The organism is Microbulbifer aestuariivivens (genome assembly GCF_039545115.1).
Lineage (GTDB): Bacteria > Pseudomonadota > Gammaproteobacteria > Pseudomonadales > Cellvibrionaceae > Microbulbifer > Microbulbifer aestuariivivens.
This window is the reverse complement of the sequence record NZ_BAABRT010000013.1, coordinates 1-56,871: the sequence shown is the minus strand read 5'-3', so window position 1 is coordinate 56,871 and position 56,871 is coordinate 1. Positions and strand designations below refer to the sequence as shown.

At 59.4% G+C, this 56,871-nt stretch carries 53 protein-coding genes (1 of these 53 only partly in view); 35 read left to right on the top strand and 18 right to left on the bottom strand.

All coding sequences use genetic code 11. From position 1 onward, the window contains the following. The 4 genes from mutY to ABEA58_RS09265 all read right to left on the bottom strand — a co-directional run. Window positions 1–1,070, bottom strand: partial view of an A/G-specific adenine glycosylase gene (mutY, locus tag ABEA58_RS09280; protein WP_345550875.1) — the 5' portion only. The gene continues 43 nt to the left of window position 1, outside the view; only the first 1,070 of its 1,113 coding nucleotides appear in the window; its start codon is at window positions 1,068–1,070; the stop codon falls past the left edge of the window. 290 nt (window positions 1,071–1,360) lie between these two features. Further along, window positions 1,361–3,424 carry an AsmA family protein gene (locus tag ABEA58_RS09275; RefSeq protein ID WP_345550873.1) on the bottom strand — a complete coding sequence of 688 codons (2,064 nt, stop codon included), beginning with the start codon at window positions 3,422–3,424 and terminating at the stop codon, window positions 1,361–1,363. 452 nt (window positions 3,425–3,876) lie between these two features. Next, window positions 3,877–6,051 carry a TonB-dependent receptor gene (locus ABEA58_RS09270; RefSeq protein ID WP_345550871.1) on the bottom strand — a complete coding sequence of 725 codons (2,175 nt, stop codon included), beginning with the start codon at window positions 6,049–6,051 and terminating at the stop codon, window positions 3,877–3,879. A gap of 82 nt (window positions 6,052–6,133) precedes the next feature. Beyond that, the gene (locus tag ABEA58_RS09265; RefSeq protein WP_345550869.1) at window positions 6,134–6,424 is read right to left on the bottom strand and encodes a hypothetical protein; all 291 of its coding nucleotides are present in this window, start codon (window positions 6,422–6,424) and stop codon (window positions 6,134–6,136) included. Window positions 6,425–6,552: 128 nt separating this feature from the next. Between ABEA58_RS09265 and hisB the strand changes: the two genes are divergently transcribed. The 4 genes from hisB to hisF all read left to right on the top strand — a co-directional run bounded on the left by hisB (window position 6,553) and on the right by hisF (window position 9,570). Further along, complete coding sequence (hisB, locus tag ABEA58_RS09260; protein WP_345550867.1) at window positions 6,553–7,140, top strand: imidazoleglycerol-phosphate dehydratase HisB; 588 nt, start codon at window positions 6,553–6,555, stop codon at window positions 7,138–7,140. A 3-nt stretch (window positions 7,141–7,143) separates the two neighbouring features. Continuing rightward, on the top strand, window positions 7,144–7,788 hold the full coding sequence (hisH, locus tag ABEA58_RS09255) for an imidazole glycerol phosphate synthase subunit HisH (protein ID WP_345550865.1): 645 nt from the start codon (window positions 7,144–7,146) through the stop codon (window positions 7,786–7,788). A 72-nt stretch (window positions 7,789–7,860) separates the two neighbouring features. Then, window positions 7,861–8,592 (top strand): 1-(5-phosphoribosyl)-5-[(5-phosphoribosylamino)methylideneamino]imidazole-4-carboxamide isomerase, encoded by a 732-nt coding sequence (hisA, locus tag ABEA58_RS09250; RefSeq protein ID WP_345550863.1) that lies wholly within the window; start codon window positions 7,861–7,863, stop codon window positions 8,590–8,592. Between the two features lie 216 nt (window positions 8,593–8,808). Next, a complete protein-coding gene (hisF, locus tag ABEA58_RS09245; RefSeq protein ID WP_345550861.1) occupies window positions 8,809–9,570 on the top strand; it encodes an imidazole glycerol phosphate synthase subunit HisF in 762 nt (253 codons plus the stop codon). Between the two features lie 249 nt (window positions 9,571–9,819). Here hisF and ABEA58_RS09240 read toward each other — a convergent pair whose 3' ends face one another. From ABEA58_RS09240 to gpmI, 4 genes are all read right to left on the bottom strand, one after another. Continuing rightward, complete coding sequence (locus ABEA58_RS09240; protein ID WP_345550859.1) at window positions 9,820–10,278, bottom strand: DUF6316 family protein; 459 nt, start codon at window positions 10,276–10,278, stop codon at window positions 9,820–9,822. Between the two features lie 189 nt (window positions 10,279–10,467). Beyond that, window positions 10,468–11,817, bottom strand: coding sequence for a S41 family peptidase (locus ABEA58_RS09235; protein WP_345550857.1), 1,350 nt, complete (start codon window positions 11,815–11,817; stop codon window positions 10,468–10,470). Between the two features lie 137 nt (window positions 11,818–11,954). Beyond that, window positions 11,955–13,097 carry a murein hydrolase activator EnvC family protein gene (locus ABEA58_RS09230; protein WP_345550855.1) on the bottom strand — a complete coding sequence of 381 codons (1,143 nt, stop codon included), beginning with the start codon at window positions 13,095–13,097 and terminating at the stop codon, window positions 11,955–11,957. Beyond that, complete coding sequence (gene gpmI / locus ABEA58_RS09225; protein ID WP_345550853.1) at window positions 13,094–14,647, bottom strand: 2,3-bisphosphoglycerate-independent phosphoglycerate mutase; 1,554 nt, start codon at window positions 14,645–14,647, stop codon at window positions 13,094–13,096. The genes ABEA58_RS09230 and gpmI overlap by 4 nt, the downstream gene beginning before the upstream one ends. Window positions 14,648–14,839: 192 nt before the next feature. Between gpmI and ABEA58_RS09220 the strand changes: the two genes are divergently transcribed. From ABEA58_RS09220 to smrA, 6 genes are all read left to right on the top strand, one after another. Next, window positions 14,840–15,250 (top strand): rhodanese-like domain-containing protein, encoded by a 411-nt coding sequence (locus ABEA58_RS09220; protein WP_345550851.1) that lies wholly within the window; start codon window positions 14,840–14,842, stop codon window positions 15,248–15,250. Window positions 15,251–15,310: 60 nt separating this feature from the next. Continuing rightward, window positions 15,311–15,565 carry a glutaredoxin 3 gene (grxC, locus tag ABEA58_RS09215; RefSeq protein WP_345550849.1) on the top strand — a complete coding sequence of 85 codons (255 nt, stop codon included), beginning with the start codon at window positions 15,311–15,313 and terminating at the stop codon, window positions 15,563–15,565. Window positions 15,566–15,711: 146 nt separating this feature from the next. Continuing rightward, window positions 15,712–16,212 carry a protein-export chaperone SecB gene (secB, locus tag ABEA58_RS09210; protein ID WP_345550847.1) on the top strand — a complete coding sequence of 167 codons (501 nt, stop codon included), beginning with the start codon at window positions 15,712–15,714 and terminating at the stop codon, window positions 16,210–16,212. A 160-nt stretch (window positions 16,213–16,372) separates the two neighbouring features. After that, entirely contained in the window at window positions 16,373–16,825 is a 453-nt protein-coding gene (locus tag ABEA58_RS09205; RefSeq protein WP_345550845.1) for an acyl-CoA thioesterase, read from the top strand. 3 nt (window positions 16,826–16,828) lie between these two features. Beyond that, entirely contained in the window at window positions 16,829–17,701 is an 873-nt protein-coding gene (locus ABEA58_RS09200; protein WP_345550843.1) for an SDR family oxidoreductase, read from the top strand. Window positions 17,702–17,727: 26 nt separating this feature from the next. Next, window positions 17,728–18,315: a DNA endonuclease SmrA gene (gene smrA, locus ABEA58_RS09195; protein ID WP_345550841.1), complete on the top strand. Its 588-nt coding sequence runs from the start codon at window positions 17,728–17,730 to the stop codon at window positions 18,313–18,315. 633 nt (window positions 18,316–18,948) lie between these two features. On the opposite strand, the gene ABEA58_RS09190 is transcribed toward smrA, so the two are convergent. Together ABEA58_RS09190 and ABEA58_RS09185 are read right to left on the bottom strand one after the other, a co-directional pair. Further along, window positions 18,949–19,401, bottom strand: coding sequence for an META domain-containing protein (locus ABEA58_RS09190; protein ID WP_345550839.1), 453 nt, complete (start codon window positions 19,399–19,401; stop codon window positions 18,949–18,951). Window positions 19,402–19,538: 137 nt separating this feature from the next. Beyond that, a complete protein-coding gene (locus ABEA58_RS09185; RefSeq protein WP_345550837.1) occupies window positions 19,539–20,012 on the bottom strand; it encodes an META domain-containing protein in 474 nt (157 codons plus the stop codon). Window positions 20,013–20,640: 628 nt separating this feature from the next. Between ABEA58_RS09185 and ABEA58_RS09180 the strand changes: the two genes are divergently transcribed. Continuing rightward, window positions 20,641–20,862: a hypothetical protein gene (locus ABEA58_RS09180; RefSeq protein WP_345550835.1), complete on the top strand. Its 222-nt coding sequence runs from the start codon at window positions 20,641–20,643 to the stop codon at window positions 20,860–20,862. A gap of 89 nt (window positions 20,863–20,951) precedes the next feature. Here ABEA58_RS09180 and ABEA58_RS09175 read toward each other — a convergent pair whose 3' ends face one another. After that, window positions 20,952–21,308 carry a hypothetical protein gene (locus tag ABEA58_RS09175; protein WP_345550834.1) on the bottom strand — a complete coding sequence of 119 codons (357 nt, stop codon included), beginning with the start codon at window positions 21,306–21,308 and terminating at the stop codon, window positions 20,952–20,954. Between the two features lie 1,548 nt (window positions 21,309–22,856). On the opposite strand from ABEA58_RS09175, the gene ABEA58_RS09170 reads away from it, so the two are divergent. From ABEA58_RS09170 to ABEA58_RS09155, 4 genes are all read left to right on the top strand, one after another. After that, window positions 22,857–23,600 (top strand): SDR family oxidoreductase, encoded by a 744-nt coding sequence (locus tag ABEA58_RS09170; protein ID WP_345550832.1) that lies wholly within the window; start codon window positions 22,857–22,859, stop codon window positions 23,598–23,600. A gap of 55 nt (window positions 23,601–23,655) precedes the next feature. After that, window positions 23,656–24,657, top strand: a complete 1,002-nt coding sequence (gene hutG, locus ABEA58_RS09165) for a formimidoylglutamase (RefSeq protein ID WP_345550830.1) — start codon at window positions 23,656–23,658, stop codon at window positions 24,655–24,657. Window positions 24,658–24,854: 197 nt separating this feature from the next. Then, entirely contained in the window at window positions 24,855–26,609 is a 1,755-nt protein-coding gene (locus tag ABEA58_RS09160; protein ID WP_345550828.1) for a phytoene desaturase family protein, read from the top strand. Window positions 26,610–26,863: 254 nt separating this feature from the next. Continuing rightward, complete coding sequence (locus ABEA58_RS09155) at window positions 26,864–27,244, top strand: VOC family protein (RefSeq protein ID WP_345550826.1); 381 nt, start codon at window positions 26,864–26,866, stop codon at window positions 27,242–27,244. Between the two features lie 141 nt (window positions 27,245–27,385). Here ABEA58_RS09155 and ABEA58_RS09150 read toward each other — a convergent pair whose 3' ends face one another. Continuing rightward, a complete protein-coding gene (locus ABEA58_RS09150) occupies window positions 27,386–29,734 on the bottom strand; it encodes a Tex family protein (protein ID WP_345550824.1) in 2,349 nt (782 codons plus the stop codon). Window positions 29,735–29,988: 254 nt separating this feature from the next. Here ABEA58_RS09150 and ABEA58_RS09145 point away from each other — a divergent pair, with 254 nt between their 5' ends. The 6 genes from ABEA58_RS09145 (at window position 29,989) to ABEA58_RS09120 (ending at window position 37,407) form a co-directional block, all read left to right on the top strand. Next, window positions 29,989–31,248 carry an efflux RND transporter periplasmic adaptor subunit gene (locus ABEA58_RS09145; RefSeq protein WP_345550822.1) on the top strand — a complete coding sequence of 420 codons (1,260 nt, stop codon included), beginning with the start codon at window positions 29,989–29,991 and terminating at the stop codon, window positions 31,246–31,248. Window positions 31,249–31,250: 2 nt separating this feature from the next. Continuing rightward, complete coding sequence (locus ABEA58_RS09140; RefSeq protein ID WP_345550820.1) at window positions 31,251–34,421, top strand: efflux RND transporter permease subunit; 3,171 nt, start codon at window positions 31,251–31,253, stop codon at window positions 34,419–34,421. A gap of 78 nt (window positions 34,422–34,499) precedes the next feature. Then, window positions 34,500–35,237: a 16S rRNA (uracil(1498)-N(3))-methyltransferase gene (locus ABEA58_RS09135; RefSeq protein WP_345550818.1), complete on the top strand. Its 738-nt coding sequence runs from the start codon at window positions 34,500–34,502 to the stop codon at window positions 35,235–35,237. 133 nt (window positions 35,238–35,370) lie between these two features. After that, window positions 35,371–35,736: a hypothetical protein gene (locus ABEA58_RS09130; RefSeq protein ID WP_345550816.1), complete on the top strand. Its 366-nt coding sequence runs from the start codon at window positions 35,371–35,373 to the stop codon at window positions 35,734–35,736. A 48-nt stretch (window positions 35,737–35,784) separates the two neighbouring features. Beyond that, window positions 35,785–36,432 carry an HAD family hydrolase gene (locus tag ABEA58_RS09125; protein WP_345550814.1) on the top strand — a complete coding sequence of 216 codons (648 nt, stop codon included), beginning with the start codon at window positions 35,785–35,787 and terminating at the stop codon, window positions 36,430–36,432. A 330-nt stretch (window positions 36,433–36,762) separates the two neighbouring features. Then, window positions 36,763–37,407, top strand: a complete 645-nt coding sequence (locus tag ABEA58_RS09120) for an OmpA family protein (RefSeq protein ID WP_345550812.1) — start codon at window positions 36,763–36,765, stop codon at window positions 37,405–37,407. Here ABEA58_RS09120 and metF read toward each other — a convergent pair. The 4 genes from metF to ABEA58_RS09100 all read right to left on the bottom strand — a co-directional run bounded on the left by metF (window position 37,390) and on the right by ABEA58_RS09100 (window position 42,179). Further along, window positions 37,390–38,223: a methylenetetrahydrofolate reductase [NAD(P)H] gene (gene metF / locus ABEA58_RS09115; protein ID WP_345550810.1), complete on the bottom strand. Its 834-nt coding sequence runs from the start codon at window positions 38,221–38,223 to the stop codon at window positions 37,390–37,392. The genes ABEA58_RS09120 and metF overlap by 18 nt on opposite strands. Window positions 38,224–38,343: 120 nt before the next feature. Beyond that, window positions 38,344–39,720, bottom strand: a complete 1,377-nt coding sequence (gene ahcY / locus ABEA58_RS09110; RefSeq protein WP_425563526.1) for an adenosylhomocysteinase — start codon at window positions 39,718–39,720, stop codon at window positions 38,344–38,346. Between the two features lie 90 nt (window positions 39,721–39,810). After that, the gene (metK, locus tag ABEA58_RS09105) at window positions 39,811–41,031 is read right to left on the bottom strand and encodes a methionine adenosyltransferase (RefSeq protein WP_345550806.1); all 1,221 of its coding nucleotides are present in this window, start codon (window positions 41,029–41,031) and stop codon (window positions 39,811–39,813) included. A 164-nt stretch (window positions 41,032–41,195) separates the two neighbouring features. Further along, window positions 41,196–42,179 carry a metalloregulator ArsR/SmtB family transcription factor gene (locus tag ABEA58_RS09100; RefSeq protein WP_345550804.1) on the bottom strand — a complete coding sequence of 328 codons (984 nt, stop codon included), beginning with the start codon at window positions 42,177–42,179 and terminating at the stop codon, window positions 41,196–41,198. Between the two features lie 219 nt (window positions 42,180–42,398). Between ABEA58_RS09100 and ABEA58_RS09095 the strand changes: the two genes are divergently transcribed. From ABEA58_RS09095 to ABEA58_RS09040, 12 genes are all read left to right on the top strand, one after another. Then, complete coding sequence (locus ABEA58_RS09095; protein WP_345550802.1) at window positions 42,399–42,611, top strand: hypothetical protein; 213 nt, start codon at window positions 42,399–42,401, stop codon at window positions 42,609–42,611. A gap of 176 nt (window positions 42,612–42,787) precedes the next feature. Beyond that, window positions 42,788–44,791 carry a transketolase gene (gene tkt, locus ABEA58_RS09090; RefSeq protein WP_345550800.1) on the top strand — a complete coding sequence of 668 codons (2,004 nt, stop codon included), beginning with the start codon at window positions 42,788–42,790 and terminating at the stop codon, window positions 44,789–44,791. Window positions 44,792–44,920: 129 nt separating this feature from the next. After that, window positions 44,921–45,925: a type I glyceraldehyde-3-phosphate dehydrogenase gene (gene gap / locus ABEA58_RS09085; RefSeq protein WP_345550798.1), complete on the top strand. Its 1,005-nt coding sequence runs from the start codon at window positions 44,921–44,923 to the stop codon at window positions 45,923–45,925. Between the two features lie 957 nt (window positions 45,926–46,882). Then, the gene (locus ABEA58_RS09080) at window positions 46,883–47,383 is read left to right on the top strand and encodes a hypothetical protein (RefSeq protein WP_345550796.1); all 501 of its coding nucleotides are present in this window, start codon (window positions 46,883–46,885) and stop codon (window positions 47,381–47,383) included. Between the two features lie 306 nt (window positions 47,384–47,689). Further along, window positions 47,690–48,142, top strand: coding sequence for a transposase (locus ABEA58_RS09075; protein ID WP_345550794.1), 453 nt, complete (start codon window positions 47,690–47,692; stop codon window positions 48,140–48,142). Window positions 48,143–48,678: 536 nt separating this feature from the next. Beyond that, on the top strand, window positions 48,679–49,182 hold the full coding sequence (locus tag ABEA58_RS09070; RefSeq protein ID WP_345550792.1) for a hypothetical protein: 504 nt from the start codon (window positions 48,679–48,681) through the stop codon (window positions 49,180–49,182). Window positions 49,183–49,204: 22 nt separating this feature from the next. Beyond that, window positions 49,205–49,795: a hypothetical protein gene (locus ABEA58_RS09065; protein ID WP_345550790.1), complete on the top strand. Its 591-nt coding sequence runs from the start codon at window positions 49,205–49,207 to the stop codon at window positions 49,793–49,795. A 273-nt stretch (window positions 49,796–50,068) separates the two neighbouring features. Next, window positions 50,069–50,827 carry an RHS repeat domain-containing protein gene (locus ABEA58_RS09060; protein WP_345550788.1) on the top strand — a complete coding sequence of 253 codons (759 nt, stop codon included), beginning with the start codon at window positions 50,069–50,071 and terminating at the stop codon, window positions 50,825–50,827. A gap of 33 nt (window positions 50,828–50,860) precedes the next feature. Continuing rightward, on the top strand, window positions 50,861–51,589 hold the full coding sequence (locus ABEA58_RS09055) for a hypothetical protein (RefSeq protein ID WP_345550786.1): 729 nt from the start codon (window positions 50,861–50,863) through the stop codon (window positions 51,587–51,589). Between the two features lie 7 nt (window positions 51,590–51,596). Beyond that, complete coding sequence (locus ABEA58_RS09050) at window positions 51,597–51,872, top strand: hypothetical protein (RefSeq protein WP_345550784.1); 276 nt, start codon at window positions 51,597–51,599, stop codon at window positions 51,870–51,872. A 146-nt stretch (window positions 51,873–52,018) separates the two neighbouring features. Then, window positions 52,019–52,303 carry a hypothetical protein gene (locus ABEA58_RS09045; protein WP_345550782.1) on the top strand — a complete coding sequence of 95 codons (285 nt, stop codon included), beginning with the start codon at window positions 52,019–52,021 and terminating at the stop codon, window positions 52,301–52,303. After that, window positions 52,303–52,842 carry a hypothetical protein gene (locus ABEA58_RS09040; RefSeq protein WP_345550780.1) on the top strand — a complete coding sequence of 180 codons (540 nt, stop codon included), beginning with the start codon at window positions 52,303–52,305 and terminating at the stop codon, window positions 52,840–52,842. Before ABEA58_RS09045 ends, ABEA58_RS09040 begins: the two co-directional genes overlap by 1 nt. Before the next feature lie 41 nt (window positions 52,843–52,883). Here ABEA58_RS09040 and ABEA58_RS09035 read toward each other — a convergent pair whose 3' ends face one another. Then, window positions 52,884–53,168 carry a helix-turn-helix domain-containing protein gene (locus ABEA58_RS09035; RefSeq protein WP_345550778.1) on the bottom strand — a complete coding sequence of 95 codons (285 nt, stop codon included), beginning with the start codon at window positions 53,166–53,168 and terminating at the stop codon, window positions 52,884–52,886. Window positions 53,169–53,935: 767 nt separating this feature from the next. Between ABEA58_RS09035 and ABEA58_RS09030 the strand changes: the two genes are divergently transcribed. Both ABEA58_RS09030 and ABEA58_RS09025 read left to right on the top strand, forming a co-directional pair. Continuing rightward, on the top strand, window positions 53,936–54,556 hold the full coding sequence (locus tag ABEA58_RS09030; RefSeq protein WP_345550777.1) for a hypothetical protein: 621 nt from the start codon (window positions 53,936–53,938) through the stop codon (window positions 54,554–54,556). Between the two features lie 1,057 nt (window positions 54,557–55,613). Then, window positions 55,614–56,006 carry a hypothetical protein gene (locus ABEA58_RS09025; protein WP_345550776.1) on the top strand — a complete coding sequence of 131 codons (393 nt, stop codon included), beginning with the start codon at window positions 55,614–55,616 and terminating at the stop codon, window positions 56,004–56,006. 304 nt (window positions 56,007–56,310) lie between these two features. On the opposite strand, the gene ABEA58_RS09020 is transcribed toward ABEA58_RS09025, so the two are convergent. After that, window positions 56,311–56,637: a helix-turn-helix domain-containing protein gene (locus ABEA58_RS09020; RefSeq protein ID WP_345550950.1), complete on the bottom strand. Its 327-nt coding sequence runs from the start codon at window positions 56,635–56,637 to the stop codon at window positions 56,311–56,313. Between the last annotated feature and the right edge of the window lie 234 nt (window positions 56,638–56,871).

The following is a 56,871-nucleotide window of genomic DNA, read 5'->3' as shown; positions in this document are numbered from 1 at the left end:
AAGGCTTCCAGCTGGTGCACCAGTTTGACGATGGGGGCCGGCAGGCCCAGTTCCTGGGCGGCCCTTGGGCGGTGAAGCTGGCGCAGTTTATACCAGTCCCCGGACCCCTCTGCCACCTGAGCGGGCCTGCACAGCAGTTGAATCCACACCGGGGTGATGTCCAGGTGGAAGTGGGTAAAGGTATGGCGCATGGCGGGCAGTGCGGTCAGTTCGCCGGCCTGTAAATCCCGGGTCGCCAGCCACTCCTGTGCGCTGGCCTCGCCACCGTCGTCTTCCGGCAGCTGTGGCGGAGACCAGAGCCCGCCCCAGATGCCACTGGCCGGGCGCTGTTGCAGGTAGAGGGCGCCATCGTGTTCGAGCAAGAGCATGGTGGTGCTGCGCACGGGCTTTTCTTTTTTCGGTTTTTTGCCGGGGTAGTCCTGCGGGTTGCCCAGGGCGCGGGCGGCGCAGTGTTGGGCCAGGGGGCAGCTGTCGCAGCGGGGGCGGCTGCGGGTGCAGACTGTGGCGCCCAGATCCATCATGGCCTGGGTGTAGTCGTTGCAGCGCTGCTTGGGTGTGTACTCTTCTGCCAGTTGCCAGAGCTGTTTGGCCACTGCGCTCTGGCCGGGCCAGCCGCCGATCGCGCGGAAGCGCGCCAGTACTCTTTTGACGTTGCCATCGAGGATGGGGGCGTTGATGCCCATGCTGATGCTGGCGATGGCGCCGGCGGTGGAGCGGCCGATGCCCGGCAGCTCGGCGAGGGCTTGCAGCTCTTGCGGGAATTCCCCGCCGTGGTTTGCGAGCACCTGCTGGGCGCATTTATGCAGGTTGCGGGCGCGGGCGTAGTAGCCGAGCCCGCTCCAGTGGGCCAGTACGGCGTCCAACGGCGCCCGGGCGAGGCTTTCCAGTGTTGGGAAGCTCTGCATAAAGCGCTGGAAGTAGGGGATCACGGCGCTGACCTGGGTCTGCTGCAGCATGATTTCCGATACCCACACCCGGTAGGGGTGGATGTCCTGCTGCCAGGGCAGGTCTTTGCGGCCATGTTGGTCGAACCAGGTGAGTACGGCGTGTTGGAATTCTGTGGGTGACATGCGCTTGGCGGCCAACGGTTGCTGGTAAGTGGTGACTGGGCAGAGGTTACTGGCTAGTGGTTGCTGGGTGGTGGTGGTGACAGAGAATGGCGCAGTCTAACAGAGCCGCTTGCGCTGGGCGTGGCTGACCGCAGGCTGATCTGGCGATTTCTCGGCCTCTGGGATTCTCGGCTTCGCGATTTCGCCGGGGCGGGGGTAGGGGGGCCAGGTAAGAGTGCCGGGTAAGAGAACCAGTGGGAAAATCCAGCGGGCCCGCCTTCAAGGTGCAGAGCCCGCCGGATGGCGATTGATCAGTTGCCGCGGTTAAACAGGCCTTTGAATTTGTCTTTCAGGTCTTCGACCTTCTCCTTGACCTTGTCGTCGTATTTTTTTTGCGCCTTATAGCGCAGTTCGTCGCGAATCAGGTCGTCGATGCGGCGGCTGTCGGGCTTGCAGCTGCCGGCGCCGGCATCGGCGAAGCCGTCCTTGCAGCGCAGGGGCAGCGGGCGATTGCGCCAGCGGCTGTTCTGTACCGAGCAGCCATCGGCGGAGGTCTTCTCGCCCACCAGTGCAAGGTCGAGGGCGAAGTCGAAGTCCTGCTTTGCAAGATTGATGACCCCGTCACCGGTCAGGGCGATATTTTCCACTCCGGCCAGTACTTCCTGCACGATCACCTCGTCGCCATCCACAAGGATATTGGCGCGCAGGTCCTGCAGGTTGGTGCGGTTCTGCCACTGGCGCGCGGGCAGGGTGGTTTTCTCGACGAAGCTGACCAGCTGGCACATGCCTTTTTCCAGATTGAAGGGCGCCAGCGACAGCTGCTGGCTGGAAAGCTGCAGGGCGGCGCGCAGGTTTTTCTGCAGCTCGGCGGTATCGGCGCCGCTGGTCTGGCCTGACCAGGTGATGCTGCTTTTGCCGGAGACCTGCACTTTTTCGCTGGGGAAAAGGGCGTCCTGCACTCTGGCAATCTCCACATCGGCGAGGCCGCCGGTGACGCTTGCCTCCGCCGACTGGCCGCGAGCGTTGAGCTGGCCGTTGGTGTTGAGCTGGCCGCCGTAGAGGCCGGCGCTGAGGCGCTGTAACTGGAACAGGCCATTGTCCACCGTCAGCCGCAGCTCCGGGCTGTCCATAACGATGTCGACGGCCTGCAGGCGCTCCAGTGACAGGGCCAGATTGGCATTGAAGCCGCGCAGGGAAGTCAGCGGCAGCGGTGTGGGCGGCGCCGCTGCAAGCGGCTCTGCGGCGGTTTCCGTTTCGGTGTCCGTGGCCGCTGGCGGCAGATAGTCGTCCAGCACCAGTTCGCCGCCGCGCAGGGTCAGGTCGATGCCGGGCATATCGCCATTGCGCAGCTGCGCGCTGCCGGTAAACACGGTGTCGTCCAGCTGCAGCTGCAGGGTGGTCAGGTCCAGCTGGCTTTCGCTGCCTTCGATGCTGGTTTCGAGGGCCAATTTCTGCAGCGCGCTGCCGCTCTGGGTGGAGATCTCGCTGCCGGTGAGGGCGAGCCACGGGCGCAGTGGCTGCGCCTCGGCATTGAGGCTGAGCTGGATCTGCCAGGGCTGGTCGGCGGCCGGCCGGTGCAGGCTGCCGCGCAGCTGGGCTTTGGCTGCGGCCGCGCCGCTGCTGGCGGTCAGCTCCAGCGGTTGCAGGCGCAGGCCGTTCAGCGCCTCGTCCAGTGCCAGGGTGCTGTCGATCGTGAGGCTGAGCGGCTGCTGCAGTGCGCTGCCGCTGATCTCGGCGGTGGCACGCAGCTGTCCGGGTTTACCGCCGGCCACCAGATTGTCGGCGGAGACGGAGAGCCGGCTCAGCTGGTATTCGCTACCGGCGGAGGCGTCGCGGTAGGTGATGCGGCCATCTTCCACCCGCAGCTTTTCCAGCGCCACCTTGAGCGGCTCGCCGGCGGGCTCCGCTTCCGTGGGCGCGGCGAGCTTTGGTGGCTGTTGGGGTGGCTGTTGCGCCTGCTGCTCGCGCTGGGCTTCCATCGCCTCGGCAAGCAGCTCCCAGTTGCCGCGACCCTGCTGGTCGACGATCAGGTCAACCTGCGGGGCCATCAGCAGGATTTCCTCGGCCTCGACGCGCTTTTGCAGCAGCGGCAGCAGCGCCACGCCCACGGCGACTTTCTTTACCCGCACCAGTGGCTGGTCCGGCTGCGGCAGCGGGGCGAGTGTCACCCCCTCCAGCTTGAGGGCGATAGACGGCCAGATCTGCCAGCCGATATCGCCGTCGAGGCGCAGGGCGATTCCCTGCTTGGCGGCCAGCTGTTCCAGTTGCGGTTTGTAGCGGTTGATGTCGATGCCCGCCAGCAGCCAGGCGGCGGCGCCGGCGAGCAGCAGGAAGATGATGAGGAGGGCGGCAAAAGTGCGCTTGATCCAGGCCATGAAGCAGCAAATCCCTATGTTCTGATTGGTCGGTTTTTAATGGTCGCTGGCGCGGTGGCGCCAAAGTGCGGTACTCGATCTGTTTACTGAGACGCCGTGCGCCGGCGGGTGTTCCGCAGGGGGGGGCGGTTTCGCTCCAGCGGCCCCGGTCAGTCTCGATGCGACTTCTGGGGAATTTCGGGTTCAGTGTTATTGCGAGCTCGCGGTCAAAGTGCGCTGTCGTTGCGCGAATATTGTAGGTAGAAGGCATTGTAGGCAGAAGGCATAGTAGGACGAAACCACTGCAGCGCGAAGAACTTGCAGAGCGAAGTTGTTGCGGGGGGAAGCTGTTGCGGAGGGAAGGTGTTGCAAGGCGAAGGGGTTGCAGGGAGAAGGGGTTACATGGCGACGGTATTGCGGGAGGCGGGCTCCCCGTGCCGATACACGGGGAGCGTGACCGCAAAACCCTCCGCTCAGAACAGCAGGCGGATGCCGGCCTCGACGCTGCGCCCCGTTTCCGGGGCAAAATCCCGCAGCAGCGAGGTGGAATTGCGGATTTCTTCGTCGAGCAAATTGCGGCCGCTGGCGAAGAGCACCGCGTTCGTGTTGCCCAGCTTGAGATTGTAGCGGGCGGTCAGGTCCATGCGGGTGTAGCCGTCGGTGCTCTCCGCAAAGGCACCGGCCCGCTCCTGCGCGGAGGCCTCGGTGGTGCGCAGCTCCCAGTTCCACTGGTCGTAGTCGCCGCCGACCGCCAGGCCGACCCGCAGAGGCGGCATGCGCGGTACGTCGCGGCTGTAATCGCGGCCCTCGCCCTCTTCGTGCACGTGTGCGCCTTCGCCCTCATCGCCGTGGTGCAGGGCGAAATCGCTGGAGAGATCGCTGGTGAAGCTGGCGCGCACGCTGTCACCGAAAAGCTCTACATAGTGGCCGCCGCTGAAGGGAAAGCGCAGTGAGGCCTCGGCGCCGTAGAAGACCGCATCGCGGTTGGTGTAGGCGTAGACGGGCAGCTCTTCCTGCAGGTGTTCGTCGCCGGTATTGGCGGCGTAGATGTAATCCGCCACCCGGTTGTAGAACAGGTTGGCCTGAAAGCGCGCGGCGTGCCAGCCGCTGCCTTCCTGGTTGTGGTGGTGGTAGCCCAGTTCCAGGTTGAGGGACTGCTCCTTGTCGAGATTCGCATCGCCCTCGATATAGCGCGCTTCGGCCAGGTGCGCGCCATCGGCAAACAGCTCTTCCGCCACCGGTGCGCGCTCGGCGCCGGTCAGTGCCAGGCTCACATGCTGGTGCTCGGCGAGGAAATATTGCATTGAGGAGCTGAGGCTGAGCAGGTTGAAGTCGCGGCTGGCGGCAAATTCCGGGTCAACCTCGACCCGCTCGACGCGGCCTCCCATATCCAGGTGCCAGTCACCCCAGGCCCGTTCCTTCATGGCGAACAGGCCGGCGGCGCGGGTGTTGCTGGGCTGGATAAAGGCTTCGTCGCCAATGGCCGCGAAATCCTTGTTGGACAGCTGCAGGCCGTAGGCGCCGCGCCATTCCTCACCGGCATCGTGGGTCAGCTCGACGCGGCCCTCCCAGGCTTTATTGGTAAAGCGGGTGCCGGGTTCCCCGGCATCAATTTCCACGTGCTGGTAGTCGTTGTAACCGAGGCGGAAGCTGAGCCTGTCCCAGTACTCGTCGTCGAGGCGGCGTTCGCCCTTGAGGTCGTAGCGGGTCTGGGCCAGATCAATGCGCACATTGTCCTCGCCCTCTTCGCCGGAGTGCTCCTCTCCCTCGTGCTCCTCGCCCTCCTCTTCATGGGCGTGTTGGTGGGCGCCCTGGGGGATGCCGTAGTTGTTTTGCAGCCGGTTTATGGACAGGCCAATAAAGCCCTCCTCGCCGATCCAGGAAACCCCGCCGCTGTAGCTGTGGGCGCGGGCTTGGGTGTTGCCGACGAAGCCGTCGGTGTTGAACGCTTCTTCACTACCTTGCTCTTCGCCGGCGTGTTCTTCTGCGTGTTCGCCCGGGTGCTCGAGGATCGCCAACCCCGGGATGCGGGTGTCGCCGCTGTCCCGGTAGACGCCATCGAGATACCAGGCCAGCTGGCCGGCGCCGCCATTGAGGCGGAACACGCCGGCATCCTGGTCGTTGCCGCTGCTGTGGCGCATTTCCAGCGCGCCTTCGGTCTGCTCGGGAAGGCGGCTGGGAATGCGGCCGTCGATGACGTTCACCACGCCACCGATGGCACCACTGCCGTAGCGCAGGGTGGCCGGGCCGCGCAGGATTTCGATGCGCTCCGCCAGCAGCGGCTCGATGGCGGCGGCGTGGTCGGAGCTGGTGTTGGAGGCGTCGGCGCTATCCAGGTTGTCACTGAGGAGCTTGACCCGGTTGGCGCTCTGCCCGCGGATGACCGGCAGACCGACGCCGCTGCCAAAGGAGGCGTTGCTGACGCCCAGTTCGCTCCTGAGTGTCTCGCCGAGGGTCGCTGAGGCGGCCGCGCGCAGTGCCTCGCCGGAGAGCACCGATACCGGTGCGGCGACCGCGTCGACGGGCTTTTCCAGTGGCGAGACGGTGACATTGACTTCTTCGAGGGGCTCGCCGGTGGCAGAAGCTGCGGATGCGGGCAGAGTCAGGGCGCCGGCGATCGCCAGGGCCATTTTGCTGGTTTTATTCACGATTTTTTACCTGTCACAGGGCGCGGCCCATAGGCTGTGCTTGCACAGAGGGGGGCGCCGAAAATACGGATAAAGGTTGTTATCAGTGTTGGGACAGGGGGGCGGGAGGTCCGCGGGCGTTCTGGCGCTCGGGCTGACAGTCGCGGGGTGCCGGGGCGCCCTGGGTGATGTACAGGGTGCTGCCGACGGCGGCAAAGGTGGCGTACTCGCTGCCGGGGGCGGCGGGCATCTGGTGCGAGCAGATATCGCAGAGTTCGTGGGCGCTATCCACCAGGTGCACGTGTTCCGCCAGCACCGGTTGTGCCGCGAGCAGAGCAAGCAGCATGGCCAGGCTGAGCCAGATTCGGGTCTGGTGGCGGATTTGAGTGATCATGGTGCGTATCATAGGGGCGCGCGGAGACGAATCAAGTTTCATCTGAGACTATCTGCGTACAGCGGCGCCATTTGATCCTATAATTCGCGCCTTTCTTTTTATCGCAGCAGAATCAGGACGAGGTCCCAATGCGCAAGGCCAGCGTCAACCGCGACACCCTGGAAACCCAGATCAAGGTCAGTCTGAATCTGGATGGTGACGGACGCGGCGTGTTCGACACCGGCGTCCCCTTTCTCGAGCATATGCTCGACCAGATCGCCCGCCACGGCATGATCGACCTGGACATCACCTGCAAGGGCGATGTGCACATCGACGACCACCACACGGTGGAGGACATCGGCATTACCCTCGGCAAGGCGATTGCCGAAGCCGCCGGCGACAAAAAGGGCATGACCCGCTACGGTCACAGCTATGTGCCGCTGGACGAGGCCCTGTCCCGGGTGGTGATTGATTTCTCCGGCCGTCCCGGCCTGGAAATGAACGTGCCCTTCACCCAGAAGCGCATCGGCAACTTTGATACCGAGCTCTTTTACGAGTTCTTTCAGGGTTTCGTGAACCACGCCCTGGTGACCCTGCATATCGACTGCCTGAAAGGGCACAATGCCCACCATCAGGTGGAAACCGTATTCAAGGCGTTCGGACGCGCACTGCGTATGGCCCTGACCCCGGACCCGCGCATGGCCGGCACCATGCCCTCCACCAAGGGGGTGCTCTGAGCCATGCAGCGTATCGCGGTACTGGATTACGGCATGGGCAACCTGCACTCGGTCGCCAGCGCCCTGCAAAAGGTTGCCCCGGGCGACGAGGTGGTGCTGGCCACCTCGCCGGCTGAGGCCGCGGGCGCGGACCGCCTGCTGGTTCCCGGTGTCGGCGCGATCCGCGACTGCATGGCGGGCTTCCGCGAGGCCGGCTTCGAGTCACTGCTGCGCGAGTCCATCGACGCCGGCCTGCCGGTACTGGGCATCTGCGTGGGTATGCAGATCATGATGCGCCGCAGCGAGGAAAACGCCGGCGTCGACTGCCTGGGCCTGCTCCCGCAGCCGGTGAAGTTTTTCGGCAAGGATCTGCGCGATGGTGATGAGCGCTTGAAAGTCCCGCACATGGGCTGGAACCAGGTGTGGCAGAAGCGCGCCCACCCGCTGTGGGAAAAGATCGCCGATGGCAGCCGCTTTTATTTTGTGCACAGCTACTATGTGCCGGCAGAAGACAACGAGGTTCTTGCGGGCGAGACCCGCTATGGCGTTTCACTCGCCGCCGCCGTGGCGCGGGAAAATGTGTTCGCCACCCAGTTCCACCCGGAAAAAAGCGCCGAGGCGGGCCTGCAGCTGCTGAAAAATTTCGTCGCCTGGAATGGCCGCGCCTGATTCCGCTGTTCTTAAGATATTGCCCTTAGAATCAAGCTCCCGAAAAACCAACGCCGACAGTAAGGCAAGACCATGATTGTTATCCCCGCCATCGATTTGAAAGACGGCCAGTGCGTGCGCCTGCGTCAGGGCGAAATGGAAGACGCCACGGTATTTTCCGACGACCCCCTGGCAACCGCCCGCCACTGGATCGAGCAGGGCGCGCGGCGCCTGCATCTGGTGGACCTGAATGGCGCTTTCGCCGGCAACCCGGTCAACGGTGAGGCGGTAACCGCCATCGCCAGGGAGTTCCCCAGCCTGCCGGTGCAGATCGGTGGCGGCATCCGCGATCTGCCGACGATCGAGCGCTACCTGGATGCGGGCGTGACCTGGGCCATTATCGGCACCGCCGCGGTCAAGAACCCGCAGCTGGTGCGCGAGGCCTGCCGCGAATTTGAAGGGCATATTATTGTCGGGCTCGACGCCAAGGATGGTCTGGTGGCCACCGAAGGCTGGGCGGAAGTCTCCGACCAGAAAGCCACCGAGCTGGCCAAGCGATTCGAGGACTGCGGCGTGAGCGCCATCGTCTATACCGATATCGCCCGCGACGGCATGATGCAGGGGGTCAACATTGCCGCCACGCTGGAAATGGCCCACGCGGTGCAGATTCCCATCATCGCCTCCGGCGGAGTGAGCTGTATCGGCGATATCGAGCAGCTGCTGCAGGCGGGCGATATTTACGGCGCAATCACCGGCCGTGCCATTTACGAAGACAAGCTGGACCTGGCCGAAGCGCAGAAACTGTGTGACAGCTGGAAGAAGTAACTACAGATCAGATAGCAGATAAAATTCCCAACTCCCGCCATTGCAGCTCAAGTGCCGGTATTGGAAGCGCGCAAGCCTGCTGACCAGCGTCACTGACGACGGGATAGCAAGGCGGCAATGCGTTTCGAAATTCCACTACCGGTGCGGGGCGCAGTCATCCCTCCCCTTAGGGGGCTTTGATGGGATCTTTGCCGGGAGCGGAGTGAAGGAAAGACTATGGCGCTCGCCAAACGCATTATTCCCTGTCTCGACGTCGACGCCGGCCGTGTGGTCAAGGGCGTGAATTTTGTCGATATCCGCGATGCCGGTGACCCGGTGGAAATCGCCCGCCGTTACAACGAGGCCGGCGCAGACGAGATCACTTTCCTCGATATCACCGCCACCCACGAAGAGCGCGACACCATGCTGCACACCGTTGAGCAGATGGCCTCGCAGGTGTTTATTCCCCTCACCGTTGGCGGCGGTGTGCGCAGCCTGCAGGATATCCGCAACCTGCTCAACGCCGGCGCCGACAAGACCGCGATCAATTCCGCGGCGGTGCGCAACCCCGAGCTGGTGCGCGAGGCCGCCGAGCGTTTCGGCAGCCAGTGCATTGTCGTCGCCATCGATGCCAAGCAGGTGGCCGACGGCAAGTGGGAGATTTTCACCCACGGTGGCCGCAAGCCCACCGGCATCGACGCGGTGGAGTGGGCGGTGAAAATGGCCGATCTGGGGGCGGGGGAGATTCTGCTTACCAGTATGGACCGCGACGGCACCAAGAGCGGCTTTGATCTGGCGCTGACTCGCGCGATTACCGATGCGGTGCCCGTGCCGGTGATTGCCTCCGGCGGGGTCGGCAACCTGCAGCACCTGACGGATGGAGTCTTGCAGGGCGGCGCCGACGCGGTGCTGGCGGCGAGCATTTTCCATTTCGGCGAATACACCATCGCCGAGGCCAAGCAGTATATGCAGGACGCGGGTATCGAGATGCGGCTTTAGGCCGCATCGGGAGTTATTCCCTGCCCTTCTTTTGTGCTGCCGACTTTGTGATTTTCGTCTCTCATGGCCGCACTTCCGCACTGACTTTATTATTTATTTCCCCGGGCCATTGCCGCCCTGTTCCGTTACCAGCTCGGCCTATTGCCGGCGCCCGGGGGCCTGCACTGCCAGCGCTTTTTACAAGCGTGTTGCGGGCATGAGGTTGATGCGGCAGCCATCGCGTTTAATCGGGCGCAGGCGTGGAGCGCCTTAGCGTCTCGCGTCATGGCCATCCGGACCGCCGCCTTGGGGGTGGCTGCCAAGATGATGAATGGTGGCCCCTGTTCGGGTCTGGCTTGTGGGTTGGGTAGTGGACTGGGTTTTGGCCTGAGCTGTGACCTGATTTTTGATTGGGTTTTCGCGGCTGTGCGCGGCCTCACTGGCGGCAGCGGCACGGTTTTCGGCGCTGGCTTCGGCACGGGTATCGGTACTGGCTTCGGCACGGGTTTCGGTACTGGCTTCGGTGCTGGCTTCGGTACTGGCTTCGGTACTGGGGGTGGCTGGCAGCCCGAAGTAGAGTTTCACGGCCTCTTCGGCGGAGTCCCGGCAGGGATAGGGGCCAAAGCAGGCGCCGCCTCTGACCTGAAAGAACCAGTCATCCCCGAGTTTGTAAAAACGGTCTGAGCGCGGGGGAATAGTGTTTCCCCGCTCGCCTTTGCGGTGTTCCATAGGTACTGTCCCTGTCCTTATTTTCTCTATCGGCTTTGGCTATCGCAGGCTTCCTGTCGCGATGGTGTTTTTGTCGTTTGCTGCTTTTATGTCTGCTACTTTTGTCGTTTGCCAAGCAGGATGGACAAGCCGTGCCGCTGCTTGCTGAACCGCGGCGCCGGGGCGAGCCGGCGCGGCGGAATCGTTTTTTCAGTCGGCGCTGGCAATACGCGGGCGCAGGCGGTGGTCGCGACCGGCATAGAGGTTGAGTCCCTTGAGAACATTGAGGGCTTCAAACACCTGGTTGTCCCGGTCCATCCAGTCCTCGCGGTTTTCCTGCGCTTTTTTGCGGTCCTCCGCATTGCTTTCCGCACTGCCATTGCCGTTGTCCAGATGGCCGCTGAGGTCCGCCTCTGTGGTGCGGGCGGGGCCATCCAGGCGGGTGATTTTGACCCGCTCAACGAGAATGTCCGGGGTGATGCCGCGGGCCTGAATCGAGCGCCCGTTGGGGGTGAAGTAGAGGGCGGTGGTGAGCTTGATGGCGCGGTCGCTGGTGATGGGAATCACCGTCTGCACCGAGCCCTTGCCGAAGCTGTCGGTGCCCATCACCACGGCGCGGCGGTGGTCCTGCAGGGCGCCGGCGACGATTTCCGCCGCCGAGGCGGAGCCGTCGTTGATCAGCACCACGATGGGGGCGCCGTCGGTGATGTCGCCGGGTTCGGCGGAATAGCTCAGGCGCGAGGATTCGGTGCGGCCCTCGGTGTAAACCACCAGCCCCTCTTCCAGAAAAGCGTCGACCACTTCCACTGACGATTGCAGCACGCCGCCGGGATTGTTGCGCAAATCGATGATCAGCCCCTTGAGCTCGCCCTTGTCCTGAAGTCGCTCGACGGCTTTGGTCACGTCCTCGCCGGTGCCGAGCTGGAACTGGGTGATGCGCAGGTAGCCGTAACCCTCTTCCAGAATGCGGCTGCGTACGCTGCGCACACGCACGGTGTCGCGCTTGAGGGTAACCTCGAAGGGCTCCTTGTAACCCTTGCGGGCGATGGTCAGGGTGACCGAACTGCCCTTGGGCCCGCGCATATGCTCCACCGCCTCATTGAGGCTGACGCCCTTCATCGACTTTCCCGACAGCCGCAGGATGATATCTCCGGCCTTGAGGCCGGCGCGGGACGCCGGCGTGTCGTCCATGGGGGTGACCACGGTGATGTGATTGTTCTCGATGCCGACCTCGATACCGAGCCCGGCAAACTCGCCGGTGGTATTGGCCTGCAGGTCGTCGAAGGAGTCCCGGTCCAGATAGGAGGAGTGCGGGTCCAGCCCCTGCAGCATGCCCCTGATGGCGTACTCCAGCAGGGTGCTGTCATCCACTTCTTCGATATAGCCCTGGCGGATTTGCTCAAACACCTTGGCGAAGCTGCGCAGGTCTTCCAGCGGCAGGCGGGAGCTGGGGTTGGGCACCAGGTTGTCGCTGGGGTCCACTTCACTGAGTCCCATCAGGGGCAGCACGGTCAGGGCGGCGGCGCCGATCAGGGTGGTCAGCGCTTTGGGGGTGAACATAGGTGGAGACCTCGGCCTTATTTCTACGCTTCTTTGCCAAAGTGTAGACCCGGGGCTTGCGGTGGGTTTTTAACTTGGCGCCGGGGCCGACGGTGCCCGCTGCGGGCGCAGTGCGTGAGGTGGGCGAGCAGGCTGCCTCAGCCGCGGCACCAGAGGGTGGGGTCCTGTGGCTCGCCGCGGTGACGGATCTCGAAGTAGACCCCGGTGTGCTCGCTGCCGCCGCTGTTGCCGGTGCGGGCAATGGTGTCGCCGCGCTCAACCCACTCGCCCAGGTTGCGGGTGAGGGAGCGGTTGTGGGCGTAGAGGCTCATGTAGCCATCGCCGTGGTCGAGGATGATCAGCATGCCCTGACCGCGCAGGTAGTCGGAAAAGACCACGCGCCCGCGGTGAATGGCGCGTACCGGTTCGCCGGCGCTGGCGCGAATGGCGATTCCTTTCCAGGTGATGCCGTTGGCGCGGGGTTGCCCGAAGGCGTTGGCGCGCCGCCCCTTGGCCGGCCAGGCCATGCGGCCACGCTGTTTGGCGAAGGGCTCCTGATCGCGGGGGCTGATGAGGGCGGCGATGGCGCGGCCGACCTCATCCACCAGCCGCTGCAGGCGGTTGCGGTCGCCATTGAGTCGCTGCAGCTCCCCGCTTTTGTCGGCGAGCTGCGCCGCCAGCCGCTCGAGGGTTTGCTGGCGCGCGCGCTGGGCGCTGACCAGGGCTTTTTCCTGGGCCTGCAGGCGCTGGCGCTCGGCAGCGAGGCTGTCCCGTTCACTCTGGATGGTGGAGGAAACTTTCTGCAGGGAGGAGAGGGTGGAGAGGTAGTCGCCGATGACTCGGCTGCGTTCTTGAAGGAAGTATTCGTGGTAGCGAAGCTGGCGGGCGATGGTCTGTGGGTCCTGCTGGTTGAGCAGCAGTTTGATCTGCTCCTGTTTCCCTAGTCGGTATGCGGCGGCTACTTCCTGCTCGACCCGCCGCTGCATACTTCGCCGCGACTCTTGCAGCTGCTGTTCCTCTTTCTTCAACTCCTTGAGCTTGTCGGTGCGGTCGCGCATATCGTTTTTGATGCGGTCTATGCGCTGGTACAGCTCGGAGATGTCCTTTTCGTTCTTTTCCAGATCCTTCAGCAACTGGTCGCGCTCGCTGCGCACCTGGTTGAGTTCGGCCTGTAAGGTGGCGATGCGCTGCTTGATTTCCTCAAGGCGCGCCTGCTGGTCCGCGCCCGCCGCATCCTCGGCCAGGGCCGGCCAGGTGGGCAGCAGTAACAGCGACAAGAGGATGGCGGTCAGGGTTCTCATTGGTCGAATTGCACCAGGCTGTGTCCGGTCATTTCTGCAGGTTGCGGCAGGTCCATCAGCGCCAGCATGGTCGGCGCCACGTCGGCGAGACTGCCGCCGTCGCGCAGGCTGAGCTTGCGTTCGCCAATATAGACGAAAGGCACCGGCAGGGTGGAGTGCTGGGTGCTCACCTGGCCGGAACCGGCGTCGTACATCTCTTCCACGTTGCCGTGATCGGCGGTGATCAGCACCTCGCCACCGGCGGCCAGGGCGGCATTCAGCACCCGCTCCACGCAGCCGTCCAGCGCCTCGACCGCCTTCACCGCCGCCTCGAAGACGCCGGTGTGACCCACCATATCGCCGTTGGCGTAGTTGCAGATAATGGCGTCGTAGCGCCCGCTTTCGATGGCCGCCACCAGCTTGTCGGTGACTTCCGGCGCGCTCATCTCCGGCTGCAGGTCATAGGTGGCCACATTGGGGGATTTGATCAGTTCGCGGGTCTCGCCGGCGTAGGGTTCCTCGCGGCCGCCACTGAAGAAGAAGGTGACATGGGCGTATTTCTCGGTCTCGGCGATACGCAACTGGTTGAGACCGCGCCCGGCCAGGTACTCGCCGAGGGAGTTGACCAGCTTCTCCGGGGGGAAGGCGCAGCTGGCGTTAATATCCCCGGCGTACTCGGTGGTCATGACAAAGTCGGCCAGCTGCGGGGTGACGGCGCGCTGGAAGCCGTCGAAATCCGCCTCGGTAAAGGCGCGGCTCAACTGGCGCGCGCGGTCCGGGCGGAAGTTCATAAAGATCAGTGCGTCGCCATCGGCAATCGGCGCCGGCTCGCCCACCAGGGTCGGGGCCACGAATTCGTCGTTCTCGCCGCGCGCATAGGCGGCGGCCAGCGCCGCCAGCGGGTCCTCGGCGTGCTCGGCGGCCTCGCCTTTGGTCAGCAGGTCGTAGACCGGCTGGGTGCGCTCCCAGCGCTGGTCCCGGTCCATGGCGAAGTAGCGTCCGGCCAGGGTGGCAATGCGGGCGTTGCCGACCGTGTCGCAGACCTGCATCACCCGCTGCAGCGACGGTTCGGCGCTGCGCGGCGGGGTGTCGCGCCCATCCAGGAAGGCGTGCACATAAATAGCCCGGGCACCGCGCTGCGCGGCCAGGGTAATCATGGCAACGATGTGGTCCTCGTGGGAGTGCACGCCGCCCTCGGACAGCAGCCCCATGATGTGCACCGCGCCGTTATTGGCCACGGCCTTGTCGACCGCAGCGGTGTAGGCCGGGTTGCGGAAAAAGTCGCCGTCGGCGATGGCCTTGTTGATGCGGGTGAAGTTCTGGTACACCACCCGCCCGGCGCCCAGAGTCATGTGACCCACCTCGGAGTTGCCCATCTGCCCTTGGGGCAGACCCACCGCCATGCCGGAAGTCTGGATCAGGGTGCGCGGCCGCTCGGCCCAGATCCTGTCCCACACCGGAGAGCGGGCGGCGTGAATGGCATTGTGCTCGGCGTGCTCGCTGTGGCCGAAGCCATCGAGGATCAGCAGAACCAGAGGGCGGTGCTGGGGGTGAGACTGCGCAGATGCCATAGCGGAGGGGTCCTGTGCCGGTGGATAACAAAACGGTGGCGGATTTTAACCCGATTCAGTCGTCCCGGTCAGGTTTCCGCAGACCGGCGGGACTGCGGCGTCTTGGTTAATAATTGGTCACAATCGTGTATACTGCCGCCGGCCGGGGCATGGGGCCGCGGGAAAACAACAACAGAGACAGTTGGGGGCGGAGTGGATTTTTTCGTCTTTATGAGCGAGCAGTGGCTGCTGGTCAGCCTACTGGTGCTTTTACTTTATGTATTCGCGTTCTCCGAGCGCCATCAGGCCGGCACGCCGGCCTCCGTGCACGAGGTGACGCGGCTGATTAATATTGAGGACGCGCGGGTTCTGGATGTGCGCGACCGCGCCGAGTTCAGTGCCGGGCACATCGTCGATGCCATCCATATCCCCCACGGGGAAGTGGCCGGGCGCATCGGTGAGCTGGCCAAGTACAAGGACAAGCCGCTGATCGTGGCGGACAAGCTCGGGCAGCACGCCGGCGCCGTTGGCCGCCTGCTGAAACGCGAGGGCTTTCAGGTGCGCCGCCTGCAGGGTGGCATGAGCGAGTGGGCGAATCAGAACCTGCCGCTGGTGAAGAGCTGAGGCAAGGGTTGAAACACTTTTGCGCCGAGAAGTTGTGGTAAAGGTATTGCGGTAAACATTATGCAAAACGTCGTGATTTACACTACGCGCTTCTGTCCCTTCTGTATTCGGGCTAAATACCTGCTGGACCAGAAGGGCGTGAAGTACGACGAGATCGCCGTGGATGGCAATCCCAGCCTGCGCGCAGAGATGACCGCCAAGGCGGGCAGGCACACGGTGCCGCAGATCTGGATCGGCGACCAGCACGTGGGCGGCTGTGACGAGCTGATGGCCATCGAGCGCAGCGGCAACCTGGACAAGCTGCTGGGCATCTGACCCCTGCGCGCATCGGCGGGCAAAAGCACTCGGCGATTCCTCCCGGCCTTGAAACGGCTTTCAATGGCCCCATTTGAAAGACTCTAAGAGGGAGTCTTTCTCACGGAAGGCAAAACGAAACACTTTTATAAAGAACAGGCAGTACCATGGCTGAAGAACAAAACGGCGCAGCGGCTAACGCAGAGGCTCCAAACGTACAATTCGCGATGCAGCGCATCTACCTGAAAGACCTCTCCTTCGAGACGCCGATGGGTGCCGAGGTGTTCAGGAAAGAGTGGAAGCCCCAGGTCAACCAGGAGCTGAACACCAAAACCAGCAAGATCGACGAAGACCTCTACGAGGTGGCGTTGACCCTGACCATCACCGTCAAGCTGGAAGATGAAGCCGCCTTCCTGGTGGAAGTGCAGCAGGCCGGCCTGTTCACCGTCAAGGGTCTGGAAGGCCAGCAGCTGGCCCAGGTGCTGAATACCGCCTGCCCGCAGATTCTGTTCCCCTATGCCCGCGAAGTGGTGGACAGCGCCGTAACCAAGGGCTCCTTCCCGGCCCTGATGTTGCCGCCGATCAACTTCGACGCCCTGTTTGCCGCCGCCCTGGCCCAGGCCCAGAGCCAGGCCGAAGGCGCCCAGGAAGAGAAGAGCGAAGCCTGAACCGCTTCCCCTCTCGACGCGTAAAGGCCCCAACCGGGGCCTTTTTTATTGGCCGCCTGTTTTTATTGGTCGTCACTTTTTTGCTTGTCACTGGAGCGCCGCGCTTGAGGCCCTGTGGGGGATCACATAGGCTCGGGGCCAGCGACCGGAGAAACTCGTCATGCAGTGGGACTTGCCCAGGCCCTTTATCCTGCCCGTCAGCGTCGGCGCCGAACACGTGGACGGCTTGCATCACGCCAACAACGCCGAATATGTGCGCTGGTGCGAGCGCGCCGGCTGGGCCCACAGTGCCGAGCTGGGGCTGGATCTGGGCAGCTATCAACAGCTCGACCGCGGCATGGCCATCCGTCACGCCGAGTACGACTATATACTGGCGGCGAAAGAGGGCGACGCGCTGCTGTTTGCCACCTGGCTGACCCTGGTGGATGGGCGGCTGAACATGGTGCGGCGCTTTCAGGTGTTGCGCCCCGCCGACGGCGCCCTGATCCTGCGCGCCCAATGGCAGCTGGTCTGTATCGAGCTGTCCTCCGGCAAGCCCAAGCGCATGCCGCCGCTGTTTAGAGAAATTTACACCCCGGCCGTGGTGAGTGCCGACCAACCTACCGTGGAGTGACCGATGAGTGAGATTGAAGCCTTCGCTACCCTGACTAAAAATACCGGCGCTCTAAAGGGCCAGACGGTATTTATCACCGGCGCCAGCCGCGGCATCGGCCGCGCCATCGCCCTCAAGTGCGCCGCCAACGGTGCCAATATCGTCATCGCCGCCAAGTCTGCACAGCCGCACCCCAAGCTGCCGGGCACCATTTTTTCGGTGGCGGAGGAGGTAGAAGCACTCGGCGGCAAGGCGCTGGCGCTGCAGGTGGACGTGCGCGAGGAGGAGCAGGTGGCGGATGCCCTGGCACAGGCCGCGGAAAAGTTCGGTGGCATCGATGCGGTGGTCAACAACGCCGGCGCCATCAATCTCACCACAGTGGAAGATACCCCGCCCAAGCGTTACGACCTGATGCAGAGCATCAACAGCCGCGCCGTTTACCTCACCGCGCATCTGGCGATGCCCTACCTGAAACAGTCCAGCCCCGGCCATATCATCAGCCTGTCACCGCCTCTGAACCTGCAGCCCAAATGGCTGGGGCCATTTGCGCCCTACGCGCTGTCCAAGTTCGGCATGACCATTCTCAGCCTGGGGCTGGCGGAAGAGCTGCGCCAAGCCGGCATCAGCGTCAGCACATTGTGGCCGCGCACCCTGGTGGCCACGGCGGCGATCGAGTTTGCCGTGGGCGGCCGGGAAATGTTCGAGCAGAGCCGCAAGCCGACGATCATGGCGGACGCCGCCTACGAGATTTTGCAGACAACCACCGGGGAATTGTCCGGCCAGCAGTTGATCGATGAGGAACTGCTGCGGGCGCGCGGCGTCACGGACTTCAGCGGTTACGCCCACAATCCCGACAACGCCGACCAGCTGACCGTCGATCTGTTTCTTGATCCGTAAGATTTTGCACTGGGGGAGCTTGTACAGTGGCAGACGATAATAACGAGCTTTTCAGAGAGGCCCTCGGCCAGCTGGGGGATGTCAAACCACTGGCGCGGGAGCGCCGCGTGGCGCTGAAAAAAACGCAGCAAGCCGGTCTCAGTCTGCGCGCCCGCCGCGAAGCCGCTATCCGCGAGGAAGGTCTGGAACTGAATCCCCTGGCGGGGGAGTTCGTCGACCCCGTTGACCCCTGGGACCCGCTGGAGTTCAAACGCGACGGCGTTCAGAACGGCGTCTATCGCAATCTTCGTTTGGGCAAGTACCCGGTGGATGCGCGGCTGGACTTGCACCGTCACTCTGTCGAGTCGGCCCGGCGGGCGGTGTTTGAATTCGTGCGCGATTGCCTGGAAGCGGACGTGCGCTGTGCGCTGATCACCCATGGCAAGGGTGAGGGGCGCAAGCAGCCGGCGCTGCTGAAAAGCTGCGTCAATGCCTGGCTGCCGCAGCTCAACGAAGTGCTGGCGTTCCACACGGCGCAAAAGCACCACGGCGGCTTGGGGGCCACTTACATACTGCTGCGCAAAAGCGAGCGCAAACGGCAGGACAATCTGGAACGACACCAGCGCCGGCGTTGAGCTTGTGGGGGCATGGCTGCGCGCTTGACGGAGTGAGGGGTTGAGTGCTGGAGAAGAGCTTCTTGCAAGATTTGTTGTGAAGGATTCTTGTGGAAAATTTTTGTGAAAGGCTTCTTGAAAGGTTCTTGAAAGATTTCTTGAAAGAATTTTTGCAAGAACCGCGAAGAGTTTGAGGATCGGTTTTTTGAGAGTCTGTTGAGGATTTTATTGCAAGCCCGTGTGGGGCAACCCGGCGCTGGGCCCGGCCTGTGCCAGTCAATCGTCCAAAAGCTTGCGAATTGTCATATGCCTGTCACAGAGGCTGGATATAATTTTCCTCACAACGAACGGCTTGTCCGACCCGTATGATGAGTGCGGGAATGTTGTTCTTCTCTCTTTTATTGGAATTTCCACCGTTTTGGTGGTGTCGGGCAGTGGGTGGAATGCGCCCCTGACTCGAAGTCTTCACAGACGGTAAATAGTGTTGGCGGCCCCATGGCCGCCATTTTTTTGTCTGCGATTTTCTTCTGCCTATTTGCGTCCTGTTTTTCTCCGCCTTTTTATCCTGGTTGTTCCTGTTAAGTTTGGCTCAGGATTTTCCTGGTGACAGTAGCCGGCATGAGAGTGGAGGGTAAAAGATAGAGGCGCGGTTCGTTATGGCTTGGTAGCGGCGGGAAGCGGGGCTTGTGCGCGCTCAAACTCCAGCCGCGTATTGTCGCGCGCGCTGTGCAGAATCAGCACATCGCCATCCACTCGCAGTATTTCAGTCTGTGTCAGCGCCCGCAGGTAATCCTGCTCCATGGCGCTGCTGTTGCGCGCGCCGCCCATGCGCGACACTGCGGGAACCTTGGACCAGACAATTTTTGCTCCAGCCTGTTCGCCATCACGGTGAAGGGAAAACCTGCCCAGATAGGGGTTGCTGCCGCCGCTGCCGCGGACATAGCCGAGATCATCACAGGTGAAATACGGGCGGTCGCGCCAGAGTTTTTGCCACAACAGCCGCGAACGGTGCTGGCGCCCTTCCACAGTCAGGCTTTGCAGCAGCCACTGGTGATCACAGACCGACAGAGTCGCCATGGGCGCTTCTGTGAGGCTTTCATCCAGCATGCCACAGCTGCTGAGTACAGGGAGGAGCGCAATAACAGCAAATACTGCCGGCCGGAGCAACATGGGACAATTCTCATTATCTGGTGAAGTGTCCAGCGTATTTAACTACAAAAAACGCCCCGGGTCTGTGGTTGGGGTCAAGGCGCCACCCGGATATATTCGATATAGATATCCCCGGAAGGATCGCGCAGGATCAGGCGGTCGCCGCCGGATTTGGTAAATGCCTGCCGCGTGCCGGCAAGGGCGCGCAGGTAGGCATTTTCCTGGTCCATCAGCAGCGGTGGCCCGGCCATTTTCGTGGAGGCAAAGCTGGAGGTATCCCACAGCATCAATCCGTTGTCGGTAATCTGCAGGTTGCCGCCGTAGGTGTTGATGCCGCTCTTGCCCACCACATCCCCTTCCGGATTGCAGAGGAAGGTGAAAGCTGAGGGGTCTTCGATCGGCACCACCGCGCCATTGACCCGCAGCCTTCTCAGCTGCCATTGATTGCCACAGACAGAGTTCAGGCTGCCCGCGGTCTGTACCACCTGGGGTTGGCCTGTGTCGAGATTCAGGCATCCTGCGATTACCAGCGTGAGTCCGGCCAGCCACAACAATCCAAATTTGCTCATCTCAACCTCATCTTCCGCGCCCAGCAAGCGGAGGCGCAGCTATCCCTGTCCTTGCATCCTGTCTCAAGCTTAGTTGTTGCCGCCGAGCTGCAAGTGGAAACGAGCGACAGGCTGTGCTCGTCAGGAGAATCCGGTCGGGAACTGAGCGACGCCAGAGGCTTTGGCGGCACATAGGTAGCGGTAAATGAGTGGCGGCAGATGATCTGACGGGAATAAATCGTCGTGTCGCTGCCGCCTGGGGGCTTGGGCGCTCCTGTGGGTGATATGGCGCGACTCTGCGTTGCTGTTGAGGGGCTAGGACTCAGGGCCTTGCGGCGCGCTTGTTTAACCCGCTAACCCGCTAACCCGCTGGCCCGGAACGCAGTGGCGCTTTATCAATGGGGCTTTTTATGGGGCTGTCTATCAGGGCTGTTTATCAAAGGTAAAGGGGTTTTCTGTTTAGCGAGTTATCTATCTTGTCTCTTGTCTCTTGGCGCGCTTCCATCTGTGGATTACCACTTGCCTGGGGGGCGTGTCGCAGAATTTTACAAAGTGGCGCGCATTGCCTCACCGTGACGGCTGCTTCCTCTAGGCTGGAACGAGAGGGCGGCAGTCGCCGCCCGGTGATCGTAATTTTGAGGACACTGCAGTGCAGAAATTTATTGGTATTCTGCTGGCAGCGGCCATGGCGACAGGAGTTGCCGGTTGTTCTACAACCGCGTCCGAGGGTGCCCCCAAATCCCTGACTGTGAATGGTCAGCAATTCAATTGCACGCAGGAGGAGCTGGAGAGCAAAACCCTGGTCCGCTGTGTGCGCGATAGTAGCGGCGCAGGGCGGCCAGCCACTGCACTGCATGGGCTGGCCCGCTGACGCCGCCGGGTTATGCAATCAGGTTTATACAAAGTGCCGCAGACAATATTGTCTGCGGGCAGAGCTTTTAACTGGCTCAGGAATATTGGTCAGCGGCGCGGACGATGTGTGCCTCCCTGTGGCGGACGGTTGGATTGAGGGCGGCCTGGTCGATGGTGGGGCGGGCGCCCCGGACGGTTGTAATGGGGGCGGCCGGGTCGGTTGTAATGGGGACGCCCCGGGCGGTTGTAGTGGGGGCGGTGATGGTGGTGATAGTAGGGCCGGTAACGGGGCGATGAATAGTAGAGGTAGGCCCCACTTGATGGATAGAGATAGGGCCGCGAGTAGTAAGGGTAACTGGAGTAATAACTCCCCCCGGCGTAATAGCCATCCGCGACGCAGGCGCTGAGGCTGAGTGCGGAGCAGATCGCGGCGACGATCAGCGCGCTTTTAATGGTTCTGTTCATGGTGTTGTCTCCGCTTGGAATCTCCTCGGGTGTCGGCATTCCCTGCGTCGCCATGGACGCTACCGCGGGGTTGGCTGGGGGCAAAAAGCGCTCAGCGGGGTCTCGGTCGGGCCGGCAGAGGCTGCGGCCGGACGTGATCATCAGGTGGCCGGTATTGCGGTGGGCGGTTATGAGGCGGCCGGGGTTGATAAGACGGCCGCTGCCGGTAGTGGCCGGGGCGGGGGCGATAGACACCATCCACCAGGTAATAATTCGAATGGCGCGCGCTGTGGCAGATACCGCCGGGGTGACAGTGATAGTAGGTGCCGCCGACGCGGTAGTGGCCGGCGTTACCCCCGGGTGAATATCCCGAGTCGGCGCAGCCGGGTAGTGCCAGAGCCGCTGCGAGCGTCAGGGCTGCAGCGATTGTCAGTCTTGAGGCAATGGCCCACGGTTTGCGGAGCTGCGAATTCATCAGTGACCTCCACGCCTGCTGGCGGGTACAGCGTCTGATTTCAGCCTAGCAGTTGTGGCGCGATTTTCCTCCCTTTCTTCGTCCGCTCCTTTTCCCCTTTCTTCCTTCTCTGATTGTTTATTTCCTTCGTCCTCTCCTGCTTGCCTCTAGTCCGCTTGGCTGCCGAATCGTGCATGCAGTTCCCGTGGTAATGCCAGACCCCAGTGTTGGGTCTCAGAGCCAGATCCCCGAGCCAGATTCCAAGGGCAGGTCAAAGGCATTTGAGCGGGGCGAATCCATGCCCGCGGAATCCTTTGCCAACTTACAGATTGCTTGAACCGGAGAAGATTAATGTGAAAAGAAAGGCGCCCCCACACCGTTTTTGATGTGGTTTTTTGATGTGTTTTTTTGCTCGGCAAAGGGCAAAGGGCAAAGGGCAAAGGGCAGAGGTAAGAGGAAGCTAGAGAGGTAGCAGCTCGCCAGGCTGTGGCAAATCCAGAGTCGGGAGAAAAATACGGGCAAAACCAAGGACTGATAGAAAAAGCTCAGAAACCAGGCACACAAAACCGTCCTGCCCCGCCAGGGGGATTTCCCCAGCGCCGCGCTATTGCCAGCGCGCGGTTTCTGTCACCCAGTTACCGCCTCTGGGTAATGGCAATACATCCTGCAAAAGATCGACCGTGCCGGCATCGGTTTGGCGGCGCTGGCGATTGCCGGCTTTCGATTGGCCGGCTTTGCAGTTAGGGCAACGGGGGCTATTGCGGGTTATTGGCAATGGATAATTCTGCCCCGAATGGAGGGAGCGTCTATGGTTAGAACAGGGAAAAGCGCGCCGCTCTGATTCGAGGTCTGCCGCTGCGCCGGCGCTGCTATTCATCGGCGCGGCTATTCACCAGCACCGCCATTCACCGGCACTGCTTTTGAATGGGTGAGGCACCCCCCTGCTTGGCGGTGTCTGGTATTACACACTTGGACGGTGACGATTAGAGATGAAGGTTAGAGGGTGACGGTTAGACAGTGGCGGTTAGAGAGTTACGGATAGAAGGATACGCCACTACAAGGTTTACAAAGAATCGCAGCCAGTCACAAAGTGTTACAGGGCCAGAGGTATCAGCATGGGTAACATTGCAAACAAGGTGGTCGTCATTACCGGCGGCAGCAGTGGTATCGGCGAAGAGACAGCCCGCCATTTAGCCTCGCTCGGCGCCAAGGTGGTATTGGGTGCGCGGCGGGCAGAAAAGCTTAAAGCCATCGCCGATGACATCAACGCTGACGGCGGGCAAGCCACATTCCATCAAACCGATGTGACCATTCAAGGTGATGTGGAAGGCCTGCTGCAGAAGGCACAGGACAGCTTTGGCCGTGTGGACGTAATGGTGAACAACGCCGGGCTGATGGCCATCGCGCCCCTCTCGGCGCTGAAGGTGGACGAGTGGGACCGCATGGTTGATATCAATATCAAAGGCGTCCTTTATGGCATCGCGGCCGCGCTTCCCGTGTTTGTGCAGCAGGGCAGCGGTCACTTTATCAATATCTCCTCTGTGGCCGGGATTAAGGTATTCAGCCCGGGCGGTACCGTTTATAGCGGCACTAAATTTGCGGTGCGGGCCATTTCTGAAGGGCTGCGCGCTGAAGTGGGCGGCAGCATACGCACCACCACAATCGAGCCGGGGGCGGTGGAATCAGAGCTCAAGAATGGTTCTTCCGATGCGGCAAGTGCCGCAGCTATTCAGGAATTCTATAAAACCTGTTCAATCCCCGCCGATTCCATCGCCCGCGCCATTGCCTATGCGATCGAGCAACCTGCGGATGTTGATATCAATGAGATTGTGGTGCGGCCGACCGCGCAGGATTTTTAACCGACCGCTCGGATTGAAGCTCTGACACAGGCCCGTACTTACTTTGGAGGCAGACATGTTGCAGCTGGCTGATATGCGCCTGTGGAGCGGTCGCACCGACCGCGAGGATGGCAGGGCCGGTGAGCGCTGGCACCAGCGTATTACGCCGCTGCAGCTGGACAGCGCGCCCGGTGTGGCGATTCTCGGCTTTGCCTCCGACGAAGGGGTGCGCCGCAACCGCGGCCGTATCGGCGCCGCCAAGGGACCGAGAATTCTGCGTATGGCCATGGCCAACCTGCCGGCCACCTTCGATGCCCCCCTCTACGACGGGGGGAATGTGCGGGTCGAGAAGGAGGACCTGGAGTCGGCCCAGGCATTGCTGGGCGCGCGGGTCACCGAACTGTTGAGCGACGGTCACTTCCCGCTGGTGCTGGGGGGCGGTCATGAAATCGCCTTCGGCTGTTATCAGGGCATCGCCCGCTGGATGCGCGAACAGCAGCGTGAAAAGACCCTCGGCATTGTCAATTTCGCCGCGCATCTCGACCTGCGTGTGCCAAAACCCCAGGGGTCCTCGGCAACGCCCTTTTTCCAGATCGCCGAGCAGTGCGAGATCAACGGCAAGCCGTTCAATTATCTTTGTGTGGGCGCCTCGGCCGCGGTCAATACTCCGGCCCTGTTCAATCGCGCCGATGAGCTGGGTGCGCAGATAATTGGCGATCGCGACATCAGCGCCTGGACTCTGCAACAGTGCCGCCGGCGGATTGCGGACTTTATTGATGGGGTGGATTTGGTCTATCTGAGCATCTGTCTCGATGTGTTGCCGGCGGCGGTAATGCCCGCGGTCAGCGCCCCGGCGGCGCGGGGCCTGCCGCTGGACTTGTTCGAGCCCCTCGTCGATACGGTGCTGGAATCCGGCAAAGTCTGCCTGGCGGACATGGCGGAATTTAACCCCTACTTCGATATCGAGGACCACGCCGCGCGCACCGCCGCATACATTGGATTTTTGGTGGCCAATGGCGTGCAGGGGCCGGAGTGCAGGGGTCGGAGTGCAGAGACCCGTGTACAGAAACCAAAGTAAAGAAACCAAAGTAAAGAAACCAGAGTGAAACGGTAGCGGGAACAACCAGGTGCAGCTGAGCCAAAGGATCATGGCGGTTGGCAGGCTGGGGTAATTGCGCTGCCGGGCGCCGCCGGCTAAGTTACCTCATCAGGTAACGCACCAGGTGACAGGTTGCCGAAATAACGATAAGAAATAGCCAGAACAGTGAGCCGCCCATGTCCGCAAGCCAGCCCAATAGCGCCAGCCCAGTCCACGCTTCTGCCGGAGGTGGGGCCTCGTCCCGCCCCGCCGGTATCAGTCCCCGCTCCCAAAGCCCCCGTGTCGGCCGCCGCTATCGCTGCAATCGCCTCAACGGCCCCTACGATGCCATTGTCATCGGTTCCGGCATCGGCGGCCTGACCACCGCGGCACTGCTCAGTGCCGCCGGCAACAAGGTGCTGGTGCTGGAACAGCATTACACCGCCGGTGGCATGACCCACGCCTATGAGCGCAATGGTTATGAGTGGGATGTGGGGGTGCACTATATCGGCGATGTGGGCAGTCACCCGACCATGACCCGCAGGCTGTTCGATTTCCTCAGCGCCGGGCGGCTGCGCTGGGCGCCCATGGACAGCACCTATGACCGTATCTGCATCGGTGAGAAGCGCTACGATCTGCGCGCGGGCCGGGAGGCTTTTATCGCCGGACTGCTGGAGCATTTTCCCGGCGAGGAACAGACACTGCAGCGTTATCTGCAGCGGGTCAGTGCGGTGGGCAGGGCCATGCGCCTGCTGACGCTGGAAAAAATGCTGCCGGGCTGGTGTGCGCCGCTGTTGTCGCAGTGGAGGAAATGGCGGCTGCCCGCATACCTGAATAAAACCACCTACGAAGTCCTGCGCGAGCTGACGGACAACGAGCAGCTGATAGCCGCACTCAGCGGCCAGTGGGGGGACAATGGCATGCCGCCGCGGGAGGGCAGTTTTATCATTCACGCCCTGATCGTGAAGCACTACCTGCACGGCGGTTATTACCCGGTCGGTGGCGCCAGTGCGCTGGCGGCAACCATTATTCCGCAGGTGCAGGCGAGTGGCGGCGAGGTGTTCACCTATGCGGAGGTGGAGACCATCCTGATGGACGGAAACCGGGCCTGCGGCGTGCGCATGAAAGATGGTACCGAAATCCGCTCGCCGCTCGTCATCTCCAATGCCGGCGTGTTCAATACCTTCGACAAACTGCTGCCGGAGAGCGCCACCGAGCAGGCCGGTTATCACCACGACCTGGGCACGGTGAAGCCGTCGATGTCGCACCTGTGCCTGTATATCGGCCTGAAGAAAACCGCCGAGCAACTGGGCCTGCCGAAAACCAACTACTGGCTTTATCCCAGTGCGGACTACAGCGCGGACCTGCAGCGTTTTCTCGATGATCCGGCGGCGCAGATTCCGCTGGTCTATATCTCCTTTCCGTCCGCCAAAGATCCGACATTCACCCAGCGTTATCCGGACCGCGCCACCATCGAGATCGTCAGCCCCGGGCCCTATGAGTGGTTCGAGCAGTGGACGGATCAGGAGTGGGGCAAGCGCGGCGAGGACTACGAAGCCTTGAAGGAACAGTTCAGTCAGAGGCTGCTGGAGCGCCTTTACGAAACTTTCCCGCACCTGCGCGGCGAGATTGATTACTACGAGCTGTCCACCCCGCTGTCGACCAAACACTTCTGTTTTTATCAGCGCGGTGAAATCTATGGCCTGGACCACGACCCGGCCCGTTTCCAGCAGCAGTGGCTGCGGCCGCAAACGCGTATCCGGGGCCTCTACCTGACCGGGCAGGATATTATGAGCTGCGGCGTGGCCGGTGCCATGTACGGCGGCGTGGTCGCGGCGCAGGCGGTGCTGGGCTGGCGCAAGGCAGTCCCGCTCTTGCGCAAGGTGTTTTCCGGCACTGGCTCTGGCCAAGGTACTGCTGCTGACAGCGACACCCAGCTGAAATCGGCTTAGCGAAATCGCCATAAAACGCTTAAGCAAAAGCCGCTGACACGCTGCCGAAAACCATAGCAAAGCTCCTCCCGGAAGTGGGAGGATGAGTGCCGGCGGTGATGCGGATGGGCCCATTGCCAGATTAGCGGATCGCCACATGGCCGGCCCATGTTGCAGCTGCCGATGAAAGCGGAATCACTTAGCAGAGATCGCGGGGTCATTTCCGCGTTAACAAACGGGCTCAATAGACTTGAGCAATACCACGGAGAAATAGGATGTTTAGCCACATAATGATCGGTGCCAATGATATCGAGGCATCGAAGAATTTTTACGACGCGGTGATGGACAAGCTGGGTTACAAGCCCGGCACTATCGATCCGAAGGGGCGCTGCTTTTACTTTGGCAACGGTGGCATATTCGGCATCACCAAGCCGATTGATGGCAACCCGGCCTGCCACGGCAACGGCAGCACCATTGGTTTTACCGCCGAGAGCCCGGACGTGATCGATGACTGGCATGCGGCGGGGCTGGCCCATGGCGGCAGCGAGTGCGAGGACCCGCCCGGTGTGCGCGAGACTTCCGGCATGAAACTGTACCTGGCCTACCTGCGCGACCCCTCCGGCAATAAGCTCTGTGCAATGTGCCGCATGGACTGAAGCGCAGGCCGGCAGAGGTTTAAGCCTGGCTGGCTTTTAAATTCCAGGGTTTACCGTGCGGCGTCTAGGCTGCCGGCACAAAAAAGGGCGCTCCTTGGAGCGCCCTTTGCCGTTGTTGCTGACTGCATTTTTGTTTATTTGTTATTTTTTGTTTTTCATCGCCGCCATCAGCAGGTCGCCCATGCTGCCCTGGGACTTGCCGCCGCCGCCCTGTTGCTGGCGGTTGCGGTTGTTGTGGCGGCTGGCCTGGCGGCTCTCGCGGTGGTCGCCTTTCTGCACGCCGCCGCTGCCCTGCTCGCCGGGCTCGTCGGACAGGCGCATGGACAGGCCGATACGCTTGCGGGCGACGTCCACTTCCATCACCTTGACCTTGACGATATCGCCGGCTTTCACCACTTCATGCGGGTCCTTGACGAACTTTTCCGACAGGGCGGAGATATGCACCAGACCGTCCTGGTGCACGCCGATATCCACAAAGGCGCCGAAGTTGGTCACGTTGGTCACCGTGCCCTCCAGCACCATGGCCGGGCGCAGGTCCTTGATTTCCTCCACCCCGTCTTCAAATTTGGCGGTGCGGAATTCCGGGCGCGGGTCGCGGCCGGGTTTTTCCAGCTCGGCGATGATGTCGGTAACCGTGGGCACACCGAATTTGTCATCGGTGTAATCCGCCGGATTCAGTTTGCGCAGGAAGGCGGAGTCGCCGATCAGGCTGTTGATCTCGCGGCCGCTCTTCTCGGCGATGCGGCGCACCACCACGTAGGCCTCCGGGTGCACCCCGGACTTGTCCAGCGGGTTTTCACCGTTGTTGATGCGCAGGAAGCCGGCGGCCTGCTCGAACGCCTTGGGCCCGAGGCGCGGCACTTCCTTGAGCTGGTCGCGACTTTTGAAGGCGCCGTGCTGGTCGCGGTAGCTGACGATATTGGCGGCGATGGAACTGCTGAGGCCGGATACCCGCGCCAGCAGCGGCGCGGAGGCGGAATTCAGTTCGGCGCCAACGCCGTTCACACAGTCCTCCACCACCGCGTCCAGGGAGCGCGCCAGCTGGGTCTGGGAGACGTCGTGCTGGTACTGGCCGACACCGATGGATTTGGGCTCGATCTTCACCAGTTCCGCCAGCGGGTCCTGCAGGCGGCGGGCGATGGAGATGGCGCCGCGAATGGTGACGTCCAGATCGGGAAATTCCCGCGCGGCGAACTCGGAGGCGGAATAGACCGAGGCGCCGGCCTCGTTGACCATCACCTTCTGTGCCTTGAGCTTGTACTGCTTGATGGTCTCGCCGACGAACTTGTCGGTCTCGCGGCTGGCGGTGCCGTTGCCGATGGCAATCAGGCCCACATCGTACTTCTCGCACAGGGCGGCGATCACCGCGGCGGATTCCTGCAGGCGGTTCTGCGGTGGGTTGGGGAAAATGGCGGTGTGGTCCAGTATCTTGCCGGTGGCGTCGACGACCGCCACCTTCACCCCGGTGCGCAGGCCCGGGTCGAGGCCGATGGTGGCCTTCTGGCCGGCCGGGGCCGCCAGCAGCAGGTCTTTCAGGTTGCGGGAGAAAACCTTGATGGCCTCTTCCTCGGCCTTTTCCCGCAGCTCGCCCATCAGGTCGGTTTCCAGGCTGGTGAGCAGCTTGATGCGCCAGGTCCAGCGCACCACTTCTCCCAGCCACTTGTCGGCGGGGCGGCCCTCATCGCTGATGTCGAACTGTCTGGCGATCATGGTCTCGCAGGGGTGACCAGCGGTGGCGGGGCGATCCTCGTCGCCATCGAGGCCGATGCTGATGGCCAGCGCCCCCTCGTTGCGGCCGCGGAAGATGGCCAGCGCGCGGTGCGACGGCACCTTGGACCAGGCCTCGGCGTAGTCGAAATAGTCGCGGAACTTGGCGCCTTCCTCTTCCTTGCCGTCCAGCACCCGGGACTTGACCACGCCATCGCGTTTAAGGAAGTCCCGCAGCCGGCCCAGCAGCTCGGCGTCTTCCGCAAAGCGCTCCATCAGGATGAACTTGGCCCCGTCGAGGGCCGCCTTGATGTCCTTCACATGCAGGGCGGCGTCCTCGTTATCGCTGTTCAGGTATTTCTGCGCTTCCTCTTCCGGGTTCAGCGCCGGGTTGGCGAAGAGGGCGTCGGCCAGCGGCTCCAGGCCCGCCTCGATGGCGATCTGGCCCTTGGTGCGGCGCTTGGGCTTGTAGGGCAGGTAGAGGTCTTCGAGGCGGTTCTTGGTGTCCGCGGCTTGAATCTGATTGGCCAGTTCCGGCGTAAGTTTGCCCTGCTCGTCGATACTTTTGAGGATGGTGGCGCGGCGATCCTCAAGCTCGCGCAGGTAGCGCAGGCGCTCTTCCAGGGTGCGCAGCTGGGTGTCGTCCAGGGCTCCGGTCACCTCTTTGCGGTAGCGGGCGATAAACGGCACCGTGGCGCCCTCGTCCAGCAGGGTGACGGTGGCGGCCACTTGTTGTGGGCGCACATTGAGTTCTTCGGCGATTCGGGCGTTGATATCCAGCATCTGTTTTTCTACATCCGTTCTGCTGCGAGTACGTCTAGGCCCGGCGACGGCGGAGGGTGTCGCCGGTGAATTTAGCAGCGGCATTATGCGGGAGCCGGGCGCGGTGAGAAAGGTTTGCGGCGAAGCGCAGTTCCCTGCGACGACCTGCAATGGGCAAGGCTCCTTTTGGCGCCCAAGTTCAGTAGAATGCGCCTAGCCAAATTTTGACCAATCTCGGGTCCGCATTGCGGCCCGCTTCCGGGTTGAGGGTATCTGTGAAAATTTCCAAGAAAAACAAGCTGTTAGGTATCGTGGTTGTTGTCGGGGTGGCCGTGTTGACGGTCGTCACCAAGATGGCGCCAAAACCCGAGGAAAAGGTCATTCAGGCGAGCGTGCCGCCCATCGCCGATGTGCTCTACGTACAGCCTGGACGCGAGGCGCTGCTGGTGCCGAGCCAGGGCACCGTGCGCGCGCGCTATGAGATCGAAGTGGTGGCGCGGGTCGGCGGCGCCATCGAGCGGGTCGATGATGCCTTTGTCGCCGGCGGATTCTTCACCGCGGGTCAGTCGCTGCTGCAGATCGAGTCGGCGGACTACCAGTACCAGTTGACCCGCGCCGAGTCGCAGCTGGCCAACGCCCGCGCGACCCTGGCGCAGGAGCGCGGGCGCGCCAAGCAGGCCAAGCGCGAGTGGCGCGAGCTGGGCAGCGAGGAGGCCAACGCCCTGTTCCTGCGCAAGCCGCAGCTGGCCGCCGCCGAAGCGGCGGTGGCGGCGGCTGAGGCGGACCGGGACCAGGCCCGGCTGGACCTGCAGCGCACCCAGCTGAAAACGCCCTTTGCCGGCCGCGTGGTCGAAACCTTTGTCGACCTCGGCCAGTACATCACCCCCGGCACCAAGCTGGCGCGGATTCACAGCACCGGCATTGCCGAAGTGCGCCTGCCGTTGACCGACCGCCAGCTGGCCCTGCTGGAGGTGCCGCTGGGGCAGTCTTTTGCCAATGGGCCGGCGGTGCGCCTGCGCGCGCAGATTGCCGGCCAACAGCGCCAGTGGCGCGGCCAGCTGGTGCGCACCGAGGCCAACATCGATCCCAACAGCCGTTTTGTGTACGCGGTGGCGCAGGTGAAGAACCCCTATGAGGGCGAGGCGCCGCTGGTGAACGGCCTGTTCGTGGAAGCGGATATCGCCGGCAAAACCTTTGATGATGTGGTGCGGCTGCCGCGCCAGGCGCTGCACGAGGGCGATCACCTGCTGGTGCTGGACGAGGAAAGCAAGCTGCGCGTGAAGGCCGTGGAGCTGCTGCAGGCCGCAGGCGAGCAGGTCTGGGTGCGCGGCGACCTCGCCACCGGTGAGCGCGTGATTGTTTCGAGCCTCGGCTACTCCCGCGAGGGCATGGCCATTACCCCCAATCCCCTCAACGAAAAACCCGCCGGCCTGATTCTGGGTGACGAGGCTCTGAATGCGCCACCGGCTGCTTCCGGTGCTGCCACTGACACCGCCAATCGCAGCGCCGGCGGCGCCACTCAGGGAGTGCGCTGATCATGAATGGTGTGATCGGGTGGTTCGTCCGCAACAGCAAGGCCGCCAACCTGCTGATGGTGATGATTTTTATCGGCGGCATCTTCGGCGTGCTGAATGTCGGCCGCGAGGTGTTCCCCAGCGGCGAGTCCAGCACGGTCGCGGTGGATATCTCCTACCCCGGTGCCGGCCCGGCGGAGGTTGAACAGCAGGTGACGGTGCGGGTCGAACAGGCCCTGACCGATATCAAGGGCATCAAGGAGGTTAACTCCTTCTCCCGTCGCAGCCACTCCACGGTGCGCGTGGAGGCGATGGAGGGCTATGACGAGCTGCGCCTGCTGAACGATATCAAGGTCAAGGTCGACAGCATCAATACTTTCCCGGCGGATATCGAGCGCCCTGTGGTGGCGATGGCGGAATGGGAAATGGAGATGATGCATATCGCCCTCGGCGGCGATGTGTCCGAGCGCCTGCTCAAGGAGACCGCGGTCAACCTGCGCGACAGACTGATGTTGCTCACCGGCGTGCGCCAGGTGGTGATCTGGGGCGAGCGCGCCGACGAGATGTCGATCGAGGTCTCCGAGGTGGACCTGCGCCGCTACAACCTGAGCTTCGACGATGTGGCCAATGCGGTGCAGCGCTCGTCCCTGGACCTGCCCGCCGGCACCATTCGCTCCGACCGCGGCGATATTCAGGTGCAGACCCGCGGCCAGGCCTACACCGCCTATGAATTCGGCCAGATCCCGGTGCTGAGCCGCCCCGATGGCACGGTGCTGCTGCTCAGAGACGTGGCCACCATCCGCGACGGCTTTGAGGAAGAGGGCTCGGTGATCCGCTTTAACGGCAAGCCGGCCATGAACCTGCGGGTGCTGCAGGGCGAGCCGCTGGACGTGGTGGCCACCGCCGAGCGCGTGCGCGCTTTTGTGGAAGAGGTGCGCGACGAATTGCCGCCGGGTGTGCAACTGGAGATCTGGTCGGACAACTCCACCCTCTACGCAGACCGCATGGGGCTGCTGCTCAAAAACGCTATCGGTGGCCTGCTGCTGGTATTCCTGCTGCTGATGCTGTTCCTGCGCCCGGCGCTGGCGGTCTGGGTGACCGTGGGCATTGCCACCGCCTTTATGGGCGCCCTGTGGCTGCTGCCGCTGACCGGCGTGACCCTGAATATGCTGTCGCTGTTCGCCTTCCTGCTGATTCTCGGCATCGTCGTTGACGATGCCATTATCGTCGGCGAGTCGGTGCATGCCGCCCACGATCAGGGCCTGCGCGGCCTGGCGGCGGCGGAGGCCGGTGTCAAGCAGGTATCCAAACCGGTGATTTTCGCCGTGGTCTCCACCATGGTGTTCTTTGTGCAGTTCCTGTTTCTGCCCGGCGGTGCCGCCAGTCAGGCGCTGACCCTGGGCGCGGTGGTGCTGCTGTGCCTGCTGTTCTCGCTGGTGGAATCCCTGCTGATCCTGCCCGCGCACTTGGCCTCCCTGCAGCCGGAGAAACCCGCCACTTCCGCTGTCGGGCGCAAGCTGCAGGCACTGCGCGCCCGCTTCGCCGGCGGCCTCAGCGCAGCCAACCGGCGCTACTATCAGCCGCTGCTGACGAAAACCCTGGATAACAGCCGCGTGACCGTGATGGTGTTTTTCTTTGCCCTGCTCACGGCGGTGTTTATCTACAAGGAAGGCTACCTGAAGACCAGTTTCATGCCGGATGTTCCCTCCGATATGCTGCAGCTGAGGGCCAGCATGACCCCCGGTGAGTCTTTCGAGGAAGCCGAGCGGGTGATGAAGCAGTTTGTCGCCGCCGCCGACCGCCTGGAGCGGGATGAGGAGATGCTGGCGAAAAACGGCGGTCCTTTCCTGCGCAACAGCATCATGTTTCTGTGGCGCGGCAATATCTACGTCAACCTGCAGCTGGTGCCCGGTGAGGAGCGCGAGGTGTCGCCCAAGGAGCTGGCCCTGCGCTGGCGAGACTATATCGGCGACCTGCCGGGCAATGTCGAGGATATGAACATCGTATCCACCATCAACAACTCCGGCCCGGGGATGGCGCTGCAACTGAGCACAGGTTCCGGCGATATGGCCGAGCTGCGCCGCGCCGCCGATGCGGTGAAGGCGAAACTGGCCTCTTATGAGGGGCTGTATGATGTGCGCGACAACCTCTCCAGTGCGCGCCAGGATATCGAAATCCAGCTCAAGCCCTACGCCGCCAATATGGGCGTGACCCTCGGGGATGTGGCCCGCCAGGTGCGCCAGGGCTTTTACGGCGAAGAGGTGCAGCGCATTCCCCGTGGCAGCGAGGATGTGCGGGTGATGGTGCGCTATCCGCAGGAGGAGCGCGCCGGTGAGGACCAGATCCACCGCGTGCGCATCCGCACCAGCGAGGGCGAGATCCCCTTCAATGCGGTGGCAGACGCGGTGTACGTGCCCGGCTATACCACCATCCGTCGCAACGACCGCGAGCGCTCGCTGCGTATCACCGCGGAAATCGAGCCGGGTACCACCGAATCCTTCCAGGTACTGGAAGACTTGCGCAAGACCGCCTTCCCGCAGTGGGAACGGGAATTCCCCGGCTTCAGCCTCAAGACCGCCGGGCAGATGCGCGAACAGCGGGAGTTCGTCATTGCTTTGTTGGTCGGGTTTATTGTGTCGGTGTGTGTGATTTACGCCCTGCTGGCCATCGCCTTCCGCTCCTATTCGCAGCCGCTGCTGATCCTCACGGCGGTGCCGTTCGGCTTCTTCGGCGGTATCGTCGGCCACCTGATCACTGGCTACGATATCAGCCTGATGTCGATGCTTGGTTTCCTCGCCGCGGCGGGGGTGGTGGTCAATGACAATCTGGTCTTGATGGACCGCATCAACCAGCTGCGCGATCGCGGCATGGCGGTGCTGGATGCGGTCAAACAGGCCGGTACCGATCGCTTCCGGCCCATTATCCTCACCTCCATCACCACCTTTGTGGGGCTGGTGCCGATCATGTTCGAGCGCTCGCTGCAGGCCAAGTTCCTGATCCCCATGGTGGTGAGCCTGGCCTTCGGGGTGCTGTTCGCCACGGCGGTGACCCTGATTCTGGTGCCCAACCTGTACAAGGTGATAGAGATAGTGCGCGAGAAAGTGCACGGCCCCCGGCAGGCTGTGAATGAGAGTGGGGCTGTGAATGGGGGTGAGGGCAGCGGCCAATTGTCCGCCCCGGTGGAAAACGCCTAAACTAGCCTCCTGAGAGAAAACGCCGGCCCCGAGTCGGCGTTTTTGGTTTGTCCCCTTTGTCGACGAGGATTGTGCGCGATGCGCGTACCACGTATTTATTCCCATGAACCCCTGGCCGGGCTCAGCGAAATCGAACTGGACGAGAACGCCAGCCGCCACCTGCTCAAGGTGCTGCGCCTGCAGGCGGGGCGGCCGCTGGTGATTTTCGATGGCCGCGGCGGCGAGTACGAGGCCGAGCTGGTGGCCACCGGCAAGCGCGCCCTCGCCCGCCTGGGGCAATTCTCTGAAGAAGATCGCCAGTCGCCACTGGCGCTGACATTGGCCATCGGTATTTCCCGCGGCGACCGTTTCGAATGGGTGATTCAGAAGGCCACCGAACTGGGGGTGGCCCGTATCCAGCCACTTTTTACCGAGCGCTGTGAAGTGAAGCTGAGCGGGGAGCGGCTGCAGAAAAAGCTCGCGCACTGGCGCCAGATCGCCATCAGCGCCTGCGAGCAGTGCGCCCGCAACCGGGTACCGGAGATCGCCGCGCCGCAGAAGTTTGCCGGCTTTCTGGATGCTGACATGGCGGCGGACCTGGGGCTGGTGCTGCACCACCGCACGGAGGTCTCCCTGCGCCAGCTGGAGCAGCAGCGCGGGCGCCCGGATTCGGCGCAGCTGCTTGTAGGACCGGAGGGCGGCCTGTCCGGGATTGAAATCGAGGCGGCGCTGGCCCGCGGTTATGCGCCGCTGCGGCTGGGTCCGCGGGTGCTGCGCACGGAGACAGCGCCGGTTGCGGCCCTGTCGGTGTTGCAGTATCAATGGGGCGATCTATAGGCCCGAGCTGTACAGGTGCAGGTACAAGTAAAGGTGCAGTGCAGGTAAAGGTGCAGGGGCGAGGATAGGGCTGGATCAAGCGCGCAAAGCGCACAGGTGGCAGGGAAGAGAATAGCGGGGAGCAGAGAGAATAATGGTGAAGTTGATTTTGTGGCTGCTGGGCCTTGCGATCATGAGTCTCTCCATCGCCGTCATCGTGCGGCCACAACTGGTCCGCGACCTGAGCGAGCGGCTCAACCGGGCCGGCTACGCCTTTGCCGCCTGGGGTCGGGTGATTGTCGGTCTGATTATGCTGCTGATCGCCGATACCCACGCCTGGAATATTCTCCTGAACGCCCTCGGTACTCTTCTGGTACTGGCTGGGGCCTATATGCTGTTTATCGGTTTCGAGCGCAGCAAGGCGCTGGCGATCAGGGTTGCCAGCGGCAACGAAAATTTCCTGCGCGCCAGTGGCGTCCTCGGTATTCTGCTGGCGCTGCTGCTGTTGTCGGCCACTTGATGGCATGACGGGCACACTGACTGAAGGGCTGAGGGGAGAATAGGGCGGATGTTCGCGACACAACTGGTGATCTTCGATTGCGACGGCGTGCTGGTGGACAGTGAAACCATCGTCTGCCGTATTCTCGCCGAGGAGATGAACAAGCTCGGCCTGTGCACCAGCGTCGAGGAGCTGGACGAACAGTTCAGCGGGCGCCCGGCCAGGGATTGTCTGGCTGAAATCGAAACCCGCTACGGCGGGCCGCTGCCCCACGACTATTTCGACAATACCGAGCGGCGCATTCGCGCGGCCTTTCATCGGGAGCTGGCGCCGGTGGCGGGAATCGAAGAAGTACTGGACCAGTTGCTGCAGCTGAACCTGCCGAGCTGCGTGGCCTCCTCCGGTTCCCACGACAAAATGCGCCTGACCCTGGGCCGCACCGGCCTGTACGACTATTTCGACGGCCGTATCTACAGCGCCGATGACGTGGGCCGGGGCAAGCCCTGGCCGGATCTTTTCCTGCACGCGGCGCAGTCGATGGGCGTTGAGCCCCAGCACTGCCTGGTGGTGGAGGATTCCCTCGCCGGGGTAAAGGCGGCGGTGGCCGCCGGCATGCCGGTGGTCGGCTACAGCCAGCACCCGCGCCGGGCCAGCCAGCTCGAGGCGCAGGGGGCGATGGTGGTGCGGGATATGCTGGCGGTGCTGGATCACCTCTGAGCGTCCGGGGCCGCGCACTGCCGCTGGGCGTAACGCCGCCAGCGTTCCCGATCCGCCTCGCGTCCCCTCACTCGCGGCTCCCTTTTTCTGCGTTCTTCTTTTCCCGCATGGCCTTTTTCCCGCGCTTATCTTTTTCCCAACCCCTCTTTATTCCGCACCTCTCTTTTTCCTGTATTCATACTTCCCCGCTCGCCCACGCATCGGCGCAGCTTGGCTCTTAAGTGCGCCGGTGGCAGCGGTGCAGCAACACTCGTCTACAATGAATGTAATGCCACGCAAACGATCCCGCTTTCACACAGCCGCCAGATACCATTTGCGGAGTACCCGGTTATGGTGCCGAAGTCCTGTTTACTGCCGCTTTTGCTCGCTGTGATTGTTCACGGTCTGCTGCTGAGCGCCTGTTACGACGACCCCCACAAAAAATATGTGCTGAAACCGCCGGTGCCCGCCAATAGCGCGAGCGGAGAGGATTTATCCTTCGGCGATACAGTGGTTGCCTATCTGCGCGGCGGGGCCGCCGACAGTGAATTTATTTTGGGCGTGGAGTTCGCGCCCGGCAGCTCACTGCCTGAGATGGAGACGATTGGCGATGTCGAGGCGCTGCTGGTGATCCTGCGGGATTTTCCCGGGGTGAGCGTGGTGATCGAGGGGCACACCGACAGCGCGGGCGACCCGCAAAAAAACCTGCGGCTGTCCCAGTGGCGCGCGCAGTGGGTGCAGAACTTTCTGCTGGATCGCGGCATAGCGCCGCAGCGGGTGGCCGCCGAGGGCTTTGGGGACACGGTACCCATTGCCGACAACAGCACCCAGCGCGGGCAGGAAAAAAACCGGCGTTTAGTGGTGCGACTGGAAAAAGGCGAGGCGGCAGCGATTGGCGCGGGGCAGAAGTCGGCGACGATCCGGGCCGGCAAGGAAGCGGCCCCGGAGCAAAAGCCCCGGGGCGCGCTGGCGGGTGGTTCAGTCGAGACTGAGTGAGCGCAGGATTTCCGCGCTGGGGTCCACCTGGTTCATGGTGTAGAAGTGCAGCCCCGGCGCGCCATTATCGAGCAGTGTCTCGCACAGCTCGGTGACGACTTGCTGGCCCAGCTTGCGCACATCGTCCGGGTTGCTGAAGCTCTCCATGCGCTGGCGCAGCCAGCGGGGAATCTCCGCGCCGCAGTTTTTCGAGAAGCGCGCCAGATTGGTGAAGTTGGTGATCGGCATAATGCCCGGATAAATGGGCGCGTCGATGCCGGCTTTCTCGCACTGATCGAGAAAGTAGAAGTAGGCATCCGGGTTGTAGAAGTACTGGGTCAGCGCGCTGTTGGCACCGGCATCGAACTTGCCTTTCAGATAGCGGATATCGGCATCGTAGCTGTCCGCTTCCGGGTGAATTTCCGGATAGGCGGCCACTTCCAGCTGGAAATGATCGCCGGTATGACGGCGGATAAAAGCCACCAGCTCATTGGCGTAAACCAGTTGCGTCACGGCGCCCATACCGGAGGGCATATCTCCGCGCAGGGCAACGATGCGGTCCACATTGGCTTCTTGATAGCGGTTGAGCAGCGCCAGCATGGCCTCTTCGTTGTCGCCACCGAATGACAGGTGCGGGGCGATGGAGATCCCCTCGCGGCGCAGGCCGGTGACAATATCGGCGGTGGTTTCGCGGGTGGTGCCACCGGCACCATAGGTCACGGAGAAAAACGCCGGATCAAATTCCTGCAGGGTTTCCCGGGTCTTGTACAGTTTCTCGCGTCCCTCGGGGGTTTTGGGCGGGAAAAACTCGAAGCTGATGCGAATATTATTTTTCATGGTAAATCGTCCAGTCCGCGGCGGCTGGATTCCGCCCCTGCCGCTGTGGCAGTGGGCAGAAAAACGACTGCGTTCGGAGTCGCCATGCCGGCAGAAGCCGGCATCCAGTCACGGGGTAAATCAGTACTTGTAGCTTTCCGGCTTGTAGGGGCCATCCACGGAAACGCCGATGTATTTGGCCTGGTCAGCGGTCATCTGCGTAATGACACCGTCGAAACCCTCGACCATGTAACGGGCGACTTCCTCGTCCAGTTTTTTCGGCAGTACTTTGACGTACAGCGCGGAAACCTTCTGGTCCGCCGGCAAATCGGCAAACTTTTCCTGATACAGATGGATCTGTGCCAGTACCTGGTTGGCGAAGGAGCCGTCCATGATGCGGCTCGGGTGGCCGGTGGCGTTGCCCAGGTTGACCAGGCGGCCTTCCGACAGCAGCAGCAGGTGGTCGTTGGTTTCCGCGTTGCGCACGATCTTGTGCACCTGCGGCTTCACTTCCTGCCACTGCCAGTGCTTGCGCATATAGGCGGTATCGATCTCGTTGTCGAAGTGGCCGATGTTGCACACCACGGCGCCGCTCTTCAGTGCGGTCAGCATATGCGCGTCGCACACGTTGGTGTTGCCGGTGGTGGTGACGATCAGGTCGGTGTTGGCCAGCAGGTCCCGGTTGATGCAGTCCGCCTTGCCGGTGTTGATACCGTCGATGTACGGAGACACCAGCTCAAAGCCGTCCATGCACGCCTGCATGGCACAGATGGGGTCGATCTCGGAAACCTTGACGATCATGCCTTCCTGACGCAGAGAGGCCGCGGAACCCTTGCCCACGTCACCGTAGCCGATCACCAGCGCCTTCTTGCCGGACAGCAGGTGGTCGGTGCCGCGCTTGATGGCGTCGTTGAGGCTGTGGCGACAGCCGTACTTGTTGTCGTTCTTGCTCTTGGTGACGGCATCGTTGACGTTGATGGCCGGCACTTTCAGGCTGCCCTCGCGCAGCATGTCCTGCAGACGGTGCACGCCGGTGGTGGTCTCCTCGCTGATGCCGTGGCACTGATCGAGGATCTCGGCATATTTGCGGTGCAGCAGTTCGGTGAGGTCACCGCCGTCGTCGAGAATCATGTTCGGCTGCCAGCCGGCCACATCCGCGCCCACGGTGCGCTCCAGGCACCACTCGTACTCTTCCTCGGTTTCGCCCTTCCAGGCGAAAACCGGGATGCCCTGTGCGGCGATCGCGGCGGCGGCGTGGTCCTGGGTGGAGAAAATATTACAGGACGACCAGCGCACCTGGGCGCCCAGCGCCACCAGCGTCTCGATCAGCACGGCGGTCTGGATCGTCATGTGGATGCAGCCCATGATGCGGGCGCCGGCCAGCGGCTGCTCGGCACGGTATTTTTCCCGCAGCGTCATCAGCGCCGGCATCTCGCCCTCGGCGATTTCGATTTCACGGCGCCCCCAGTCTGCCAGGTTGATGTCGGCCACTTTGAAGTCTTTGAATTCGGTGCTCATCTGATTCATTAAAAACCTTGTCTGTTCTTGTATGCGCGGGCTTTGCCCGCGGGTGAAATGTGCGGGGCGTTTGCCCCGGATATCGTTTCCTTACAGGCCCGCGTGTGCGCGCAGAATCTCGGCCTTGTCGGTCTTTTCCCACGGGAAGGCGGTGAAGGTTTCACTGCGCTTTTCGCCGTTGCCGTCCACCCACTCGTAGGTGTGCTCGAACGGCTCGCGGCCGAAGTGACCGTAAGCGGCGGTCAGCTGGTACATGGGGTGCAGCAGGTCGAGCGCGCGGGAGATGGCGTAGGGGCGCAGGTCGAAATGCTCGCGCACCAGCTCGGTCAGTTTCTCCTCGCTCACCTTGCCGGTGCCGAAGGTATTGATGGCAACCGAGGTGGGCTCGGCCACGCCGATGGCGTAGGACACCTGGATTTCACAGCGGTTGGCCAGGCCGGCGGCGACGATGTTCTTGGCCACGTAACGGCCGGCGTAGGCCGCCGAGCGGTCCACCTTGGACGGGTCCTTGCCGGAGAAGGCACCGCCGCCGTGACGGGCGGAACCGCCATAGGTGTCGACGATGATTTTGCGTCCGGTGAGGCCGCAATCGCCAACCGGGCCGCCGATCACGAACTTGCCGGTGGGGTTGATATGGTACTGGGTGTCCGCATGCAGCCACTCGGAGGGCAGGGTGTGGTGCACGATCAGTTCCAGCACCGCTTCGCGCAGGTCTTCCTGGCTCACATCGGGACTGTGCTGGGTCGACAGCACCACCGCGTCGATGGCGCAGGGCTTGCCCTCGTCGTCATAACGGAAGGTGATCTGGCTCTTGGCATCCGGGCGCAGCCACGGCAGCAGACCGGATTTGCGCGCTTCCGCCTGGCGCTCCACCAGCCGGTGAGCGTAGTAGATCGGCGCCGGCATAAAGGTCGGGGTCTCGTCGGTGGCGTAACCGAACATCAGGCCCTGGTCGCCGGCACCCTGATCCTCCGGTTTGGCGCGGTCGACACCCTGGGCGATATCCATGGACTGCTTGCCGATCACGTTGATCACGCCGCAGGTCTCGCCGTCGTAACCGACGTCGGAAGAGGTGTAGCCGATATCGGTGATGACCTTGCGCACCAGATCTTCCAGGTCCACCCAGGCGGAGGTGGAAATTTCGCCGGCGATCACGGCGATGCCGGTCTTCACCAGGGTTTCACAGGCGACGCGGGCGTGCTTGTCGCGAGCCAGCAGCGCGTCCAGCACCGCATCGGAAATCTGGTCGGCGATCTTGTCGGGGTGCCCCTCGGATACCGACTCCGAGGTAAACAGTCTGTATTCACTCATAAGATATGCTCCATTGATGACGCCGCGGCGCTCCATTTATCGATCCCGCTGTCGGCGGTGTGATCAGTTCAAAACTTGTTGTGCAGTGATCGCTAAACCGGCATCAGCGGCACAAAAGGTAAAAAAAAGAAAGATAAAAACTAAAAAGGGAATCGGTGTGGCCATTACGCATGGCGCACCGCAACGGTTTGTGGTTTCACGAATTCCCGTATCTGAATCTGGAAGCCGTTGCGCAGCGCGCTGTACACGCTGCGGCCGTTTTCCAGTCCGGCGCGCTCGGCCCATGCGGACAGCTGTTCGGGGGCAAACCCCAGCCACAGGTCGCCGCAGGCGTCCCGCGCCCAGCCCTGTTCATGGGCCTGCAGCTCCGCCACCAGCAGCTGGCCGCCGGGTTTCAGCGCCGCCTGCAGGTCACTGAATATCTGCTGGGGGTCCGGCGTGTGGTGCAGCACCATATTCACCACCACGGTGTCGGCGCAGGCAGGGCGCGCGGCGGCCTCGCGGGTATCGCCGTGCAGGAATTCGATGTTGCCGAGCGCCTGCTCAACGGCAAACTGCCGCGCCCGCTCGAGCATATTGGCGGACAGGTCCAGAGCTGTGACAGCAGCGAAGCGCGGCGCCAGCTCGGCGAGGAATTCGCCCTCACCGGGGCCCACTTCCAGGGCGCTCGCCCCCGCTCGCAGCAGCTGCGCCACCTGCGGGCCGTACACTTCATACCCGGCGATCAGTTCCTGCTGCTCGCGGAAGCGGTTGCCGTAGTCGGCGAAAAAGCGCCGCGACGCCTCGGCCCGCTCACTGGCGATCTCCGCCACCGCCTGCGCGCGCGCTTCGGTCAGCGGCAGCCGGTCGAGGCTCGCGAACAGCGCCTCGAGGCCATCGCCGCTGCGGCGATAGAAGAGGTTGTTGCCCTCGCGGCGCTTGCTCACCAGTCCCGCCTGAGCCAGCACCTTGAGGTGGTGGCTGAGGGCCGGCTGGCGCAGGTCAAAGATACGGCACAGCTCCAGCACGCTGTAGGAGTCCTGGCTCAGCAGGCGCAGTATCTCCAGGCGCAGGGGGTCGCCCGCAGCCTTCAGGCGCGCGGCCAGCTGCGGTATCTGCTCGCCGGGCGGGGTTGCCGGCGCCGTTTGTTGGGCCTGAGAGCTTGTCATGGCGTGGAGTCTAGCAGCGCTTCGCGCCTGCATCAAAAAATTTTGATATAGCTGCATAAAAAAACTTTGATGCTGTCGGAGCCGTGGAGCCGTGGAGCCGTGGAGCCGTGGAGCCGTGGAGCCCTGGGACTATGAGGCTGGTCACGGGGCGGTAGCAATGAGAAGGGGCTGGCACAGGGGGCTGGCACAGGGGGCTGCGCAGAGGCGCGGAGATGGCGATTGCAAGCGTCATTTTACGAGGCATCTAAAGAGCTATTTAAAAAATCAGCAGAAGAGCGCTCGAAGGCATCATCGAGGGTGTCACTGGAAGGAATCACCGAAGGCAACAGCGGAGGAGCCATGCAACCACCCGGCAAAGAACACCGCAAAACCCAGAAAAGAGCCCTGCAAAGCACATCGGGCGGCATGCGAGTCCGGTTTACTGGTCTTTAATTGCCTTAAATGCTGCCGGAATGCCTGTGACCTTTGCGTGCGGGCAGTGATTGCGGGAAAATACGCCTCCATTTTCCTGACCGCAGGTGTGCCCCTGTCGCGCGCGGGCTGCAGACGCAGCTCTGACCTATCTTCAGGGGGCCTGGCCCCGCAAACAGACCTCAGAGAGTTGAGCTATGACTTCCCGAACCCCGTCCCGCACCGAGCTGGCCAATGCCGTTCGCGCCCTGTCCATGGATGCCGTGCAGAAAGCCAATAGCGGCCACCCCGGCGCCCCCATGGGAATGGCGGATATCGCTGAAGTCCTCTGGAACGACTACCTCAAGCACAATCCGGCCAACCCGGAGTGGGCCGACCGCGACCGCTTCGTGCTCTCCAACGGGCATGGCTCGATGCTGCTCTACTCACTGCTGCACCTCACCGGCTACGACCTGCCGATCGAGGAGCTGAAGAACTTCCGCCAGCTGCACTCCAAAACCCCCGGCCACCCGGAATACGGTTACGCCCCCGGCGTAGAGACCACCACCGGCCCGCTGGGGCAGGGCATCACCAATGCCGTGGGCATGGCGCTGGCGGAAAAGGTCATGGCGGCGCAGTTCAACCAGCCTGGCTTTGAGCTGGTGGACCACCACACCTACTGCTTCCTCGGTGACGGCTGCCTGATGGAGGGTATCTCCCACGAGGCCTGCTCACTGGCGGGCACCCTGGGCCTGGGCAAACTGATCGCTTTTTATGACGACAACGGCATCTCCATCGATGGTGAAGTGGAAGGCTGGTTCACCGACGACACGCCCAAGCGCTTTGATTCCTATGGCTGGCAGGTAATCGCCGGCGTCGACGGTCACGACCCCGCCGCCATCAAGGCCGCCATCGAAGAGGCCCGCGCCGAAACCGAGAAGCCCACGCTGATCTGCTGCAAGACCGTGATCGGCTTCGGCTCCCCCAACAAGCAGGGCCGCGAGGAGTGCCACGGCGCCCCGCTGGGCGACGATGAGATCGCCCTGGTGCGGGAAACCATCAACTGGCCCCACGCGCCTTTCGAAATTCCCGAAGAGGTCTATGCGGGCTGGAGTGCGCGCGGCAAGGGCGAGGCGCAGGAAGAAGAGTGGCGCGATATCTTCGCCGATTACCAGGAGGCCTTCCCGGAGCTGGCGGCGGAATTCGAGCGCCGCATGCGCGGTGAACTGCCGGCGGACTTCCTCAGCAAGGCCGACGAGTACATCAAGCAGTGCCAGCAGGATGCGGAGAAAGTCGCCTCCCGCAAGGCCAGCCAGAACACCCTCAACGCCTATGGCCCCCTGTTGCCGGAATTCCTCGGCGGCTCCGCCGACCTGGCGGGCTCCAACCTCACCATCTGGTCCGGCACCAAGGGTGTCAGCAAAGACGACGCCTCCGGCAACTACGTCTACTACGGTGTGCGCGAGTTCGGCATGAGCGCCATCATGAACGGTATCGCCCTGCACGGCGGCTTCGTGCCCTACGGCGCCACCTTCCTGATGTTTATGGAATACGCCCGCAACGCCGTGCGCATGGCCGCGCTGATGAAGCAGCGCGTCGTTTTCGTCTACACCCACGACTCCATTGGTCTCGGCGAAGACGGCCCAACACACCAGCCAGTGGAACAGCTGACTTCACTGCGCTCCACGCCCAATCTGCATACCTGGCGCCCCTGCGACGCCACCGAATCTGCGGTGAGCTGGAAAATGGCCATCGCCCGCGAGACCGGCCCCAGTGCCCTCATCTTCAGCCGACAGGGCCTTGCCCCGCAGCCCCGCGACGCCGCCCAGCTGCAGCAGATAGAGCGCGGTGGCTATGTGCTGCTGGACTGCGACGGCGCACCGGAAGCGATCCTCATCGCCACCGGCTCCGAGGTGGAGTTGGCGGTGGAGGCCAGCAAGCGGCTTGCCGGTCGCAAGATTCGCGTGGTCTCCATGCCCTGTGCCGAAGCCTTTATGGAGCAGGACGAGGCCTACCGCGAGTCCGTACTGCCCGCCAGCGTGCGCGCCCGCGTGGCGGTTGAGGCGAGCCATCGCGACTACTGGTACAAGTTCGTCGGCTTCGATGGCGACATCATCGGCATGAGCAGCTTCGGTGAATCCGCCCCGGGCGGCGCGCTGATGAAGGAATTCGGCTTTACCGTCGATAACGTCGTCGCATCGGTGGAAAAGCTGCTCAAGTAATTCTGCCGTGGTAATAGCCGCAGCAATAAAAGGCGCGCTGCAAAGCGGCGCTACCTTATCCGGGTGCCGGCCTTGGCCGGCCCCGGAGCTTTGAAGTCCCTAATCCATGCCGAAGCTGGCCGACCCGCAATGACCATCCGACTTGCCATCAACGGCTATGGCCGCATCGGCCGCTCCGTGCTGCGCGCCCTCTACGAATCCGGCGCGCGCAAGCGCATGCAGATCGTCGCCATCAATGAACTGGCCGATTGCGCCACCATCGCCCACCTCACCAAGTACGACTCAGTGCACGGCCGCTTCGGCGGTGAAGTCGCGGTGGAAAAGGATACGCTGATCGTCAACGGCGACCGCATTGCCGTGACCCATCGCAAGCGCTTAGAGGATTTGGACTGGTCGGCGCAGGCTGTCGATATCGTGCTGGAATGCACCGGCAGCTTCACCGAGCGCGCCGAGGCCGAATTGCACCTCAAGGCTGGAGCGAAAAAAGTGCTGTTTTCCCAGCCCGCCAGTCGCAGCGTCGACGCCACCATCGTGCATGGGGTCAACGACAATGTACTGACCGGTAAGGAAACCATCGTTTCCGCCGCATCCTGCACCACCAACTGCAGCGTGCCGGTGATCGCCGCACTGGATCGCGCCTTTGGCATCGAGGCCGGTGTGATCACCACCATCCACGCGGCGATGAACGACCAGCCGGTGAGCGATGCCTATCACCACACCGACCTGCGCAAAACACGCTCCGCCGTCACCTCCATTATTCCTGTGGATACCGGCCTCGCCCGCGGTATCGAGCGCATACTGCCCGAACTGGCCGGCCGCTTCGAAGCCCAGGCCATGCGCGTGCCCACCGTCAACGTCTCCGCCATCGACCTGTCCGTGCAGCTGCAACGCGCCGTTACCCAGGCCGAAGTCAACGCCGTGCTGGCAAAAGCCGCACAGACCCAATTCGACGGTGTGCTCGGCTACACCGAAGAACCCCTCGCCTCCTGCGACTACAACCACGACCCCCGCTCCGGCATCGTCGACGCCAGCCAGACCCGCGTCGCCGGCGGCAAGCTGGTCAAAGTGCTGATCTGGTTTGATAACGAATGGGGTTTTGCCAACCGGATGCTGGATGTTGCGCAGGTGATGTAACAGACCTTTGCCAAATCATAAGCTAGGTCCAGAGTGAAACACGGGGGATGTGGAGGATGGAGGTTCTCCGCCTCCTCTAGAGAATCTTATTTAATCAGGCCTAAGGCGTCTTCAAATTATAGTATTGTCAAAAATGGACGATCCGAATATGCAGTATGTGAATTGGATCTCGCTCAATTAGCAGGCGCTTTCATATAATGAATTTAGTGACATAATGTTACTCTGACCCTAATTTGCACAAAAATCTGAAAGAATTTTCTGTGCGCGACATTACTTCGATAAAAGTCTATGCAATATCTGAATTGAGTTGTGGTTTAGTTGATGGTGGGGCAACTATATCGTCAAACTGTTACGGTTTAGATGTTGTTGGGGGGAGGTGGTCAGGTCATTGTCGACCTGAATTAATTTGCGAATTTTTCTCGGCCGGATGACGTAATTGCGTGTAGAGATTATGTTGAAAAGATTGGCCGCGCTATCGGTCGCCCTGTTGAATATGATGGGTAATAAGTGGGGTCGGAGTAGCATTCTGACGCCCTACCCATCCCGGACAATCGCCGGTCTCCATGGCTGCCTTTCCTGGGCTAGAACCTGCGGGCGTGAACCGCAGCATGTTATCTGGATTGGCAACAATCGGTGGCTCCGGTTAGGTTGAACAATGACTTTTTCGGAAAGGTTGTTTGATTTTCTGATTATGCGTAGAGGTGCGAGGTGAATTGTGGCGACAAAAGTCCACTCTGACCCCAATTTTCCCAGCATGTTATCTGGATTGGCAACAATCTGCGGTTCCGGTTAGATTGAGCAATAACTTTTTCAGAAAGGTTGTTTGATTTCCTGATTATGCGTAGAGGTGCGAGGTAAAGATTGGCGACAAAAGTCCACTCTGACCCCAATTTTCCTTAAGCTGGTTACCGTTTATATGAAAACAGCATGGCAATTCAGATAAAAAATAGGTAAAAAATGATGAGATATTTTCTAGTTTTATTATTTTTTATTTCATCTCATTCTCTTTCTGAGTCGAAGTTTAGCGACTTAAAAATACTTGAGGAGATTGAAGGGGTAAGCATATCGATTTTTAACATTCAAGAAATTGGTTGGAGAAACTATAGGCGTCAATCGGTTGAATATTGTATTGATCATAAGTGTTATGTTTTTTCTGCTTTGAACTCGAAGGATGAGTTATGTGAGGAGTTGACCGAGTTAGTAGCATACATGGCTATACTTTCACAATTTTCTGAGCTAAAAATTAAAGGTCTTCTTGATAAAGGTTTTTTACGGCAGTTATTGATTTCTTTAAACTTTGATTCAGCTAAAAGTAATAAATCTATAATTAGTCAGAAAATCTCGAAGCTTCTGGAACCTGGTTTAATAGAGTTTCAATTAAAAACTTATGATGGCGGTGAATACACAAGAGATCTTGATTCCTTCGAGGTTTCTCAAATCCTCAGTGACTTGATTTAGTAGGTTAACCGTAGAAAAAGGACAGCCATAAATTAGTTTGTTTTGACAAGGCTCGGCATTCGTTGAGCCTTTTTAGTTTTAGCCGCCACTGGCTTTATCGATAGGTGAAACCGCCCCTTCAGGCCGCCGTCTAACAATCATAGCGTCAATCAGCTTAATGATCGTTTCTTGGTCTTCATGACCAAACTGCTCCAACTCCTTTAGCCGCTCCATAATAATTGGGGTCAGAGTAACATTCTGACACCCAATCCCTCCCAGCCAATCGCCAGTCTCCTATGCTAATGCCATGTATTCGAGGAGGAATCCATGGCTCGCTTACCCAGAATCGCCCCTGTGGGCGTACCCCAGCATGTTATCCAGCGTGGCAATAACCGGCAGGTCTGTTTTGGTTGTGAGGATGACTTTATTGCCTATGCCGGCTGGTTGCGTGACTACGCGGAGGAATATGCGGTGGAAGTACATGCATGGGTCTTTATGACCAACCATGTGCACTTGCTGGTGACGCCGTTAGAGGAGCGCGCGGTATCGAAGATGATGCAGGCGCTGGGGCGCATGTATGTGCGCTACTTCAACGGTGCTTACCAGCGCAGCGGCACCTTGTGGGAGGGGCGCTACAGGTCTTGCCTGGTGCAGTCTGAAGACTATTTGCTGCACTGTTACCGCTATATCGAACTCAATCCGGTGCGGGCGGGGATGGTGAAAGACCCGGGGAAATACTGCTGGTCCAGCTATGGCGCCAACGCCCTTGGTCGGGAATAATTGGGGTCAGAGTAACATTCTGACACCCCACCCCACCCCACCCCACCCCACCCCACCCCACCCCACCCCTCCCAGCCGTTCGCCAGTCTCCTATGCTAATGCCATGTATTCGAGGAGGAATCCATGGCTCGCTTACCCAGAATCGCCCCTGTGATAATTGGGGTGAGAGTAAAATTTTGACGCACTGTTCATTCCGGCCAATCGCTGGTCTCCGTGGCTGCACTTCCCAGGCTTGAACCTGCAGGCGTGTGAATAATTGGGGTCAGAGTAATATTCTGACGGCCTAGCCATCCCGCCCAATCGCCGATCTCATTGCCTACCTTACCTAGGCTCACATCTGCGGGGATGTACCGCAGCATGTTATCTGGATTGGCAACAATCGGTGGCTCCGGTTAGGTTGAACAATGACTTTTCGGAAAGGTTGTTTGATTTCCTGATTATGCGTATAGGTGTAAGATAAAGTTTGGCGACAAAAGTCCACTCTGACCCCAATTTTTCATGAGAATGGGGCGGCGACGGCGGCGTTTGGGATTATTATGGCGAAGGTTGCCAGCTCGGCTAATTCAGATGCCACAAATGAAGAAGTTGTAACCGCTCGCCATATAGAAGAGAGGGATATTCGAAGAAGTTTGTCCCGCTCTGCATTAATTGATGAAGGAAATCTTATTGATGCCTCAGCCAAGATAGATGCATATTTTTCAGAAAACCCGGAGGCTATGCCAAAAGGTTTGGTATCTCCTCTTGTGTTTGAGTATAACCATGTGCGAGGAACTGATGGTGGGTATGATATTGGCGCCAAACAGAGAGTGATTTTTGTTACTGTGCGTGGTTTGATGACGACTATGTCTAATGGCAGTGTTCAAGTGTACGCAGGTGGCGCGACAACAACCAAAGGGGCCGCATTAACTATTCTGCATGAGTATGGTCATCATTCCGAAGCAGCCTTATCAGCACGAAGTGGAAGGGTATTTCAAACAAGGACTGCTGAGATTAGGGCTGACAGATGGGCCAAAGATATATACAAGGAAATTTTCAAATAGTCAGCGAAAGGTAAATAAGATAATGCGTAGGGTGCCAAATAAGTTGTTATTGTGCTTCATTGTGGCGTTCCAAGGGGTGGCATGGTGTGAGGCTGCCCAGAAATCATTTCTTGACAAATATGTTAAGACTAACAACATGGTTTCCAGTGTTGAAATTGTCAAAGGTGAGGCGGTTGAGTTTTTTTATGAGGGGGAAATCCATCGTTGTGGATTTAATTATGTGGCTCGGCCTGTTGATGTTGTGAAAGGTAGGATTGGTGATAATTTTAGATTTATGTCGTCATTTAGTTTATCCCTAGGAAGTAAATACCTGATTGTCTCAGAGTCAAACGTTGAAAAAAATGAAAGTAACTTGATTAGTTGGTATGGAGATTATTCTCGCGCATATGAAAAATGTACTGAGTCATTAGAAGGGGATAATCTTGGGGAAGAAGACTTCTTTATGATAAAAAATTTTCCATCTGGTCATCATGGAGAGTGGCTGGTGATTTATGATGAGGACGTATTATTCTCAAAAATAGAAGTTATTCAAAAGCCATCAGATGAAGAGGGGTTGCCATACCGGTTAATTAATTGGGAGCAGTTTCTAAATAGAATAAAAGAAGTAGAATAATTGGGGTCAGAGTAATATTCTGACAGCCTACCCATCCCGCCCAATCGCCGATCTCAATGCCTACCTTACCTAAGCTCACATCTGCGGGTATGTGCCGCAGCATGTTATCTGGATTGGCAACAATCCGTAGCTCCGGTTAGGTTGAACAATGACTTTTTCGGAAAGGTTGTTTGATTTTCTGATTATGCGTAAAAGTACGAGGTAAAGTTTGGCGACAAAAGTCCACTCTGACCCCAATTTTTCTGTTACCGCCGCACCCTAGCCGGCGTGGCGGTGCAGCGGCTGGAACTGAGTGCCAATGACGAAGTGACCGGGGAGGGCATCCAGTATCTGCACAAGGACCTGCAGGGCTCGCTGGATGTGATCACCGACGGCAGCGGTCAGGTGGCCGAAGATGCCTACGGCAACAGGCAGGTGTTCAGCTTCGATCCCTGGGGCAAGCGCCGCGACCGCCACACCTGGGCGCCCATCGCCGATGGACCCTCGGGCATCGTTGCCGCCCTCAAGGTGGGCGCCTTCGCGCACCTCAGCACCAACCGTGGTTACACCGGCCACGAAATGCTCGACGAAGTCGGCCTGATCCATATGAACGGGCGGGTCTACGACCCGCACCTGGCCCGCTTCGTCTCCGCCGACCCGGTGATCGACGGAGTCACCTCGGTGCAGGGCTACAACCGTTATGCCTATGTGCATAACAACCCGCTGATGTATACCGACCCGAGTGGGTATAGTTCGTGGAATAAATTCCGCGACCAGATATTAAAGCCGGTTGTGGCCCTTGCAATCTCCTATTTCTTACCGGGCGCGGCTTTTTTGGGGGGGGTTGCTAACAGTCTTGGTGCTTACATGCTCTCTGGGGCAGTAGCGGGAGCTGTCACAACGGGAACAATGGAAGGAGCATTCACTGGGGCTTTCAGTGCGATGGTTTTCTATGGGATTGGTAGCGCTTTTAAAAGTGCGGGTTGGGCACAGGCCGCCAAAGGTGCGAAGGGTGTTTGGGGTACCGGACTAAACGGATTGGGTCATGCGTAGAAGGTGTTAGCGCATGCGGTCGCTGGAGGCCTGATGTCCGAAATGCAGGGTGGGAGGTTCAAACATGGATTCACCTCAGCGGGTATCGTGCAAGCGTTCTCAGGAGGGATAGATCTTATTGATGCTGGTGCTGAATCAAGTGTTATGAGGGTGATTGCTGCGGCGGTTTTGGGCGGTACGGCTTCAGTGGCATCAGGAGGTAAGTTCGCTAACGGGGCTATTACTGGAGCTTTTAGTCGGGCTTTTAATGATGAGGCTCAACATGGTGCACAAAAGAATAGTGGTGCACGAAGGTATGCTGCTCGGCAGGCTAGAGCCGCTTTAGGTTCGACTACGATGCCTGAGCTAGAATCTGGTATATATCCCTTTGTTAAGGATGCTGCACTTATTGGTATTGTTGAAGTTAGCGACTTGTGGCTGATAGACACTTCCGGCGAGCAAGTATTGCACTATATCTCCATCGGTTCCGGTTTGGATGTGGGGGCGCGTTATTCGCGAGAGTTTGGAGCGATGTATTTGCCAACCACTCAAGCAATTCCTGGCTTTGCTGGGTCGTTTGATGTTGACGGCACTCTAATATTTGGGGGCTCTGGTAGCTTGCTAGGAAACCCAATTGGTACCACCCCATACCTTGCACCCTCAACTTCTGGAGGTCCGTCTTTTGGAATCTCAGTAGGTGCAGGGCCATTCGGTAGCTATACAAGTTTCCAAAAAGTGTATAGCTATGACGAAGCGCCAAGTCATTTGCCCTTAGGGAGGTAGTTAGCTCATGGGGATTATTCCAGTTGTTTTTCTAGCGATGTTTTTGGCTGCTCATATTTTGCTCTTTATCTTGCAGTTTGTAGGGTTGAAGTGGGATTTGGTGAATGAGAAAGGGATGGCGATTACTCTTATTGTTTGGGGTGGTTATAGAAAATCACCATTACAGCAGTTCGTAAAACCAGAGAAATTAAGTTTATTTGTCTTGCTGGATAAGGTGCGTATTTGTAGTTTTATGGCCTGTATTTGCACGTATGTAATAATATTATTGATTAGCCTGTTTTAAAAAGAAGGCCTCTTGCACAAAAGGGTGATGGATTCTTTAAAGGTCTATGGAAAAAGGCAACCGGTTGGCATTTTGAAGGGCGTGATGCTCGCAACGGCAATTTACCCTCTTATGAACAAGCGATAGGCCAAGGCTCAGAGTGGGAATTGCTTTCTCCTGAGCAATCTATTTTTCACGATAACGGTGTAGGTAAGCCAGAGTTGAAGTTTATTCACCCGGATGGCCGTGAAGCTGTTTTCAATGGTGATACGCTAAGCTTGATGACTGATGCTAAATATGGCGGTACGTATAATTATGTAAATCCTGCTCCTGTCCCTGATAAATGGTATGACATAGGTGGGTGGGGTGCATATGCTGGCAAAGGTTTCGGGCACCTTGTTTTAGATGTTGTTCCATATGCTGCGGGTGGCAACGTAAGAGGAGAAAATTAGTGTATATCAATGTAAAAATAGTATTTGGACTTGTGCTGTTGGTGCTGGCTGTTTTTGGGTTGTCCGCTTGTAAGACAGCAAAAATTATTAAGTATGAACATGAACCGTCGGCAGAGTTTTATAAGAACTTTGACTTTGGCGCTGGTGCTCTTAATGCTTTCAAAGCTGATGATGTTTTGCTTGTCGTAGATATAAATAAAGTGACCCACACCAGCTATGTCGTCTGGCTGGGTTTATATTCAGATAAGGCTGGAAAATCTATAAATGTTGAGCGTGTTGTGGCTGTTGGTGATGGTTGGGAGAAGAGCGAAAACTTTAACCGCGAATTGGTTTTGGAGACTCATGTTCCTGATTATGAATTGTTCGAGCTTGATAAAGGTTTGAAGCTTTTTGAAGTGGACGAAGATGACTTGAGGTCGGTTGTAGATGCTGGAGGAGAATTATCTTTAACTGTTTTTTACGATGTGGGTAGTGGTACTGAAAGTATAACTTTTATCCTCAAGCAAAAAGTTGAAAAGCAGGCTGTCTTTTCAACTTAAGTTCTTATAAATTAATTCAATCACACAAGCCCTAGCTAACCCTAGGGCTTTTTTGTTGCTGATTGTCTTTGCATGGGTTGCTTAGCTTGATGTTTAAGTATCAACCCCTCAAGCACGTTCTGTGCAGTCTGTTTATCTTCTTCATCAAATTGGCTGACGGCTTCAAACTGAAGCTTTAAAGCATCGTCAGGCCCTCGCAAGTCTTCCCCAAATACCAGCCAGTCCAGGCTGACATGCAGGGTTAGGCCTATCTTCTCTAAGACCTCAAGCGATGGTTTAGCCTTACCCGATTCGGAATATTTTGGGTTAGAGTAACATTCTGACACCCTATCCCTCCCAGCCATTCGCCAGTCTCCTATGTTAATGCCATGTATTCGAGGAGGAATCCATGGCTCGCTTACCCAGAATCGCCCCTGCGGGCGTACCCCAGCATGTTATCCAGCGTGGCAATAACCGGCAGGTGTGAATAATTGGGGTCAGAGTAATATTCTGACGGCCTACCCATCCCGACCAATCGCCGGTCTCCATGCCTACCTTACCTAGGCTCACATCTGCGGGCATGTACCGCAGCATGTTATCTGGATTGGCAACAATCGGTAGCTCCGGTTAGGTTGAATAATGACTTTTTCGGAAAGGTTGTTTGATTTTCTGATTATGCGTAAAAGTACGAGGTAAATTTTGGCGACAAAAGTCCACTCTGACCCCAATTTTTCAAGGTGATAAGGTTGTTTATGAGGGGACGGCATAAAATGCCGCTCAAAACCCTGGTGATGAGCCATTCGGTACAAATGGGCAGTTAGCAATTGGCGCATACACTGTTACACGAAGACAGTGCGAAAATTGTACTTATAAAGATAATCCCGCAATTAGTAATACCGAAACACTGGGTACTGTTACGGCACCCGGTGGAGCAGTAAGAACCGGTGTTGTCATGCATAGAGGCTATGGTGCACACCAGAGCCAAGGTTGTATTGTTTCTCCAGATATGTACCATTAAAAATGGTCCGATTAATATATTAATGAGATATGATCAGTATAAAAATGGTGGGTCAATACCACTTAATGTTACTTATCAAGACGGGTGATGAATTGAATGTGTAAAGCTATTTTACTTCTTCTATTTTTAATAATCAGCGCATCAGCTGGAGCTGTGAGTGATTCCTGTAAGGAAATAACGAAGCTGGTCGTGTCTTTAGGTAATGAATCAGATTCTGGCAAGCGAGAACTGATTCGTTATGGCTTAACTAAAAAGCTTTCATCTTATTCATGTGGTGATTGTAATCTAATAGCTGTTTGTGAGCTTTGGGAGTCCCCAGAAAAATGCTCAACCGGAATTAGAAAAGCTATAGAGTTTTCAAAAAATAAAGTTTTTGATTCAAGTGAGGCGTGGGTTTTATTTTTGGCTGAATTGTTAAAATTTACAGACGGAGAAGTGAGCGAAGAGTTACTGGTGAGTTTTTCTTATTTGCTCCCGGAAAATGCAGAGTTATTGGTAACTATCCTTGATTCTCATGAATATTTGCGTCGTTGGACTAGGTCCATTGTTGACCCCAATCCTGAGTTGAAAGATATGAGCTGGGAGGTTCGTTGCAGATATTTTGATGGCATTATTTCAAAACTATCAGAGAAGGATGACGTTTTTTTAAGTGGTAGTAAGGCCGAAGTTGTCCGGTGGGCATCTGAAAGCTCGAAACTATATAGCTGCTCTAAATAATTAAGAATCAATATTTGGGGTCAGAGTAACATTCTGACACCCTATCCCTCCCAGCCATTCGCCAGTCTCCTATGCTACTGCCATGTATTCGAGGAGGAGTCCATGGCTCGCTTACCCCGAATCGCCCCTGTGATAATTGGGGTGAGAGTGTGAATAATTGGGGTCAGAGTAATATTCTGACGGCCTACCCATCCCGACCAATCGCCGGTCTCCATGCCTACCTTACCTAGGCTCACATCTGCGGGCATGTACCGCAGCATGTTATCTGGATTGGCAACAATCCGTAGCTCCGGCTAGGTTGAACAATGACTTTTTCGGAAAGGTTGTTTGATTTTCTGATATGCGTAAAAGTACGAGGTAAAGTTTGGCGACAAAAGTCCACTCTGACCCCAATTTTTCCATAGTGAGGGAATTATTGTCAGAAAGCAGCAAGGTCCACCAGGGTTTTGATAATCATGAAATCTATATTAGTTTTTTTGAGAGAGCTTTTTTCCTTTAGGTTTTTCTTAAGTGGCTTTTATGGGTTGGTAACCTATTCAGTCTATTTTTTTAGGATGGAATTGGGGAGTTACGGTTGGATTCCTCTCATAATTTTGGTGTTGTGGGTGGTCTCTAGTATAATTTTCTTTGTAGCAAAAAGAACAAAGTCTATGTGATTCCTTGAAGGAACCTGCTATAGAAAAATTTGGGTCAGAGTAAAATTGAAAATTGGGGTCAGAGTAACATTCTGACACCCTATCTCCTGGCAAATCGCCGGTCTCCATAGCTGCCTTACCTAGGCTCTAACCTGCGCGCGTGAACCGCAGAGTGTTATCCGGCTTGGAAAAAATCGGCGGTTCCGTTTATATTGAACAATGACTTTTTCGACAAATTTGTTTGATTTCCTGATTATTCGTAAAGGTGCGAGGTGAATTGTGGCGACAAAAGTCCACTCTGACCCCAATTTTTCTTGTGACAGGGGTTCGAAATGTGGAGGCTTACGGCGGTTTTTATGTGGCCTCAAGAGCTGGTTTTAGCGTTGGGACAGACTATTTGATTAATTACTCGGGGTCGCCCAATGTTACTCGTTAAAATTTTAAAATTAGGTCTGCTAATAGTCGGTATTTGTGTAGCTGCATATTTGGCTGCGTCTAGTTTTCTTGGGCCTGGAGTCAAAGATCAATCAATTAGTTTGGTTGGTGGGTATCGTTATTTAGATGCTGGTCACTATGAAAAACAAATTGAATACACCGAAGCCGGTAAGCCATCGACGGTTGTAATTGATGCTCGTGTTGATGACTATTTAATTAAAGATGATGTGATTTACGTGACGCGTAGGCCCAGGGAAATATACAAAGAAGACGGTATCGTTAAGACTCGAATTTCTGACGTCTGCGAGTACTGGCAAATCAATAGTCATACTGGCGATGTTAGTAAAATCGAGTCGATACCGACATTAAAATGTAGATAAAATTGGTAAGGCAAAAGTTGCGTACCTGAAGGCTCTTCACAACAACCTGAATGCAAGCGGCAAGGCTTCGGCTTTAGCCGCTTTCTTTTTGCCTGAAGCCTTCACAATGGTTGTGAAGGTTGACCCCGAATACGAAGGTCCACCACGGCTACCGCCTCTCCATTTTATTGTCACACCCTATGCAGCGTACGCTGCGCATTTAACCCTTTGATTTTATTAAAGAAAAGTGTACTACCTATTTTTTGTTAGGTGTGGTCACTACTTTGAGTAACCTATTGATTTTGCTAAGAAAAAGTGTACTCACTTAGCCGCCCAAATTAGCCGCGCCATCCTGTTTGAAATACCGCTTGGCATCATGCTTGAGCATAACGCTTTCGATTAGCTCCTTGATGAGCTGTTGTTCCTTCTGGTCAAGCCGACAGACCCCTTCAAATAACATGAGTAGTTCGCCTTCTGGTTTGCGTTCTCGCTCTTCAAAAACCAGTTCATCAATACTGGCATTCAAGGCAATAGCAAGCCGCCTAAGCGCGTCGAGTGTGGGTTGTGATGTTCCTCGCTCATAGCGATGAATCTGTAACTTGGTTAGTCCGGCCAGTTCGCCCAGCCCTTCCTGTGTTAAGCCTCGGAATATTTGGGGTCAGAGTAACATTCTGACACCCTATCCCTCCCAGCCATTCGCCAGTCTCCTATGTTAATGCCATGTATTCGAGGAGGAATCCATGGCTCGCTTACCCAGAGTCGCCCCTGCGGGCGTACCCCAGCATGTTATCCAGCGTGGCAATAACCGGCAGGTGTGAATAATTGGGGTCAGAGTAATATTCTGACGGCCTACCCATCCCGACCAATCGCCGGTCTCCATGCCTAC

Bases quoted from the DNA above. Each gene is read 5' to 3' on its own strand.
- ABEA58_RS09200 (WP_345550843.1), top strand. From the start codon at position 16,829: ATGAGTGAGATTGAAGCCTTCGCTACCCTGACTAAAAATACCGGCGCT.
- ABEA58_RS09205 (WP_345550845.1), top strand. From the start codon at position 16,373: ATGCAGTGGGACTTGCCCAGGCCCTTTATCCTGCCCGTCAGCGTCGGC.
- ABEA58_RS09135 (WP_345550818.1), top strand. From the start codon at position 34,500: ATGCGCGTACCACGTATTTATTCCCATGAACCCCTGGCCGGGCTCAGC.
- ABEA58_RS09130 (WP_345550816.1), top strand. From the start codon at position 35,371: ATGGTGAAGTTGATTTTGTGGCTGCTGGGCCTTGCGATCATGAGTCTC.
- ABEA58_RS09080 (WP_345550796.1), top strand. From the start codon at position 46,883: ATGATGAGATATTTTCTAGTTTTATTATTTTTTATTTCATCTCATTCT.
- ABEA58_RS09025 (WP_345550776.1), top strand. From the start codon at position 55,614: ATGTTACTCGTTAAAATTTTAAAATTAGGTCTGCTAATAGTCGGTATT.
- ahcY (WP_425563526.1), bottom strand. From the start codon at position 39,720: ATGAGCACCGAATTCAAAGACTTCAAAGTGGCCGACATCAACCTGGCA.
- ABEA58_RS09150 (WP_345550824.1), bottom strand. From the start codon at position 29,734: ATGCTGGATATCAACGCCCGAATCGCCGAAGAACTCAATGTGCGCCCA.
- hutG (WP_345550830.1), top strand. From the start codon at position 23,656: ATGTTGCAGCTGGCTGATATGCGCCTGTGGAGCGGTCGCACCGACCGC.
- ABEA58_RS09275 (WP_345550873.1), bottom strand. From the start codon at position 3,424: ATGGCCTGGATCAAGCGCACTTTTGCCGCCCTCCTCATCATCTTCCTG.
- ABEA58_RS09120 (WP_345550812.1), top strand. From the start codon at position 36,763: ATGGTGCCGAAGTCCTGTTTACTGCCGCTTTTGCTCGCTGTGATTGTT.
- ABEA58_RS09155 (WP_345550826.1), top strand. From the start codon at position 26,864: ATGTTTAGCCACATAATGATCGGTGCCAATGATATCGAGGCATCGAAG.
- gpmI (WP_345550853.1), bottom strand. From the start codon at position 14,647: ATGGCATCTGCGCAGTCTCACCCCCAGCACCGCCCTCTGGTTCTGCTG.
- ABEA58_RS09265 (WP_345550869.1), bottom strand. From the start codon at position 6,424: ATGATCACTCAAATCCGCCACCAGACCCGAATCTGGCTCAGCCTGGCC.
- ABEA58_RS09170 (WP_345550832.1), top strand. From the start codon at position 22,857: ATGGGTAACATTGCAAACAAGGTGGTCGTCATTACCGGCGGCAGCAGT.
- gap (WP_345550798.1), top strand. From the start codon at position 44,921: ATGACCATCCGACTTGCCATCAACGGCTATGGCCGCATCGGCCGCTCC.
- hisA (WP_345550863.1), top strand. From the start codon at position 7,861: ATGATTGTTATCCCCGCCATCGATTTGAAAGACGGCCAGTGCGTGCGC.
- ABEA58_RS09190 (WP_345550839.1), bottom strand. From the start codon at position 19,401: ATGCTGGATGAAAGCCTCACAGAAGCGCCCATGGCGACTCTGTCGGTC.
- ABEA58_RS09030 (WP_345550777.1), top strand. From the start codon at position 53,936: ATGTGTAAAGCTATTTTACTTCTTCTATTTTTAATAATCAGCGCATCA.
- ABEA58_RS09185 (WP_345550837.1), bottom strand. From the start codon at position 20,012: ATGAGCAAATTTGGATTGTTGTGGCTGGCCGGACTCACGCTGGTAATC.
- metF (WP_345550810.1), bottom strand. From the start codon at position 38,223: ATGAAAAATAATATTCGCATCAGCTTCGAGTTTTTCCCGCCCAAAACC.
- hisH (WP_345550865.1), top strand. From the start codon at position 7,144: ATGCAGCGTATCGCGGTACTGGATTACGGCATGGGCAACCTGCACTCG.
- grxC (WP_345550849.1), top strand. From the start codon at position 15,311: ATGCAAAACGTCGTGATTTACACTACGCGCTTCTGTCCCTTCTGTATT.
- ABEA58_RS09230 (WP_345550855.1), bottom strand. From the start codon at position 13,097: ATGAGAACCCTGACCGCCATCCTCTTGTCGCTGTTACTGCTGCCCACC.
- ABEA58_RS09075 (WP_345550794.1), top strand. From the start codon at position 47,690: ATGGCTCGCTTACCCAGAATCGCCCCTGTGGGCGTACCCCAGCATGTT.
- ABEA58_RS09055 (WP_345550786.1), top strand. From the start codon at position 50,861: ATGTCCGAAATGCAGGGTGGGAGGTTCAAACATGGATTCACCTCAGCG.
- ABEA58_RS09235 (WP_345550857.1), bottom strand. From the start codon at position 11,817: ATGTTCACCCCCAAAGCGCTGACCACCCTGATCGGCGCCGCCGCCCTG.
- tkt (WP_345550800.1), top strand. From the start codon at position 42,788: ATGACTTCCCGAACCCCGTCCCGCACCGAGCTGGCCAATGCCGTTCGC.
- hisF (WP_345550861.1), top strand. From the start codon at position 8,809: ATGGCGCTCGCCAAACGCATTATTCCCTGTCTCGACGTCGACGCCGGC.
- ABEA58_RS09070 (WP_345550792.1), top strand. From the start codon at position 48,679: ATGGCGAAGGTTGCCAGCTCGGCTAATTCAGATGCCACAAATGAAGAA.
- ABEA58_RS09125 (WP_345550814.1), top strand. From the start codon at position 35,785: ATGTTCGCGACACAACTGGTGATCTTCGATTGCGACGGCGTGCTGGTG.
- secB (WP_345550847.1), top strand. From the start codon at position 15,712: ATGGCTGAAGAACAAAACGGCGCAGCGGCTAACGCAGAGGCTCCAAAC.
- ABEA58_RS09100 (WP_345550804.1), bottom strand. From the start codon at position 42,179: ATGACAAGCTCTCAGGCCCAACAAACGGCGCCGGCAACCCCGCCCGGC.
- hisB (WP_345550867.1), top strand. From the start codon at position 6,553: ATGCGCAAGGCCAGCGTCAACCGCGACACCCTGGAAACCCAGATCAAG.
- ABEA58_RS09160 (WP_345550828.1), top strand. From the start codon at position 24,855: ATGTCCGCAAGCCAGCCCAATAGCGCCAGCCCAGTCCACGCTTCTGCC.
- ABEA58_RS09050 (WP_345550784.1), top strand. From the start codon at position 51,597: ATGGGGATTATTCCAGTTGTTTTTCTAGCGATGTTTTTGGCTGCTCAT.
- ABEA58_RS09240 (WP_345550859.1), bottom strand. From the start codon at position 10,278: ATGGAACACCGCAAAGGCGAGCGGGGAAACACTATTCCCCCGCGCTCA.
- ABEA58_RS09140 (WP_345550820.1), top strand. From the start codon at position 31,251: ATGAATGGTGTGATCGGGTGGTTCGTCCGCAACAGCAAGGCCGCCAAC.
- ABEA58_RS09065 (WP_345550790.1), top strand. From the start codon at position 49,205: ATGCGTAGGGTGCCAAATAAGTTGTTATTGTGCTTCATTGTGGCGTTC.
- metK (WP_345550806.1), bottom strand. From the start codon at position 41,031: ATGAGTGAATACAGACTGTTTACCTCGGAGTCGGTATCCGAGGGGCAC.
- ABEA58_RS09175 (WP_345550834.1), bottom strand. From the start codon at position 21,308: ATGAACAGAACCATTAAAAGCGCGCTGATCGTCGCCGCGATCTGCTCC.